The 57,671-nt window shown below is 43.5% G+C and carries 45 protein-coding genes (2 of these 45 cut by a window edge); 20 read left to right on the top strand and 25 right to left on the bottom strand.

Annotated elements, in window-relative coordinates:
* The 6 genes from AAEY72_RS01485 to AAEY72_RS01510 all read left to right on the top strand — a co-directional run.
* Window positions 1-37 carry the 3' end of a nitrite/sulfite reductase gene (locus AAEY72_RS01485; protein WP_010198040.1) on the top strand. The gene continues 1,649 nt to the left of window position 1, outside the view, so the window shows 37 of its 1,686 coding nt (coding positions 1,650-1,686); its start codon lies beyond the left edge, outside the window; its stop codon occupies window positions 35-37.
* A complete protein-coding gene (locus AAEY72_RS01490; RefSeq protein WP_352309188.1) occupies window positions 30-626 on the top strand; it encodes a DUF934 domain-containing protein in 597 nt (198 codons plus the stop codon). The genes AAEY72_RS01485 and AAEY72_RS01490 overlap by 8 nt, the downstream gene beginning before the upstream one ends.
* A gap of 85 nt (window positions 627-711) precedes the next feature.
* Window positions 712-1,350: a phosphoadenosine phosphosulfate reductase domain-containing protein gene (locus AAEY72_RS01495; protein ID WP_010198043.1), complete on the top strand. Its 639-nt coding sequence runs from the start codon at window positions 712-714 to the stop codon at window positions 1,348-1,350.
* A gap of 203 nt (window positions 1,351-1,553) precedes the next feature.
* On the top strand, window positions 1,554-3,221 hold the full coding sequence (cysG, locus tag AAEY72_RS01500) for a siroheme synthase CysG (RefSeq protein WP_352309189.1): 1,668 nt from the start codon (window positions 1,554-1,556) through the stop codon (window positions 3,219-3,221).
* A gap of 168 nt (window positions 3,222-3,389) precedes the next feature.
* Window positions 3,390-4,997 (top strand): exonuclease SbcCD subunit D C-terminal domain-containing protein, encoded by a 1,608-nt coding sequence (locus AAEY72_RS01505; protein ID WP_352309190.1) that lies wholly within the window; start codon window positions 3,390-3,392, stop codon window positions 4,995-4,997.
* Window positions 4,998-5,099: 102 nt separating this feature from the next.
* Window positions 5,100-9,011 (top strand): AAA family ATPase, encoded by a 3,912-nt coding sequence (locus AAEY72_RS01510; protein ID WP_352309191.1) that lies wholly within the window; start codon window positions 5,100-5,102, stop codon window positions 9,009-9,011.
* A gap of 303 nt (window positions 9,012-9,314) precedes the next feature.
* Here AAEY72_RS01510 and AAEY72_RS01515 read toward each other — a convergent pair whose 3' ends face one another.
* Entirely contained in the window at window positions 9,315-14,165 is a 4,851-nt protein-coding gene (locus AAEY72_RS01515) for an NAD-glutamate dehydrogenase (RefSeq protein WP_352309192.1), read from the bottom strand.
* Between the two features lie 460 nt (window positions 14,166-14,625).
* Between AAEY72_RS01515 and purD the strand changes: the two genes are divergently transcribed.
* A complete protein-coding gene (gene purD, locus AAEY72_RS01520; protein ID WP_352309374.1) occupies window positions 14,626-15,975 on the top strand; it encodes a phosphoribosylamine--glycine ligase in 1,350 nt (449 codons plus the stop codon).
* A gap of 391 nt (window positions 15,976-16,366) precedes the next feature.
* On the top strand, window positions 16,367-17,761 hold the full coding sequence (locus AAEY72_RS01525) for an ABC1 kinase family protein (protein WP_352309193.1): 1,395 nt from the start codon (window positions 16,367-16,369) through the stop codon (window positions 17,759-17,761).
* 137 nt (window positions 17,762-17,898) lie between these two features.
* Here AAEY72_RS01525 and trmB read toward each other — a convergent pair whose 3' ends face one another.
* Window positions 17,899-18,576, bottom strand: coding sequence for a tRNA (guanine(46)-N(7))-methyltransferase TrmB (gene trmB / locus AAEY72_RS01530; RefSeq protein ID WP_352309194.1), 678 nt, complete (start codon window positions 18,574-18,576; stop codon window positions 17,899-17,901).
* 202 nt (window positions 18,577-18,778) lie between these two features.
* On the opposite strand from trmB, the gene AAEY72_RS01535 reads away from it, so the two are divergent.
* Together AAEY72_RS01535 and AAEY72_RS01540 are read left to right on the top strand one after the other, a co-directional pair.
* Window positions 18,779-18,970 (top strand): DNA gyrase inhibitor YacG, encoded by a 192-nt coding sequence (locus tag AAEY72_RS01535; RefSeq protein ID WP_010198061.1) that lies wholly within the window; start codon window positions 18,779-18,781, stop codon window positions 18,968-18,970.
* A gap of 40 nt (window positions 18,971-19,010) precedes the next feature.
* Window positions 19,011-20,192 carry an aspartate aminotransferase family protein gene (locus AAEY72_RS01540; protein ID WP_194618556.1) on the top strand — a complete coding sequence of 394 codons (1,182 nt, stop codon included), beginning with the start codon at window positions 19,011-19,013 and terminating at the stop codon, window positions 20,190-20,192.
* A 227-nt stretch (window positions 20,193-20,419) separates the two neighbouring features.
* Here the strand turns inward: AAEY72_RS01540 and AAEY72_RS01545 are convergent, their stop codons facing one another.
* The 6 genes from AAEY72_RS01545 to AAEY72_RS01570 all read right to left on the bottom strand — a co-directional run bounded on the left by AAEY72_RS01545 (window position 20,420) and on the right by AAEY72_RS01570 (window position 29,156).
* Complete coding sequence (locus AAEY72_RS01545; protein WP_010198065.1) at window positions 20,420-21,319, bottom strand: LysR family transcriptional regulator; 900 nt, start codon at window positions 21,317-21,319, stop codon at window positions 20,420-20,422.
* Between the two features lie 236 nt (window positions 21,320-21,555).
* Window positions 21,556-23,412, bottom strand: a complete 1,857-nt coding sequence (gene dnaX / locus AAEY72_RS01550) for a DNA polymerase III subunit gamma/tau (protein ID WP_352309196.1) — start codon at window positions 23,410-23,412, stop codon at window positions 21,556-21,558.
* Between the two features lie 69 nt (window positions 23,413-23,481).
* Complete coding sequence (locus tag AAEY72_RS01555) at window positions 23,482-24,747, bottom strand: hypothetical protein (protein WP_352309197.1); 1,266 nt, start codon at window positions 24,745-24,747, stop codon at window positions 23,482-23,484.
* 220 nt (window positions 24,748-24,967) lie between these two features.
* A complete protein-coding gene (gene lysS / locus AAEY72_RS01560) occupies window positions 24,968-26,500 on the bottom strand; it encodes a lysine--tRNA ligase (protein WP_189581895.1) in 1,533 nt (510 codons plus the stop codon).
* A 154-nt stretch (window positions 26,501-26,654) separates the two neighbouring features.
* Entirely contained in the window at window positions 26,655-27,746 is a 1,092-nt protein-coding gene (prfA, locus tag AAEY72_RS01565; protein WP_010198072.1) for a peptide chain release factor 1, read from the bottom strand.
* Between the two features lie 264 nt (window positions 27,747-28,010).
* Window positions 28,011-29,156 (bottom strand): beta-ketoacyl-ACP synthase III, encoded by a 1,146-nt coding sequence (locus AAEY72_RS01570; protein ID WP_189581890.1) that lies wholly within the window; start codon window positions 29,154-29,156, stop codon window positions 28,011-28,013.
* Between the two features lie 296 nt (window positions 29,157-29,452).
* On the opposite strand from AAEY72_RS01570, the gene pnuC reads away from it, so the two are divergent.
* From pnuC to creD, 4 genes are all read left to right on the top strand, one after another.
* Window positions 29,453-30,178 carry a nicotinamide riboside transporter PnuC gene (gene pnuC, locus AAEY72_RS01575; RefSeq protein WP_352309198.1) on the top strand — a complete coding sequence of 242 codons (726 nt, stop codon included), beginning with the start codon at window positions 29,453-29,455 and terminating at the stop codon, window positions 30,176-30,178.
* The gene (locus AAEY72_RS01580) at window positions 30,117-30,713 is read left to right on the top strand and encodes an AAA family ATPase (protein ID WP_352309199.1); all 597 of its coding nucleotides are present in this window, start codon (window positions 30,117-30,119) and stop codon (window positions 30,711-30,713) included. The genes pnuC and AAEY72_RS01580 overlap by 62 nt, the downstream gene beginning before the upstream one ends.
* A 63-nt stretch (window positions 30,714-30,776) precedes the next feature.
* Window positions 30,777-31,301, top strand: coding sequence for a TIGR00645 family protein (locus AAEY72_RS01585; protein ID WP_194618567.1), 525 nt, complete (start codon window positions 30,777-30,779; stop codon window positions 31,299-31,301).
* Between the two features lie 129 nt (window positions 31,302-31,430).
* Entirely contained in the window at window positions 31,431-33,068 is a 1,638-nt protein-coding gene (gene creD, locus AAEY72_RS01590) for a cell envelope integrity protein CreD (RefSeq protein ID WP_352309201.1), read from the top strand.
* Between the two features lie 145 nt (window positions 33,069-33,213).
* Here the strand turns inward: creD and AAEY72_RS01595 are convergent, their stop codons facing one another.
* The gene (locus AAEY72_RS01595) at window positions 33,214-33,897 is read right to left on the bottom strand and encodes a DUF421 domain-containing protein (protein WP_352309202.1); all 684 of its coding nucleotides are present in this window, start codon (window positions 33,895-33,897) and stop codon (window positions 33,214-33,216) included.
* Between the two features lie 445 nt (window positions 33,898-34,342).
* Here AAEY72_RS01595 and AAEY72_RS01600 point away from each other — a divergent pair, with 445 nt between their 5' ends.
* Complete coding sequence (locus AAEY72_RS01600) at window positions 34,343-35,254, top strand: DMT family transporter (protein ID WP_352309203.1); 912 nt, start codon at window positions 34,343-34,345, stop codon at window positions 35,252-35,254.
* Between the two features lie 271 nt (window positions 35,255-35,525).
* Window positions 35,526-36,473, top strand: a complete 948-nt coding sequence (locus tag AAEY72_RS01605) for a DMT family transporter (RefSeq protein ID WP_352309204.1) — start codon at window positions 35,526-35,528, stop codon at window positions 36,471-36,473.
* Between the two features lie 294 nt (window positions 36,474-36,767).
* Here AAEY72_RS01605 and AAEY72_RS01610 read toward each other — a convergent pair whose 3' ends face one another.
* Window positions 36,768-37,181: an organic hydroperoxide resistance protein gene (locus tag AAEY72_RS01610; RefSeq protein ID WP_194618576.1), complete on the bottom strand. Its 414-nt coding sequence runs from the start codon at window positions 37,179-37,181 to the stop codon at window positions 36,768-36,770.
* Window positions 37,182-37,415: 234 nt separating this feature from the next.
* On the opposite strand from AAEY72_RS01610, the gene AAEY72_RS01615 reads away from it, so the two are divergent.
* Both AAEY72_RS01615 and AAEY72_RS01620 read left to right on the top strand, forming a co-directional pair.
* Window positions 37,416-38,273, top strand: coding sequence for an AraC family transcriptional regulator (locus tag AAEY72_RS01615; protein ID WP_352309205.1), 858 nt, complete (start codon window positions 37,416-37,418; stop codon window positions 38,271-38,273).
* A gap of 287 nt (window positions 38,274-38,560) precedes the next feature.
* The gene (locus tag AAEY72_RS01620) at window positions 38,561-38,896 is read left to right on the top strand and encodes a hypothetical protein (RefSeq protein WP_189581866.1); all 336 of its coding nucleotides are present in this window, start codon (window positions 38,561-38,563) and stop codon (window positions 38,894-38,896) included.
* 157 nt (window positions 38,897-39,053) lie between these two features.
* Here the strand turns inward: AAEY72_RS01620 and AAEY72_RS01625 are convergent, their stop codons facing one another.
* The 9 genes from AAEY72_RS01625 to AAEY72_RS01665 form a co-directional block, all read right to left on the bottom strand.
* Window positions 39,054-39,380: a hypothetical protein gene (locus AAEY72_RS01625; protein WP_352309206.1), complete on the bottom strand. Its 327-nt coding sequence runs from the start codon at window positions 39,378-39,380 to the stop codon at window positions 39,054-39,056.
* A 218-nt stretch (window positions 39,381-39,598) separates the two neighbouring features.
* A complete protein-coding gene (gene hrpA, locus AAEY72_RS01630; protein ID WP_352309375.1) occupies window positions 39,599-43,750 on the bottom strand; it encodes an ATP-dependent RNA helicase HrpA in 4,152 nt (1,383 codons plus the stop codon).
* Window positions 43,751-43,948: 198 nt separating this feature from the next.
* Window positions 43,949-44,629: a hypothetical protein gene (locus AAEY72_RS01635; RefSeq protein WP_352309207.1), complete on the bottom strand. Its 681-nt coding sequence runs from the start codon at window positions 44,627-44,629 to the stop codon at window positions 43,949-43,951.
* A gap of 123 nt (window positions 44,630-44,752) precedes the next feature.
* A complete protein-coding gene (locus AAEY72_RS01640) occupies window positions 44,753-45,070 on the bottom strand; it encodes a hypothetical protein (protein ID WP_352309208.1) in 318 nt (105 codons plus the stop codon).
* A 1-nt stretch (window position 45,071) separates the two neighbouring features.
* Complete coding sequence (locus AAEY72_RS01645; RefSeq protein WP_352309209.1) at window positions 45,072-45,662, bottom strand: DUF1543 domain-containing protein; 591 nt, start codon at window positions 45,660-45,662, stop codon at window positions 45,072-45,074.
* A gap of 91 nt (window positions 45,663-45,753) precedes the next feature.
* Window positions 45,754-46,566 (bottom strand): metallophosphoesterase family protein, encoded by an 813-nt coding sequence (locus AAEY72_RS01650; RefSeq protein WP_352309210.1) that lies wholly within the window; start codon window positions 46,564-46,566, stop codon window positions 45,754-45,756.
* On the bottom strand, window positions 46,559-46,795 hold the full coding sequence (locus AAEY72_RS01655) for an alpha/beta fold hydrolase (protein WP_352309211.1): 237 nt from the start codon (window positions 46,793-46,795) through the stop codon (window positions 46,559-46,561). Before AAEY72_RS01655 ends, AAEY72_RS01650 begins: the two co-directional genes overlap by 8 nt.
* A gap of 17 nt (window positions 46,796-46,812) precedes the next feature.
* Entirely contained in the window at window positions 46,813-47,607 is a 795-nt protein-coding gene (locus AAEY72_RS01660) for an alpha/beta fold hydrolase (protein WP_352309212.1), read from the bottom strand.
* A gap of 192 nt (window positions 47,608-47,799) precedes the next feature.
* Entirely contained in the window at window positions 47,800-49,221 is a 1,422-nt protein-coding gene (locus AAEY72_RS01665; RefSeq protein WP_352309213.1) for an SLC13 family permease, read from the bottom strand.
* A gap of 317 nt (window positions 49,222-49,538) precedes the next feature.
* On the opposite strand from AAEY72_RS01665, the gene AAEY72_RS01670 reads away from it, so the two are divergent.
* Window positions 49,539-49,703, top strand: coding sequence for a hypothetical protein (locus tag AAEY72_RS01670; RefSeq protein ID WP_189581845.1), 165 nt, complete (start codon window positions 49,539-49,541; stop codon window positions 49,701-49,703).
* A gap of 28 nt (window positions 49,704-49,731) precedes the next feature.
* Here AAEY72_RS01670 and AAEY72_RS01675 read toward each other — a convergent pair whose 3' ends face one another.
* The gene (locus AAEY72_RS01675; RefSeq protein WP_210539465.1) at window positions 49,732-50,442 is read right to left on the bottom strand and encodes a YoaK family protein; all 711 of its coding nucleotides are present in this window, start codon (window positions 50,440-50,442) and stop codon (window positions 49,732-49,734) included.
* Window positions 50,443-50,620: 178 nt separating this feature from the next.
* Window positions 50,621-51,430 carry an enoyl-ACP reductase FabI gene (locus AAEY72_RS01680; RefSeq protein WP_352309214.1) on the bottom strand — a complete coding sequence of 270 codons (810 nt, stop codon included), beginning with the start codon at window positions 51,428-51,430 and terminating at the stop codon, window positions 50,621-50,623.
* A 496-nt stretch (window positions 51,431-51,926) separates the two neighbouring features.
* Here AAEY72_RS01680 and folE point away from each other — a divergent pair, with 496 nt between their 5' ends.
* A complete protein-coding gene (gene folE / locus AAEY72_RS01685; RefSeq protein ID WP_010196233.1) occupies window positions 51,927-52,523 on the top strand; it encodes a GTP cyclohydrolase I FolE in 597 nt (198 codons plus the stop codon).
* A gap of 112 nt (window positions 52,524-52,635) precedes the next feature.
* Here the strand turns inward: folE and msrA are convergent, their stop codons facing one another.
* The 4 genes from msrA to AAEY72_RS01705 all read right to left on the bottom strand — a co-directional run.
* Window positions 52,636-53,850: a peptide-methionine (S)-S-oxide reductase MsrA gene (msrA, locus tag AAEY72_RS01690; protein ID WP_352309215.1), complete on the bottom strand. Its 1,215-nt coding sequence runs from the start codon at window positions 53,848-53,850 to the stop codon at window positions 52,636-52,638.
* Between the two features lie 181 nt (window positions 53,851-54,031).
* Window positions 54,032-55,348 carry an iron-containing alcohol dehydrogenase gene (locus AAEY72_RS01695; protein WP_352309216.1) on the bottom strand — a complete coding sequence of 439 codons (1,317 nt, stop codon included), beginning with the start codon at window positions 55,346-55,348 and terminating at the stop codon, window positions 54,032-54,034.
* A 212-nt stretch (window positions 55,349-55,560) separates the two neighbouring features.
* Window positions 55,561-57,225 (bottom strand): ABC transporter ATP-binding protein, encoded by a 1,665-nt coding sequence (locus tag AAEY72_RS01700; RefSeq protein ID WP_352309376.1) that lies wholly within the window; start codon window positions 57,223-57,225, stop codon window positions 55,561-55,563.
* A 7-nt stretch (window positions 57,226-57,232) separates the two neighbouring features.
* Window positions 57,233-57,671, bottom strand: partial view of an ABC transporter permease gene (locus AAEY72_RS01705; protein WP_502945341.1) — the end only. 593 nt of this gene lie beyond the right edge of the window; only the last 439 of its 1,032 coding nucleotides appear in the window; its start codon lies off the right edge, out of view; the stop codon is at window positions 57,233-57,235.

A 57,671-nucleotide genomic window follows, 5' to 3' on the forward strand; every position in this document is an offset into this window, starting at 1 on the left:
CGGTATCGCTCCATTTAAGGAGAAGGTCTATGGGTAATCATCATGTACTAAATAGTGATGGTGTCGATATCAGTCAGACTGATACTTGGCATGCGCTTACCACCAATGAGATACCAGATGGTATCGCTCTCACAGAGATATCGCTGCTCGAGACCTTACAAAAGCAAGAGAAGCTCGACGTTGTCCTACCACTTGCAGACTTGCTGGATGCTAAAGGCACGCTCGCTGGTGGACTATTGCAGCAAGTATATGAGCTGTTGGGCGAGCATACTAGCCGTCTTGGTGTTTGGATTACCTCAGACACCGATACTGATGCGCTGGCAGGATTGACAGACTTTTTGTTAAAGCAAGATTTGATTGTGATTCATGTGCCAGCCTTTACTGATGGACGTGGTTTTAGTTTCGCACAGACGCTACGTCAGCTCGGTTTTCAGGGCGAGATTCGTATGGCAGGCAAGTTTGGCCGTGACCAAATTGCGTATCTACTGCGCGCGGGTGCCGACACTTTTGTACTTAGCGAGCACGATATGCAGTCTATCTCTGACATCAGTCAAGCGTTCAATGCGCTTGCCAGCAGTTATGATGGTCGCAACGCTGCCGACTTGCCGATGTTTTCAGGCACTTAATATTGCTATTCAGTAGCCATTATTTACTTTTAAGTATTTTGTTTATTTAACCATTTCTATATTAACAACAATTAAGGAACGTATTATGAGCCAATTACACCCAAATCTAGACCTTGACCAAGCCAACCAAGCGCTACAAGGTAAATCACCAGAAGAAATCGTAGCATGGGCATTGCAGCAAGCTAAAAACCCAATTATCACGACGAACTTCCGTCCTTATGAATCTGCTATTTTGCATTTGGTCGCCAAGCAACGTCCTGATATTACCGTATTATGGGTAGATTCTGGTTATAACACCGATGCCACTTATCGTTTTGCTAATAAAGTCATCAAAGATTTAGGTCTAAATGTCATTACGTATATCCCTAAACAAACGGCTGCCCATCGTGACGCCACTATGAATGGTATTCCGGGGATTGATAACCCACAGCATGACGAATTCACTGAACAAGTGAAGCTTGAGCCGTTCCGCCGCGCACTAGATGAGCTAAAGCCTGACGTTTGGTTCAATGCCATTCGTAAAGATCAAACCGAATTCCGCCAAGGTCTTGATGTGTTAAGTCTATCAAAAGATGGCGTGCTAAAAGTAGCACCGTTGTTTGAAAAAACAGATGCAGACTTGGATGTTTATTTAGACGAGCACAAACTACCTAACGAGCATGACTACTTTGATCCAACGAAAGTAGAAGAGAGCCGTGAGTGTGGCTTGCATACTCAGCTGTAATATCGACTGATTTTAGTTAAGCAAAAAGCCCTCTCATAAACGAGAGGGCTTTTTTCATTCTGTATGGCTATTCCCTTTTCAATCAAAAACCACCTTTAACATGTCAAAAACGAATATACTAATGCCAATACACTAAGTGAGACGTCGCACGCGATACCTCATAATGGGGTATATTTTACATTGAATAACTTGCTGGTGATGCTATGAACACCTTTCCGCTATTTTTTAAATTAGAAGACCGCAAAGTGCTGATCGTCGGTGGCGGCGATGTGGCGCTACGTAAGGCTGACTTGCTCAGCCGTGCTGGGGCTTGTATCACGGTACTGGCACCAACCATTATGGCTGAGATACAAGCTTTGCTATCTGATAGCAAGCACCAACTCATCTATGAAAACTATCATAAAACCTATATGACAGGCGCGCGTGTCATTATCGCGGCGACGGATGATGAAACGCTCAATCATCAAATTCATGCCGATGCTACCGAGATTAATATTCCCGTAAACGTGGTCGATACCCCGCCTTTGTGTGATTTTATTTTCCCTGCCATCGTCGACCGTAATCCCATTGTGATAGGTATTTCTTCAAATGGTAAAGCGCCCGTGCTGGCACGTCTGTTGCGTGCGCGTCTTGAGACCTTAATACCTCAAGGCTACGGCAAACTTGCCAAGCTGGCAGGCGATTTTCGTACTGAGGTAAAAAGCAAAATCCCAACCTTGACAGGTCGTCGGCAGTTTTGGGAGCGTGCTTTTGAAGGTCAAGTCAGTGAGCTGATGTTTGCGGGTAATGAAACCCAAGCGGCCGCCCAATTAAAAGCCGACTTGGACGACACGGCTGCCAAAATTGATAGAACCAGCAATGCAGACACTCAAACTCCACAAACAGCGATATCGGTGACTGATTCAAAAGATCAGCCACAACAACATCCTGAACATTCAGCTGCATCGCCTGAGCAAACGCCTATCGGTGAAGTCTATATCGTCGGTGCAGGTCCGGGTGATCCAGAGCTGCTTACGTTTAAAGCGCTACGTTTAATGCAGCAAGCCGATATTGTCTATTATGATGCGCTGGTATCACCGCAAGTATTGGATCTATGTCGCCGTGATGCTGATAAAGTATTTGTCGGTAAAAAACGTAGCAACCACGCCGTCGCTCAGCTTGGTATCAATGAGCTATTGATCAATAGCGCGAAAGAAGGTCGCCGTGTGGTACGGCTAAAAGGTGGTGATCCCTTTATCTTTGGACGTGGTGGTGAAGAAATTGAAAGCCTGCGCGCCCATGGCGTCCCGTATCAAGTCGTCCCCGGTATCACCGCTGCCAATGCTGCCGCAAGTTACGCTGGTATTCCGCTTACCCACCGTGATCACTCGCAGTCGGTACGTTTTGTCACTGGATTTTTAAAGGCTGGCGCGCCCAATAGCAACTTTAAGAGCTTTTTAAATACGGATGAAACCGTGGTGTTTTATATGGGTCTGCATTCGCTGCCGCGTTTGACCGAAGGCTTGATTGAGGCAGGACGCAATGCCGATACACCAATCGCTATTATCTCTAATGCCAGTATGCCAAACCAGCAGGTATTGACAGGGACGCTAGCAACCATTGTCGCTCAACAAGAAAAAGAGCAACTGCCAACGCCAGCCTTACTAATCATGGGTGATGTGGTCGCGCTACATCATGATTTGGCTTGGTATAATTTACAGAATCAGCAGCACAATCAAAACGTCAGTGACACCGCAAATAATTGGTTGCGTGGCGGTACAGCTGCGACACCCAAAGAAACAAGCTTGCAGCAGCAAGCACATGCCCTATCAATGGTGGCCAATCTAGCAACGCAGCAAGAAGATGGACTCGAGAAACTGGTCATTGATTAGTGACTCTCCTCAACTAAATCGACAACTTAATCGATAGCCACCTAAAGGGGCTAACCAAAATAAAACCCTATCAATGATATTTGGTAGGGTTTTATTTTGGCAGCAGAGCAAACAGCAATAATTCTTGCTAGAATGAAGGCTGTCTCTTACTCATTATTAAGCTCAACTATGTCCACACTTGCCGATACCAAATCCATGCCTATTAAACCTCTCACTATACTCCATACCTCTGATTGGCATTTGGGACGACGGCTTTATGGTCGCATGCGTTATGAGGAATTTGAGGCATTTTTAAGCTGGCTTGAAGAGATGATTAGCGCGCAAAAAGTCGATGTATTAATCGTTGCTGGTGATATCTTTGACACCATGACGCCAAGTAATAGAGCCCAAGCATTGTATTTTGAGTTTTTGGGTAGAGTGTCAAAATCCTGCTGTCAGCACGTAGTGATAGTTGCGGGCAATCACGACTCCCCTACTTTTTTAGATGCGCCCAGTCAGGTGCTTAAGTTTTTAAACGTTCATGTGATTGGTACGGCCTGTGACGACTTAACCGACGAAGTATTGGTTTTAAATGATGCAGATGGTACACCTCATTGTATTATCGCCGCTGTCCCTTATTTGCGCGACCGCGATGTGCGTAGCAGTAGTGCTGGCGAGTCAGCAGATAGCAAAGACGCAAACGTTATCAAAGGCATTCGCGCCCATTATGATGAAGTCGCTAGCATTGCCAAAGCTCAGCAGGCTAAATTAGCCGAAGCAAACCAACGTCACATTCCTATCATCGCGACAGGGCATTTATTCGCGGCTGGTGGCACTACTACTGATGATGATGGCGTACGTGAACTGTATGTGGGAAGCTTGGGCAAAATATCCGCCGATATGTTCGATGAATTCTTTGATTATGTCGCACTTGGTCACTTACATGTGCCGCAGCGTGTCGGTGGGCGTGAGAGTATTCGCTATTCAGGCTCGCCTATCGCGATGGGTTTTGGAGAGGCTCGCCAGCAAAAACAGGTATTGTTGGTAAAATTTGGCGAAGCTTCAAAGCGAATTACTGATGAGATGTCACCGTCAAAGGCAATTGATGAAGTTATAAGTTTTCAGGCGACAGAAACGGTAGTGCCTATCGAGAAATCCGTAGAGAAACTTTCTAAAAAAGTCGCCGATCAAGCAACTGAATTTATGGACGACTTGTTTGGCTTTGGTGAATCGGCAGACAGCGAAGCGATTATACCAAACGCGTTTGACGACTCAATTTCTAGTCAAGTAAACGCTATACAGAGCAACCACTCTACAAACAATTCCACAAATAATGCCATATTAGTCTCTAACCTACTACATTATGACGAATCACGTCAGATGCAGGTCATCTCTCTACCCATCCCAAAATTCCAAAAGTTAGCACAAGTCTCAGGTGATTTAGAATTCATTAATCAAACTATCGATAAAACCATTCAGTCTCTCGATGCAACTGAGTCCGTTTGGCTGGAAGTTATTTATACAGGTAATGAAGTGGTCAGTGAGCTGCGCGATCATATTCAGTCAATGGTAGATGGCTCGTCCTGTGAGGTATTAAAAATAAAAAATACTCATACTTATAATAAAGTCCTCAATCAACAGCAGATCTCTGAGACGCTCCAAGATTTAAATGAGCAAGAGGTATTTGAGCGTTGCTTAGTCGCACATAGTGTCCCTGATGAGCAAAAATCAATCTTGCGTGATGCTTATGAGCAAATCGTTTATAACCTTCGTCATGAAGACACTCAGGCCGAATAATAGCAGCTTATTACAGAGGCAATTAATAGCTTCTTAATTTATCATTACTGTTTCTCATCACTGCCATTTTCTTACTACTCTATATAAAAATAAGACCTGCCCATGCGACTGATTGAACTGCGACTCAAAAACCTGAACTCCCTAAAAGGCGAATGGCACATTGACTTTAGTGACCCCGCTTTTCTTAATGAGGGCATCTTTGCCATTACTGGGCAGACGGGCGCTGGCAAGACGACCATCTTGGATGCGATTTGCTTAGCACTGTATAGCCAAACGCCAAGATTGGGTGATATTACAGGCTCGACAAACGAGATCATGACTCAGGGTACAGGTGAATGCTCGGCTGAAGTCATCATCGAGATTGACTCAACACGCTATCAATGCTCGTGGTATCAACATCGTGCTCATAAAAAAGCCAAAGGCAACTTATTGCCGATCAAGCATGAAATCAGCGAGGTCGAAACTGGCAAGATTTTAGAAGAAAAAAAATCTAAAACATCGGTCTATATCCAAGACCTTATCGGCATGGACTTTAGTCAATTTACCCGATCTATTATGCTGGCACAGGGCAGTTTTGCGGCATTTTTAAAGTCTGATATTGGTGATAGAGCCGCCATTTTAGAGAAAATAACGGGCACTGCCATCTATGCCAAAATATCATTAAATGTGCATGAAAAGAAACGCTCTGAAGAAGAGGTGCTGAGCAATCTCCAAGCAGGCGTCAACAGCTTGTCTTTACTAAGCATCGAAGATGAACAACTGCTGATTGCAGCGTTAGAAGAGCTCAATCAACAGCAAAGCACACAACGAAAAACCTTTAAAACACTAAGCGAGCAACTACAGTGGCTAGACAACGTTCAGCAGTTACAGCAGAGTCTGTCTGTTTATCAAACTGAATTTGCAACAGCGCAGCAGGCACAGCAAGACTTCACTCCTGAAGCGCTGCGCTTAGACATTGCCAGCAAAGCATTGGAGATTGACAGCCAATTTCGAGAGCTGAGTCATAGCCGCGACACGGTCAAACGTCTAGGTATTGAACAACAGGAACTGCTTGATAAGCTTCCAGTACAGCAAGAAGCACTGACCCAGACTGCGGCTCAGTTAGACGATGCCAACACTGTTGAAAAGCAAGCCACGGAACGCCTTCAAACGACTTTACCAGTCATTGCCAAGACGCGTCAGTTGGATGCCAATATAAAACAGTTATCACAGTCTCTAGTAGATGATAATCAACGTAAAGATGTACTAGCAAGTAATGCTCACAAATTACGTCAAGAAATTGCTAACCACAAACAAACAGAGCAAGTGACCAAAACTCAGCTTAGCACTATAGAAAAGCATTTTAACGATAACCAAGAATTAAACGACCTCGATACGGATATAGCAACCTTTGATAATAGCTGTAGTCGACTAAAAGGGCTGCTACAGGACAATGTCCACTTAACAGAAGACAGTCTTGCGCTTAATCATCAATCCAAACAACTCAAGGCTGAATGTAATCAGTTATCTGAGCGGCAATCCGCAGATAAATTGAAGGTAGTACAACAACGTGAACAATTGACCCACTTGCAACAGCAACAATCGGCACTGCTCCAAAATCAATCAGTCGCTAGTATGCGTAGCGAACAAGAGCAAATCGATCACATTAGCAATCAAATTTCGCAAGCCAGCTTTAAGCTAAAGCAGTTGTCCGAGATTGTTGGCCAAATCACAAAGACCACTCTCTCGCTACCGACGCTAAATAATGAGTTAACAACACTAGAAAGTTTGCTGGCTAGCCATCAATCAGACATTCAAGATGCCAAAATCAAACGACAAGAAAAGCTGACACACTTAACCCTATTACAAAAAGTCGCTAAGCTTGAAGACTATATAACAGAACTAGAGGATGGGTTGCCCTGCCCGCTTTGCGGTGCACATGAGCACCCTTACGGCAAACAGCATCCATTATTAGACAATAATAACAACGATATTAGCAACCAAAATCAACCGTCTCAAATAAACCAAACCCAGCAGCAACTGGCTGAATTAGAAACCCGTATTGAGAGTCTTGAGCAGGCTTTATCGGGCTACCATATCGAATATGCCACAAAGCAAGAAACGCTTAACAACCAGCAGCAGCGACTAGCACCACTACAACAACAATCCAAAACCTTAGGCAGTGATATTCAGGGTTACATATCGTCGCTGTTAAATACCGACCATCGTTATTCTGAGTCGATTGCAGCCATTATCAAACCACTGGCGCAAATGAGTGACAGCATTAATACCGATATTTCGGATGTTGACCAGTGCGTATTTTTATTAGATACCGTTAAACAGCAGCTTATTGAACAAAAACAGTCCATTAAGATGACATTGCTTCATTATGACGAGCTGACTGAGAATGCATCCACCCTCCGTACTGCAATCGAACATGACGAAAAACAGCAGCAGGCACTGATCAGCAATATCAATAACTTAACAACTGATATCACGCTTCACGCGCAGAAAATTGAAGGTATCGAAGGTAGGATTTTGGCTAACTTCTCTGAGCTAGCGCCCGCTATGACAATGATTTCATCTTTAGTGCGCAAATACCCTGTAGATAAATATAAGAATGATTTCAGTATCGATTTTGAGTCAACAGTCATTCAAAACGTACTGGGACAACTGGATAACAGTATCGATCAGCACACTGTGCTCGATAACGCAGACTATGACCGTCATATTGATGTATTGCGTCAACAGCGTAGTGCGCTTAATCAGTTGAAACAAAAATTTAATGAGAAAAAAAATAGCCAACAGCAGCTCACCAATACGTTAAGCAGCTTGGCTGCGCAGATTGAGACTAAGCAAGATCAGCTTACCAACGATGAAGTAGCTTTCGCAAAAATAACAAACTTCATTGCCAATAAAACCAATGATATTGAACAACTAAGCCACTCTAGAATAGATGTTTTCTCAGATAAAAATCCAGACCACGAAGAGACGCAATTACGCAGTACTATTGATGAGACTAAAGTTAAGCAAGTAGTAGCACAAAGGCGGTTAGATGCGGTGCAGCAAGCATTAGAGCAATTAACGACTAGAAAGCAACAGCTAGAGATGGAGCTACAGTCTGCCACTGTCATGATGGGTAGTAAGCAACAAACCTTTACTGATTCACTTGCAGAGTCGCAATTCGCTGATGAGTCAGAATTTATCAATGCACGCCTGCCTAAAGAAGAGCGAGAAGCCCTACACATACGCAAATTGGCGATTGATAATGCGTTATATCAAGCTAAGTTACAGTTGGATGTCACTCAGCAAGCGTTAGAGCAAAAGCTTGCCACCCTTATGACAGAACAAAGCCGAGACACACTTGCTGAGCAGCATCACCAGATTCAGACGGATATTGATCAGTTAAGTCAAAAAATCGGGGCTATTGATCAAAAGCTCACAGACAATCACAACCAAAAAGGACAACAAGTGGCTCAGCTTGTTGCTATCAATGCACAGAAACAAAAGCTGCAAGTTTGGCAACAGCTCCACATTTTAATTGGTTCGGCTGATGGCAAAAAATACCGTACCTTTGCCCAAGGCTTAACGTTTGAGGTCATGATTAGCCATGCCAATAGCCAATTACAAAAGATGAGTGATCGCTATTTGCTGATTCATGACGATAACAATCCGCTTGAGCTAAATGTCATCGATAACTACCAAGGCGGTGATATTCGCAGTACTAAAAATCTATCCGGCGGTGAAGGTTTTATTATCAGCTTGGCACTCGCACTAGGACTATCACAAATGGCCAGTCACAATATTCGCGTCGATTCGCTATTTTTGGATGAAGGTTTTGGGACACTTGATGAAGAGTCACTTGATATTGCACTCGACACCTTAACCAGCCTGCAACAAGAAGGTAAATTAATTGGTATCATCTCGCATGTACAGGCATTAAAAGATCGTATTCTCACTCAAATTAAAGTTGAGAAACTTTCAGGAGGATTCAGTCAGATATCTGGTCAAGGTTGTCAGAAGGTGCTAAGTTAACGCCGTTATTAAAAAACAGCGTAACGATAAAGGCCATATATAGTCAGTGCAAAGTAATATCGATACATCACGCACTGCTGATATCAATTTTTTGTAGCCTCTGTCTGCACAGGCACAGCAAGCAAGTAATATCGATATATCAGCAGTATCGTCGCATTTTTGGGGTATTTTGACTATAACGTGACAGCCAACGTTTAATGACCATCGTTTATTGAATAATAAAAAACCACCGTTAATGGATAACGGTGGTTTTTTTACGATCATTTATTTTAATAGCAACTGTTTTGCTAGTTGCTATTCTAGCTACTTTGTCACTAAGCCGCTCAGCTCACTCATGAGTACAGATAGCGTTGACAGACTGATTTGAATATCATCATTACTATCGAGCTTGTGCATCTCTGTCGTTATCAATTCGAGCTGGTTTTGATGACGAGATTTCCACTCACTAAATGCTTGTTTTGCATCTGGTTTTGAGAGAACAGCATCCATCAATAGACGCAAGCTGCGTGATAATTCATTCGCTAAGGCATGACGAGCACGGCGATCCCAATAACCTTGTTGCGGTAAGGTCGCGATGTTATCCGTCATCCAATCGAGCTGCAAGACTTGATAGGCTTCAAAGTATAGAGTCGCAATCTCATCGACAGGACGTTCATACTGCTCGGCAAGTAACGCCGCATCTAGCGCATCGACATGGTAAGGCAGCATAGCAAACAAGGTGGCATCACTATCGGACAGATCTTTTTGCATTAGGCTATGAGTGTCTTCTTCTAAGTACTCTGCAAATTGCTGCTCAATGAACCCGCCTGATTTGGTTAATTTCTCAACACTATCTCTGAAGCGGCTGATCATATCAGCAACTTGCAAGTTTTGCCCAAAGGTATTGATGAACCAAACCACACCGCGCTCGAGCGCATCACGTAGACGTAGCTCAAGGTTGAGCAATAATGTCGCATCGACTTTATTGTCTAACGACTCAAGCGTGTTCCAAGCTTTTGATACATTAAAGACATCACGACTAATCGCGTATCCACGGATGATGGTCGCTAGAGATTGGTCTGTTTCTTCATAGAGACGGAACAATGCTTCGATACCCAAACGGTTGACCACACTATTGGTCATATAAGTACTGATAATCTCACGATGCAAGCGATGCTCAGTCATCTCATCAAAGAACCGCGTAGCCAGCTCATCTGGGAAGTACTTGCGCAGCTCATTGATAAAGTACGGGTCATCTGGCAAGTCAGATAGCAACAAGTTGTCGTAAACCCACATTTTGCCATACGCCATGACCACTGCAAGCTCAGGAGGGGTCAAACCCGTATCTGCTTTTTGACGCTTGGCAATCTCTTCGTCTGCTGGCAAGTACTCAATAGCACGGTCAAGACGCCCTTCACCTTCTAGCATCTGGATGAAGCGCTGATGATCGCTTAAGTTAGCAGCGGCACGAATATGGCTTAGCTCAATCGCTTGCGGTTGTAGATAGTTCTGGCGCAGCACCAATTCTGCCACATTATCAGTCATACTTTCTAGCAGCTCATTACGCTGTTTTAAAGTCATATCGCCTTGTTCGACTACTTTGCCGAGTAGGATTTTGATATTGACCTCATGATCTGAGCAGTTCACGCCGCCTGAGTTATCGATGGCATCGGTATAAATGCGCCCACCCGTTTGTGCGTATTCGATACGCCCTTGCTGGGTGAAGCCCAGATTACCCCCTTCTCCAATCACCGCACAGCGCAGCTCATTACCATTGATACGCAGCACATCATTAGCACGGTCACCAACATCGGCATGGCTCTCGCTTTCACTTTTTACATAAGTACCGATACCACCATTCCAAATGAGGTCAACCGGTGATTTCATCAAAGCACTGATGAGATCGTTAGGGGCTAAGTTGTCTTCGCTAATATCGAAGAGGTCTTTCATTTCAGCACTGATAGCGATACTTTTATCTTGACGTGAGAATATACCACCACCTTGACTGATTAATGATTTTTCATAATCAGCCCACGATGAGCGTGGCAGTTCAAACAAGCGCGCGCGCTCGGCATATGAGGCAGCAGTGTCTGGATTAGGGTCAATAAAGACATGCAGATGGTTAAAAGCAGCGACTAGCTTGGTATGGGTTGAGAGCAGCATACCATTACCAAATACATCACCACTCATATCACCGATGCCGACCACAGTGAAGTCGTCACGGTTTTGAATGTCCATGCCGCGCATACGGAAGTGACGTTTAACCGACTCCCAACCACCGCGAGCTGTGATACCCATGGCTTTGTGATCATAACCGACCGAGCCGCCTGAGGCAAAGGCATCATCGAGCCAGAAGTTGTATTCAGCAGACAAAGCGTTGGCAATATCAGAGAAACTTGCCGTGCCTTTATCAGCTGCAACGACTAAGTACGGATCGTCTTCATCATGACGCACCGTATCGGCTGGCGGGACAATTTTTCCATCTACAATATTATCCGTGACATCTAGCATACCGCGTAAGAACGTCTGATAACAGGCGATACCTTCGGCTTGGAACGCTTCGCGTCCATCTGCCATAGATTTGGTCTTGACGATAAAGCCGCCTTTTGAACCGACAGGAACAATAACCGCGTTTTTGACCATTTGCGCTTTGACCAGACCGAGTACTTCGGTACGGAAATCTTCCATACGATCTGACCAACGCAGACCACCACGGGCGACTTTACCACCGCGTAGATGTACGGCTTCAACGCGTGGTGAGTAGACAAATATCTCAAACATTGGCTTAGGTTTGGGCAAGTTTGGAATATCTGCTGCCAAGAACTTAAACGATAGGCGATCTTTACGTACACCCTCACTGTCTCTCTGATAAAAGTTGGTACGCACCATCGCATTGATTAAATCTAAATACCAACGCAAGATACGATCTTCATCCAAGCTATCGACGTCTATCAATGCTGCTTTAATTCTCTCTTGAATCTGCGTGGTTTTTTCTTGGCGCTCATCTTCACTATATTTAGGATTCATGCGTGCATCGAACAAGCTGCTTAATGCCACGCTAATGTCGCTGTTTTTGACCACAGTCTGCTGAATATAAGCACTAGAGAATGGTGCACGGGCTTGCATCATGTAGCGCTGCAAGGCACGGAGCACAACCACATCATGAGTATCTAACTTGGTAATTAATACCAGCTCGTTAAAAGAGTCACTCTCAACACGTCCTGCCCAAATCTGCTTGAGACTCTCTTCAAATTGATTGCGTACCACTTGCATATTGACCGTATCGACATGCTCCAAGGTGAGCTCATACTCTTGCATCCAAATAGGCTTCTCAGGCAAGTCAAACTCATAGGTTTGCGCTGAAATCACCGAGACACCAAAGTTTTCAAGAATGGGCAATACTTTTGACAAGATGACTGGTTGCTCACGACCATAAAGCTTCAGGTGCAACTGATTACTCGCATCACCCGTTGACTGATACAAGTGCCAAATCATTGGCTGAACGTCGGTTAACCCAGCCAGACGCTTGACATCTTCGACGGCGGTACGAGCATCAAAGCGTTCTTGGTAAGCGGCAGGTATATAGTTTAAAAAACGACGATTGAGTGCATTGGCTTGTTGTTCACCCACATTATCGAGTAGCATTTTTTGATAATGATCACCCCATGACTGCATGAGTGCCGATAGCTTTTCTTCTAGAGCTGCCGTATTCACTTCATTAACTTGACCGGGCACGGTGCGTACATGGACATGCACACGGGCGTGGGCAGATTCATTAAACTCAGTGGTAAAGCCAGATGACGTGCCACCGTAAGCATCTTTCAAGACATTTTGTACTTTAATGCGCAATTCAGTGTTGAATTTATCACGGGGAATATAGACCAAGCAGGAAACAAAACGCTGATAATGGTCGATGCGGCTGAATAGACGTAGGCTCTTTTTGTCTTGTAATTGGCTGATGCCAGAGACAATTGGATATAACTCTTCGACGCTGGCTTGAAACAGATCATCACGTGGCAAGGTATTGATGACGTGCATCATCTTATGGTGTGCATGACCATCTCGTGGCAGATACGCCATTGCCATGATTTTATTGGCTTTTTCGCGTAGTAATGGTATTTGCTGAACGGTCAGCTGATAGGCTTGCGACGTTAGCAAACCAATAAATCGATATTCACCGACCAGTTTACCGTTGTCATCAAACTTATGAATGCCCAAAAAGTCCATATATACTGGACGATGCACAGGTGAGACACGGCTTGATTTAGAGAGCATCAGTACGCGCGGCTCAGTCAATAGCTGCTTGAGTACTGTTGGCAATTGGCTAAAGCTTTCTGACAGTTTGTCTTCTTCAGCGCCACGTAGCAGACCAAGCCCACTATTACCAATAGCAAATAAATCCAAGTCTGCATTTTTGGCGTTAGTAGCGTCGCTGTTGACATCCATCATACTACCGCCTTCTAAGCGGTACTCACGATAGCCTAAAAAGATAAAATGATCGTCTAATATCCAATCCAAAAATGCTTGAATCTCTTTCTGGGAATAGAATACTTCTGGCAGTGGTTTTTTTGACAGTTCAGATTGAATAGAAGTCAGTTTTTCTCTCATTTGCTTCCAATCGCCAACGACCGTATCAAGCGTGTCCACTTTTGCTAATAAGAGTTCTTGTAATGCCGCCAACTCTTCGTCGTCTTGATAGGCAATTTCGCAGTGAATCAAAGATAAGTGAGACGTGGCGCTCTCATGCGCGCCTTCAATATGAACGATATTGCCGTCATCATCACGCGCAACACTAATAATGATGTTATACGTGCGATGGACGTCAATACCTTGAGCCTCAAGACTCATTAAGATCGTATCCACTAAGAACGGCCTGTCGTAAGCCACTATCTGTATGACTGTGTGTGAGCTGTGGAAATGCTGCTCTTCTGCCTTTGGATTTAAAATGGCGAGTTGTGGTTTTTTGCCATCATAAGATTTCAGTAGCGTAAAATGATGGAGTGCCATGCCAGCTAAATCAGTATTACTTATCGCCTCTGCTGTTTCCTGATGCAGCGGCTGGTAATAACTATGAATAAAATGATCAAATAGCGATTTGTCATTTTGTACATAGTTGGTGGCAATATCGCTTATCTGGCTTATGTGCTCTTTTGCGATACTTAGAGAGTTTGGCATGTTTGCTGTCCTTGTTATAAGTTTAGTACTTCAATTTTCTCTATCTATTTTCACTCATTAATCAATATCAATGACTAGCAACGTTTGAATATAATGAATCTTACCGATGTCAGATGGTAGTACTCCATTTGTGAGCTACCTTGTTATTATTGGCATCCTCTCCTGGTTTTTATTGCCTAACTTTTATAAGAGCAAACGGCTTGCTAGATTTGATACCGTTAATATGTTGAAGTGTAACGCACCTACGCTCATAGCTAAAGCGTACAACATCATTTCATGAATCAGCAACATGCCGATAACCTTTGCTCATGAGACAATGAGGCCTTAATTGTTGGCGAATACTTGCTGGCAAGTGGATACTCATGGTAATCAAGACACTTTTTTTGTTAGAATATGACCGTATCTCTCAGAGTGTATGACTAACTCATTATTAACTTTAATGCTAAGGGCAAGACGTATGATGAATATTTTGGTGATTGGCTCAGGTGGTCGCGAACACGCGCTAGCATGGCAATGTGCAAAAGACGACAATGTCCAACACGTTTACGTCGTGCCAGGCAATGCTGGTACTGCCCTTGAACCTAAATGCCAAAACGTTATTTTAGAGCCTGCACGCAGTGAGGCGGACGAACACACTGCTGTCATCGAGTTTTGCCAAAATAACGCCATCGATATGGTCATCGTAGGCCCAGAAGCGCCACTAGTCACAGGTATCGTCGACGCCTGCCGTGCTGCTGGCATTAAGGCTTGGGGCCCGACCGCATATTGTGCGCAATTAGAAGGCTCAAAAACCTTTGCCAAAGAATTCATGGCACAGAACAATATTCCAACGGCGGCTTATCAAGGATTTACAGACGCTGATGCTGCCAAAGCCTATATCGATGAGCAAGGCGCGCCTATTGTCATCAAAGCGGATGGTCTAGCTGCCGGTAAAGGCGTCATCGTTGCGGAGACTGTCGAACAAGCACATGATGCAATCGACGATATGCTGGCCGACAATAAGTTTGGCGACGCCGGTAGCCGTGTGGTTATCGAGCAGTTTTTGCAAGGTGAAGAAGCCAGCTTTATTTGTATGGTTGATGGCAAGAATATCCTGCCGATGGCAACCAGCCAAGATCATAAGCGCGCTTTTGAAGGCGACACTGGGCCTAACACTGGTGGTATGGGTGCCTATTCTCCTGCACCAGTCGTTACTCAAGAGGTTCATGACAAGGTAATGGCACAAGTTATTCAGCCCGTGGTTGACGCTATGAATGCCGCCGGTCATCCTTATACTGGATTTTTATATGCTGGTCTCATGATTGACAAGGCAGGCGATCCGTATGTCATCGAATTTAACTGCCGTTTTGGTGATCCAGAGACACAGCCTATTTTAATGCGTTTGCAATCTTCAATGGTAGATTTAGTCGCTCAAGGGCTGGCTGGTCAATTACCAAGTGATGCTCAATGGGATGCGCGCCCTGCCCTTGGTATCGTGGTTGCCTCAAAAGGCTATCCTGAAACTTCTTCAAAAGGTGATGTGATTGCTGGCTTGCCAGAGTTGGATGCCAATAGTGATGGTGCGGTTAAAGTCTTTCACGCAGGCACGGCCTTTTCACATGATAGCAATGCTGATACGGCAAATACGGGTAATAATAAAGAAGTTATTACTAATGGTGGACGAGTATTATGCGTGACGGCATTAGCGGATACTATTTCAGATGCTCAACAAGCCGCATTGGCAGTAACAGGTGCGATCAGCTTTGATGGGGCGCAGTATCGCCGCGATATCGGTCATCATGCGATTACCCGCGAAAAAGCAAAGGCATAGTCCATTATTAACAAGGTTTCTGACGATGTTTGGCAAAATTGAGCCGTTTTAAGACTACTGTTAGCTATTCTAAGACTACTAAAATATATCAATGTGCTAATTAATGACACGCCCTAGTGCTATGCTAGGTCGTGTTTTTTGCTGTATCTTTAAATCGATACAGACTTTTCTTTATGAAGTCGTTTGTAGCAACAACATTGGCTAGCGTGTGTAAACGTTCGAATCTTACTTTAGCTTACAAAGTAACTGCCAGTAGTCAACTAAGGCTTATAAACCGTCTTCTCTTTATATGATACAATTTTGTACCCGTTTGTACCTGCGCGTCGCATCTCTCTTGTATTGTAGGTTTTGAACCCGCAAATCAATACCAACTGGATGAATGATTATATTTATGGCAAATGATACGTCTAAACCTTCTAATAATAAGCAGTCAATTGACAACTTAAAAACCTCAGGGTTTGAGCGTCGTATGTCGATTGCCAAAACCTCTCTAAATATTGGTCGTCGTTGGGCAGGCAATAGCGTGTCTGGTATGTTTTTGAATAAAGAAGCGCGCACGGCACGTAACCAAGCTTTTATGGCAGCGCAGGCAAATTATGTGGCAGAAGAACTGGGCAAACTGAAAGGCTCAGTAGTAAAAATCGGTCAAATGCTGGCCATTTATGGTGAGCATGTATTGCCGCCTGAAATAACACGTGCCTTACAAACGCTTAATGATGATACGGCTACCCTGTCATGGCCAACCATCGAGCATACCTTGCGTCAACTACTGGGTGACAAACTCAGTGAGCTTGATGTAGATACTATCCCGATTGGTACAGCTTCTCTTGCCCAAGTCCATCGAGCCACGGTGTTAGCGACTGGTGAGCAAGTGGTGTTGAAAATTCAATATCCAGGGGTCGCAGACGCCATCAACTCTGATCTTGCCTTATTTAAGCGTTTGCTAAAAGTCAGCAACATTGTCCCGCAAACGCGCTCGCTCGATGCCTGGTTTGAAGAGATACGCGACCTACTCCATCACGAAGTTGATTATGAGGCAGAGGCTGCAACCACTGAGCGTTTTTATGAGCGTTTGATAGATGATCCACGCTATGCTGTGCCCAAAATAAATCGCACTTATTCGAGCAAACGTCTGTTATGTATGTCTTATGAGCCTGGCATTAGCGTTGTTTCTGAAGCGCTACAGCTTTTGCCTCATGAGCGCCGCAATGCCATTGGTCAAGCAGCCATAGAAATTATGATGCAAGAGATTTTTGTTTGGGGCGAGATGCAAACGGACCCAAACTTTGGTAACTACCTCGTCCGTGTCAGCGATAATGAAAACGATATTGATAAGTTAGTATTATTAGATTTTGGGGCTATTCGCCAGTTTGATAATACTCTATTGACGATTGCTCATGGTTTACTAAAAGCTGGTTATCGTCACGATCATCAGGCGATGATCCAAGCCATGACTGGCTATGACTTCTTTGACACGATGAGTGACAAAGTCCGTTCTGATATTGCTTCGTTATTTTTATTGGCAACTGAGCCATTTAGTGATCCCGCGATGAATAGCGACATCCCTACTGAGTGTTTAGATGAACAAAATCGCTATATCTGGGCAAACAGCAAGCTGCATTCACGCCTCTCATCTGCTGCGACACGGGCGATGCAGTCTTTTGAATTTAATCTGCCGCCAAAAGAATTTATGTTTATTAGTCGTAAGTTTATTGGTGCTTATACTCTTTTAACAGTTTTAGACGCCTATACGGACTCTAACAAATTAGTGAAGCCTTATTTATAGTATGAAAACATGCGATTTCTGGACTGTCCTTTAGTGGCAGTCTTTTTTATATATTTATTTTAATTGCTTAGGCTATTTTATATATAACATAACTTATTATCATGAATGATTTTTAATGGTTGCGCTATTTGCTTAGGCTATTTTTTGTCTTTCAAATTACTAGCATGCCAATCATCAAACCTCGTTTTATAGCCCTCTGGCTTACGCATCGTCAGCTCCCAACATGTCTCTCCGCGTGCTAGGTACTTTACCTCAAAGTGCGTACGCTCACTGTCTATTGGCACGTGGTAGCGAGTATTTGGCAAACACCATACCGCAGAGGCTTGTTGTGCTGCATTATCCATATACGCTTCTATATTAGTCGCTAGCACCACTTCTCCGCCTACTTTCAGACGCGATAATAAGAACTCAAAAAATGGCATGTTCAACCATTGCTGATTAGGATTGTGCTGTTCAGGGTTGGGGTATAGTATAAAAATTTTGGCAATACTACGGGGTGCGATCGCATGTACGATCCACGCGATGGCATCAGCATGAATAGCATTTAAGTTAGCTACATTTTGCTGTGTAGCAAGTTTAGCAAAGGCTTCAAACTTATTACGAGTACGTTCAATGGCTATCAGCTGCTTGTCAGGATTCTGTATAGCAAAACTGAGCGCGTGCTTACCCTTCCCTGCCCCAATCTCTAGCATTAACGGTTTTTCATCTTTATTGTCATTAATGATATTTGGAATAATAAAGTCACGCGGTGCTGACAGTTTATGTGGTTGAAAAGCGCGGGTTTTCTGATGGGAAAGCGTTGGTTGTTGCATCATGATAAGATATAGCCCTGTGAACGATAACCTTTAGCAAGGTATCAATTTGATTGTTAAACTATTGGCTCTGCTTAGATTGATTTGGTTTGACATAGATAGACGGGTATTTGCCTTTTGTCATTCTTTAGCCCCATGCTATTATACCGATTCTCTTTCACTGATTGTACTTTTCCTAATAACCATGAGGATGGCCTCACTTATTATGACTGACTCTACTTCAAACACCTCCCCGAAGACCTATCCTTGTCCACGCTGCGGTACCCAGACGGCATGGCAAGACAATAAATATAAACCATTCTGTAGCAGTCGCTGCAAAATTATCGACCTAGGTGCTTGGGCAAACGAAGACTACACGTTGCCTGCGGAAACCACACCTTTCTCTGACGAACTATAACCTACACTTTTATTCAATTATTATACCAAGGATGTTTTACATGTCTGCTACTTACCTGATGCCCACTTATAATCGTCAACCAATCAGCTTTACACGCGGTTCAGGCAGTTGGCTCTATACCAAAGAGGATACGCCATACTTAGATGCCTTAACTGGTATCGCGGTGTGCGGCTTAGGACATTGCCATCCACAAGTGACTGATGCTATTCAGCAGCAAGCAGGTACATTAGTTCATACGAGCAACCTATTCGGTATCGATTGGCAAGAGCGCGCTGGCGAAGTGCTATGTACAGCAGCTCAGATGGACAGCGTGTTTTTTGCTAATAGTGGCGCTGAAGCAAACGAAGCGGCGTTAAAAATGGCGCGTTTATATGCATACAAGCAAGGTTTTAAACGTCCAAAGGTCATTGTAATGGAGCAATCGTTCCATGGCCGTACCTTACTGTCCTTATCAGCAACCGCCAACCCAAAAGCACGTGAAGGTTTTTATACCTTGGACGATGACTTTATCCGTGTGCCCTTTGGCGATATTGCAGCGGTTAAGCAAGCCGCGCAAGCTCATGATGACATTTGCGCCATCTTTGTAGAGCCTATCCAAGGCGAGGGTGGACTCAATACTGCCCCCAATGGCTTTACTTATTTAGAAGAGCTGCAAGCAGAATGTGATGCTCATAACTGGCTATTTATGCTGGATGAAGTGCAAACCGGTAATGGTCGCACCGGTAAATATTTTGCTTATCAACATAGTAATGCTCGTCCTGATGTATTGACGACAGCCAAAGGTCTAGGTAATGGATTTCCAGTCGGCGCTTGTATGGTACGCGGTCGCGCTAACGGCTTGTTCGGTGCTGGTAGCCATGGCTCTACTTATGGTGGCACGCCATTAGCCAGCCGCGTGGTTCATAGCGTCTACGAAGTATTAGCGAACAGCAATATCATGGAAAACGCAGTGACTGAAGGCTTATTCATCAGAGAAAGTATAGTCGATACATTGGGACAATATGGCGTTAGCAGTCGCGGCGCTGGTATGATGATTGGTATCGCGCTACCTGAAGAGTTGGATTGTAGCAAGCTGGTGGATCGTGCACGTGATGAGCAAAATCTGATTATCAATGTAACCGGTGGCCATGTGGTACGCTTACTGCCACCGCTTAACATCAGCCGTGACGAAAGCACACAAGTGGCTGATCGTTTGATTGATTTATTAAAGCCGTCGTTTTAGCCCAAAGGTTTAAAGAAAAAAACCTATTTACAGTTAAAAAGAAGCCTATAGATAATCGCTATCTATAGGCTTCTTTTGCTTACTACTGATCAAGTTTTATGGGTATAGTCATTCCACTATAAAAGTATTACTGCGTTAACCTCGCTTGAAGTATTTAATATACGTCTACACTCGGTTGCCTTGTACTACTTTTAAATTGAATCGACTATATATAAATACATTAAAAGTTAATTTGCATGGAAGTATTTTTTCAGCACTTCTAGACAACGCGTGATTTTAGCCGGCTGCTGATCGCGATTTAAAGTAACCGCATATAGCACAAAGCTCGGTAACTGATAGCCGGTCAACACTTCGACCAATTCACCACTTTCAAGCTCTTTTCTAATGTCCATTTCCATCATTCTAACCAAACCGTGGCCTTCTTTTGCTAAAGTTGTGGCCATAAACACATTATTGGTATAAATCCGTGAATTCAGTTTTATGCGCGATTTTTTACCAGTTTCGGTCTGAATCATATCAATCTGATTGGCATCTTTCATAATTTCAATACAAATCAGCTGATGTTCAGCCAAATCTTTAGGGGTTTTAAGTTTTACGTGTTGGCGTAGATACTGTGGTGAGGCGACAAGCATCTGGCGAACATCCGTTAAAGGATGGCTACTCAAACTAGAATCATTGATCGTTGGGCTCATACGAATCGCGATATCGATACGCTCATCAATCATATCGATATAATGATTGTCTGCTAAATAAGTAACACTCAAGTCATCATGTGCCGCCATCCAAGTCGATAACGCCGGTAAAATATGATTGACTCCAAGCTCAGGTGTTGTAGCTACGCGCAAGCTACCTGCGAGCTCATCACGTAACTGATTGACTTTAATTCTACCTTGCTCAGCCGCACTGACCACGTCCTTTGCCGCTTCGTAAAAACTCTCACCCGCTTCCGTTAAACTGAGCTTACGAGTAGAGCGATGCAATAGTACGACACCTAAGTCATTTTCTAACGAGCGAATTTGCTGACTGACTGCACTGGTAGTAATACCAAGCTCACGAGCTGAGCCACTAAACGAGCCATGTCCAACCACACTGGCGAACACAGCCATACCGCGTAAATTATCCAACATATTCTCACCTAAGCTGCGTTTTAATTTTTAGTATAACTTAACCATTATAAAGGATTTTAGTTTACCTTACAGCGATTAAATATACTGCTGTTGTTTGAATTAAGTTTATTTCATAAGTAATAAAAGCAAAAATATCAAGGCGATAGTATAACATCGACTTGATATTTTTTATGATATATTATATCTATTAACTACATAGACTATTAAATAATATTAATAATCGTTTTTCTGACTGTTTAATATAACTGAACTTTGCCCATTTTTCCTTCGCCGTGCTCGGTCAGATATTTCATCACCGGTGTATTCATCAATTTTGATTCTGCTACCGTCTTTGCTTGCACCAAACGCTTTTGTTGACGACGCTCAGGTGTCTTGTCATCTGCTTGCATGACGCTACCATCGATTTGCAGACCAATATCTGCCTGCGTGAACTGCTGTTGCAGTTTTTCTGCCAGTTGCTGAAAAGTCACCTGCAAGTGCTTACTATCAATGCTGGTAACAAAGGTCGATTTGCCATTACATAGACCCGTCATCATACCTTGACGAGCAAGTGCCAATTCATCTTGTGCCAAAATCTCGGCTTCACGAGCGGTTTGTAGCCAATAATCCCATTTCTCTGGTGTCCACTCGCCTCTCAATTCTTGCGGTGCGCAGCGTAACAACGTGCGTGGATCATCAGATTCAGACAGTAATTGAGAATCATTTGCGTCAGGCTCAACAACGGGTTCAGGCTCAACAACGGGTTCAGGCTCAACAACGGGTTCAGGCTCAACAACGGGTTCAGGCTCATGAGCTGGATTAATACTTAACGCATTCTCATCCAAACTAGCGTTTGGCTGCTCAATACCGGCTTGCTCTTGATAGTCGATATCATAAGGCTGTAACAGCGGTATCGAAGCTGAATGGGTAATGGCTGCCTGCGTAGAAGTCGTATTTTCTATAGCTGGTACTTCAGATGACACAGAGCCATCATAAATAGGGCTTAGTACTTCATCGACTGGCAACGGACGAAAGGCTAGCAAACGTAAAATGCACATCTCCAGCGCTTGCATCGGGGTACTGGCAAGCTTAACACCTTCACGCGCTTGCACGACAATTTCATAATACAGTTGCAGGACGTCTGGGCTCATATGCTGCGCAAGCGTATTAATGTCTTGGGCTTGCGCCTCATTCACATTGAGAGCCACTTCAGGAAGCAGCTGGGTCAACGCCAATTGATGTAATAGCTCAGCCAGCCCATCAAACATACTCGTCGCATCAACCATTTGCGCGCGCATTTGCTCAATATGTGCAGCGACGGCAGACTTATCGTGATTATAGATATCGGTAATTAAACTGACCAAATCAGCCGCATCAATGAGACCAAGCATGGCATTGACAGTGACATCATCCAGCGCACCTTGACCGAAAGCAATGGCTTGATCGGTCAAGGATAAAGCATCACGTACCGAGCCTTTTGCCGCACTGGCCAATTGCCAAAGTGCTGGCTGAGTATAACCTACCTGCTCTTGGGTAAGGACATTTGCCAGATGCTCACTCAGCAAGGTTTGCGGCAACGGACGCAGCACAAACTGCAAACAGCGCGAGATAATAGTAATCGGCAATTTTTGTGGATCGGTCGTCGCTAGCAAAAACTTTACATGCTCAGGCGGTTCTTCCAACGTTTTCAGCAATGCATTAAAACTGTGCGTAGACAGCATATGCACTTCATCAATTAGATAGACCTTGTAACGTCCTTGGCTTGGCGCATAAGGCACGTTATCTAACAGCTCGCGAGTGTCTTCCACTTTGGTACGAGAGGCCGCATCAATTTCAATCAGATCAATAAAACGACCTTGATCGATGGCGACGCAATTATCACACACACCACAAGGCGTACTGGTCACCCCAGTATCACAATTCAGACATTTAGATAAAATACGCGCAATCGTCGTCTTGCCCACACCGCGCGTACCTGTAAAAAGGTAAGCATGATGCAGACGATTATAATCAATGGCATTAATCAGTGCTTGCGAGACGTGCGTTTGCCCAATCAATTCATGAAAGTTCTTGGGACGGTATTTGCGAGCTAAAACTTGATATTGCTGCGTCATAGTAACTGCCAATGTGAAAAGTACAAATGTAGGTGAAGCATCAGATCAGCGATCTACAATATAATGAGTCTATGACTGCGATCTTAGCTCAGCCAATTGCTCGTATAAGCGCTGTGTGTTTGCGTCGATAGCCGAGCCATTTTGATGAAACACGTCAACATGCACCTCAGTATTGACGCTGTCTTCACAAGGTCTAACCTCTACGCCAATTAAGAACAAATGGTCCATCACCGGCTGCTGCATTTGTGAGTTAAGCTCGAACAATAAATCCTGATGCGAGGCACGAACCTTGTCTGCACTTAATGTGCTATTTTCATCTTGTGCATAAAACACCATGAAATAATGGCGACCAAATACATGATAAGAATGCTCATGACGAACATAACCATTCCAGCTTGAATCTTTATCAATCGTTCTATGCGCCAATATTTTTTCTATTAAACACGCATAGGTATACATCGACTCATCGACCAACACATCGACCTGCTCTTTTGGCAGTGGTGTTCCCGCCTCATAATACTGCTGAATCAAGCTATTAAATAGCTTGTACCACATGCGAGTATTCTTTTGAATATCGAGCATCAGCGCATTGGCAAAAGTTACTTGGTCGGGTTCTGCTGCTGTGAGCAAGCGCGGTTCCACTTGGTCTATTAACTGATGAGCGACCAACTGCTCTTGCACCTCAATGGCTCTTTGGTGAAAATCAGGCGACTGTAAAAATTGGGCGAGCAACGTTGATTCGTCTTGAAACGTCTCAAAGCCAGTAAGCTTGCGGCGATGAAAGTCCAAATAAGCACTAAGATCACTCGGGGTCACCAACTGATTGAGAATGTCGACAAAGTTTTGATGACTAAATACTTGTAAGACACTCTCCTCATCGTCCAAGTCCAGCACACAGTCTTCGGCAAAGAACTGACTGCCATACTCGTAATTGACTGTATAGGGTTGTGACTCTGAGTTATCATTTTTATGCTTAATAGCAAGTGACGTCAGACCAATAAAATAAATCGCCTTGTTCGATGCCGACGCGTTTGCGTCAGCCAGTGCCTCGTCATTTTTTAGATAAAGTTGCGCATGACGCTTGATCAATTGATTAACCACTTCTTTTCGCCACTCACGAACCTGCGTACTGTCAACCTCTTGCTGATTGGCCTGCATCACCACATCATTGACGATAAGGTAAACCGTCGCACCAGAAAACTCAAAAACAAAGTCATAACCCTGCAATAGATGCTGGGAATGGTTACTGTCTTCTTCTGATACATCGTACAAAGATAAGAAGCTTTGCTGAATCATCTGCTGCCAAACTGAGAGCGGTAGGTGCTGAGTGTCCATAATATCCCTATAAATGAGTGCTCATAAACAACTGAGCGTCTGCCATCAACGCTGCAAAACTCGCTCTATACTCAGTTCAGTAACAGCGTCACAGTCGGTTAAATATAATTTAGGCACAAGGAAGGCGAGTGAAAATACTACAAGTAGTAAACTAAGCGAGCCTGACATCGTACCTAATTTATATAGGATTGACTATATTTCATAATAAGTAGACGCTAGTCTAGTTGTCAAGCTTACGACGCATATGCGGGAACAAAATCACATCACGAATGCTCGCTGAATCAGTGAGTAGCATGACTAAGCGATCAATACCTATACCCTCACCTGCTGTCGGTGGCAAACCATAAGACAATGCTTCGATATATTCTTCGTCAAAATGCATGGCTTCATCATCGCCCGCGTCTTTTTCAGCGACTTGACCACGGAAGCGTTCCGCCTGATCTGCTGGGTCATTTAGCTCACTAAAGCCATTGGCCAATTCACGACCACCAACGAATAATTCAAAGCGATCGGTAATCTCAGGATTGTCGTCACTACGGCGCGCGAGTGGTGAAGTTTCTGCAGGATATTCAGTGATAAAGGTTGGCTGGCGTAATTGATGCTCAGCGGTTTCTTCAAAGATAATCGTTTGCAGTTTACCCACACCAAAGCCATCTTTTACTTGCTGCTTGAGCGTAGTAGATGCGTACTCTGCTAGATACTCACGGTCATTGATATGTGCCATGTCGAAGTTTTCGGCATATTTGGCAATCGCATCAGACATCGATAAACGAGCAAACGGCGCTTTTAGGCTGATGGCTTCTTCTTGATAAGTAATCTCAGTCGTATCCAAGATATCCATCGCCAATTCATTAAATAAGCGCTCGGTCAAATCCATCAAGTCATGGTAATCCGCATACGCTTGATAAAACTCAATCATCGTAAATTCAGGATTGTGACGGGTTGAGACGCCTTCATTACGGAAGCTACGGTTAATCTCGAATACTTTTTCAAAACCGCCAACCACCAAACGCTTCAAATAAAGCTCAGGCGCGATACGTAAATAAAGCGGCATGTCTAAAGCGTTATGATGCGTCACAAATGGACGTGCAACTGCACCACCTGGAATCGGATGCATCATTGGCGTTTCAACTTCCATGAAGCGCTCATTCAGCATGAATTTACGAATACCGCTGACGACCTGACTGCGAATCATGAACGTATCACGAGTTGTCTCATTGGTCATCAAATCAAGATGACGATTGCGATAGCGGGCTTCCACATCTGCCAAACCATGGAATTTATTTGGCATTGGACGTAATGATTTGGTTAGCAAACTGATCTCTTCGATATGCACGTATAAATCGCCTTTACCTGAGCGACCGATATAGCCTGATACACCTACGATGTCACCCAAATCTAGCGACTTGATGCTCGCACGCGTCTCATCATCGAGCTCTTTACGCGCGACATATAGCTGAATACGGCCACTCATATCTTGGATGACAATAAACGAGCCACGGTTGAGCATGACTCGACCTGCCACATTGACCTGTGTTTTTTCGCCATTCGCCGCTTTTTCTTCAATTTCTTGCTTTGAGACGCCGTCAAAGGCTGCTTGCAAATCTTGTGCATAATCGGTGCGTTTGAACGTATTTGGATAAGGCTGCTTGCCTGAAGCAGTGATATCGTCTAGCTTGGCTTGTAGCTGAGCAATTAGCTCGTTAGCGTCTTCTGGGGCTTGCTCTTGATTCTGATTGTTGTGCTTTGACATAACACTCTCAATATTATTAGGTAATTAAATGGATAAACGAAAACAGAAAAATTAAATCAAGGTTTAGGACGTATTGAACTCTCAACACACCCTACTATTATAAACAGACATCACGATAAAAATCGCACATCAATAATCTATACAGAATAAGCTATTAGTCACCACCGCCGATACTCGCCATCAAATCAGCTTGATGCTCACGTAGTAGTGAGTCAAGAATCTCATCCAAGTCGCCTTCCATAATAGAGTCGAGCTTGTATAAGGTCAGGTTGATACGATGATCGGTCATACGCCCTTGCGGGAAATTATAGGTGCGAATACGCTCACTGCGATCGCCACTACCGATTAAGTCGCGGCGCATCGAATCAGCAACATCGACTTGTGCTTGTACCTTAACCTGCTGAATACGTGAAATGAGCATTTTCATCGCTTGTGCGCGGTTTTTGTGCTGGCTACGCTCTTGCTGACACTCTGCGACTGTGCCCGTTGGAATGTGTGTCAAACGTACAGCTGAGTCGGTGGTGTTAACGTGCTGACCACCAGCCCCGCTTGAACGGAACGTATCAAAACGGATATCAGCTGGGTTGAGCTCGACGGTATCATCAATCTCAACTTCAGGCATGACTGCAACGGTACAAGCTGAGGTGTGCACACGGCCTTGGCTTTCGGTTTCAGGGACACGCTGGACACGGTGTACGCCAGACTCAAACTTTAGGCGACCATAGACGCTGTTGCCTGATACGCGAGTGATGATTTCTTTATACCCGCCATGCTCACCTTCGCTTGCAGAAAGCACGTCCAATGTCCAGCCTTGGCTCTGCGCGTATTTTTGGTACATTCGGAACAAGTCACCAGAGAAAATCGCTGCCTCATCGCCGCCAGTCCCTGCACGAATCTCCAAAAATGCTGGCACTTTATCATTAGGATCTTTTGGTAGCATCATAAGATTAAGCGCTTCTTCCATCTTTATGATGGTATCACGAGCATTATCAATCTCGTCTTGCATCATCTCTTTCATGTCAGGATCTGTCGCATCAGCCAGCATAGCTTCTGCATCGGCCTGATCCGTTTCTGCACCCACGTAGTTTTGCCATAAAGTAGTGATATCCATCAAATCGCTGTGCTCGACAGACAATTCACGGAATTTATTATTATCACTAATGACACTAGGATCTGATAACAAGGCGGTGACCTCTTCATAACGGTCTACCATCTGGTCTAAACGCAGGCGTAAGGATTCTTTCATAAAAGGACTTTTAATTGGATGATAAGAGTAAGAGCGTGATTATAGCAAATTTTTCACCGTAAATTAAAACCTCTGAGTAATCTTGCTGCTATTCTAAGTAATTTTGCCATTCTATTGGCAGACATTCCTATCGCTGCTGAAATACCACCCTGTTTTCTCATCAGTCAGTGTTTATAAAATGAGATGCTAAAAACATAGACATAAAAAAATAGCCAAGAAGGATCTTGGCTATTTTCATCGTTAAAAAAGATCTAGAATGAAACGCTACACTTTACGAACCAATACTGAGCCAATCGAATAACCTGCGCCGAATGAACAAATCACGCCCAAATCACCTGATGCTAACTCATCTTTATAGCGATGGAACACAATCATCGGGCTGGCTGAGCTGGTATTGGCAAATTCAGCAATGACGCTTGGGACAATCGCTTTGTCTGCTTCTTTACCGATGACTGTACGTAGAATTAAATCTAACATATTGGCATTGGCTTGGTGTAACCACATCATTTTCACATCACTGGCTTGTAATTCGTTCTCAGTCAAATGCTCAGTGATGATCTCTGACACTTTTGGACAGACTTCACGGAATACTTTGCGGCCATTTTGTAAAAACAACTTATCCGTGACCGGCTCTTTGATATCCGGATACATCTCAGTCTGTGCCGCTAAAAACTCTGAGCGATCCATAAAGCCGTATTCGTTTTTTATGTTAGTCGAAAACTGAGTAAATAGCTTAGAGTTAAGAATCTCATAACCTTTTGGCGTATCGAGATCTTCAACGATAGACGCTGTCGCCACATCACCAAAGATGAAGTGGCTATCACGGTTACGCCAGTTTAGATGCGCCGAGGTAATCTCTACGTTGACCACAGCGATGCGCTTGGCCAAACCAGAGACGATAGAGCCGTGCGCTTGTGATAGACCAAAAGTCGCGGCACTACAAGCGACGTTCATATCATAAGCAAAGCCGCCAATCATACCGATTTCATTTTGAATTTCGATGGCAACCGCAGGATAAGTGCGCTGGAAGTTTGAGCAAGCAAGGATAATACCATCCAAGTCATTGGCCTCAAGTCCAGCATCTGCCAAAGCATCTCTAAGCGCTGCGGCACCCATTTCTGCCATGATAGACAGCTCTTCGCCTAGATTGCGATAAGGAATCACGGGAGCCATAATTTCAGGATCTAAAATGCCGTCTTTTTCCATCACATAACGTGATTTGATACCCGATACTTTTTCGATAAAAGCGGCTGAAGAAGGCTCAAGTGCGGTCACAGTCTCTGCTGCTATCTCATCAGCATGCTGTGCATTATAATTTTCAACATACTGGTTAAATGACTCTACTAACTCTTCGTTGCTGATGCTATAAGGTGGGATATATAGGCCCGTGCCCGTGATACAAGTCGTCATGATAAGCTTCCTTGTCTACTACTGTGGTGCTTGGAATAAGCATAAAAGTGGAAAAATAATAGCCATTCAATTTGAGTGAATAACTGTAAACTTAAAATCAGTGCCTTTATTATGCCTGAATATTATAATTTTTCTAATACTTTGTTACAAATAATCTGTTTCTCGCCATAAATAAGCAAAGACTCAGTTCATTTTACGGTAGCTACGTTATAATTGGCGCTGTTTTACTCTGTACTATTCATCGAACTATATTATTTAGCAAAAATATCAATACACGCTCATATTTAGGAAAGCTAATGGCAGAACTTCTCAATTGGTTATTTGGTCAATACGCTGACTACTCTACGATATTCATTGTCCTTGAACTGATTGCCGTCGTCTTTGGCGTGGCAAGTGTCTTACTTGCCAGCAAAACCAATATTCTGGTCTTTCCTATTGGCTTGGTCAGCACTGCTATATTTGTCTATTTACTGTGGAAGTGGCAGCTGTTTGGCGATATGTTTATCAATGCTTACTATACCGTGATGAGCCTATACGGCTGGATTAATTGGTCAAAGAATAAGAAGGCTCAATCTGTTGAGCATAAGCAGTCAAACGATGCTAATAATGTCCGTATCGAGCATCTGCATGCAGGCGACATACCTATATTGTCTGCTTTGGCAGCAGGAACGATGGGGTTTGTAGCACTGATTTATTATTTCCGTCCAGTCATCAATAACGGTTTTAGCTTCGATGGTGCAGTACTTGGACTGCATTTATTTACGTGGGTTGACTACACTGATATGTTCACTACCGCCTTGTTCCTTATGGCGATGTGGCTCATGGCACGGCGCAAGATTGAGCATTGGATACTATGGATCATTGCCGATGCGATATCGGTACCGCTATACTTTTATAAAGGTTTTACGTTTACCGCGCTACAATATATAGTCTTCACTCTCATCGCAATCTGGGCATATTATGAATGGCAACGACGCTATCGTACACAACATCGCGCACAACCTCATACAGCATACGCCTAAATCTGTCATAAATGTCGCTATTTTAGGCGCAGAAAGTACGGGCAAGACGACTTTATGTCGGGATTTGGCAGCACATTTTGATAGCCCTTGGGTATCAGAATATATGCGCATCTACTTACAAGCAAAATGGGATGACGAGCAACTGACTTGCACGTGGGATGACCTGCTACCTATCGCACAAGGTCAGATTACGTTAGAAAATAAATTGGCCAAACAAGTCGCTCAGACGTTTGATGCTAGCCATTATTTGTTTTGTGATACCAGTCTGTTTGAGCTAATGGTTTATTCTCACTGGTATTATGGCGACTGTCCTATCGCCCTTGAGCGAGCGGCATTGGCACATCATTATGATTTGATATTATTGACTGACGTTGATACGCCATGGGTGGCTGATGACTTGCGGGATAGTCCGCATCAACGTGACGAGATAAGCGCCTATTTCGCCAGCCAACTAAATAAGCACCAAAGACCATTCCAGCGCATTGGTGGCGATAGAAAGGAGCGAGTACAACAAATACTCGAATGGCTTTCTTAAATCCATCCTATACCACGTTATAAGTAAATGACCTACAACCTTTAAAAATATCAAGAGATGTCTATGCTAAAAAACATTGAACGCTACTTAGAAAAAACCATCTTTAACAGCCGCTGGATACTAGCGCCTTTTTATCTAGGGCTGGTCTTAGGGATTATCTTATTATTTATAAAATTCATTCAAAAAACAGTCATGATGTTTAATACTGTATTTAGCGCCTCGGTATCAGATGTCATTGTCAATATATTAGTGCTAGTCGACCTCTCGTTAGTAGCCAGTTTGTTATTAATCATCATATTCAGTGGCTATGAAATATTTGTCTCAAAAATTGACACTGGTGATCACGTTGATCGACCTAACTGGATGGGCAAAGTAGATTTTTCTGGGCTTAAATTAAAAGTCATCGGTGCCATCGTTGCGATTTCTGCCATTGATCTTTTAAAATCCTTTATGGATATTCCTAATGAATTGAGTGAGGGTGAAGCAGACAAACTCATGTGGAAGGTCATTATTCACATGACATTCGTTTTATCTGGCCTGCTATTTGCGATTATGGACAAAGTGGTTGGCGATACCAAAAAGCACTGATTTTTATTATTCCACACACTCTCCATTGTTCTTACATATTTTTTCTTTATCACTCCTTTATGATTTTCTTTGAACCTATTGACTGTTATATGGACAGTTTTGGAATAAAGAATCATATGAGGAGCTTTCATGCAAAAAACACTATTTACCAAATTATCTATCATCGCTGGGCTATGCATTATTTTCGCCATCGGTCTCAATATGATTGGCTCGGTGATTTACGAACGACAAAATTATGCTGCGTCGGTGATCAAAGAAATCGCCCAGCAGCATATCAATCCGCAGGAAGTCATTACACCATTTATTGCCATTCCAACTACTGTCACGCCTGAATGTCAGATTACAGCGCCTGGCACAACCAGTAAATGTGCACCGTCCTACTCAAAAATTGAAACTATTTTCGCAAATCAAACCCAAGCAACACAAGATCTTGAGGTAAGCACTGATACCTATAAGCGCGGCATCTATCATGCGACCAGTTATGATGGGGCGTTGACATTTGACCAACGTTACACTTTTGATAAAGCCATCAGCCGCTTATATGAAGCGACGAGCACGGCTAGTGGAGAGCAAGGCTCCGTCAATACACCTACCAGTAATAATAAAACGAAACTCAGAGAAACCATCATTCACTGGAATGACGCAAAATTGATTATTCCAGTATCAGATCTGCGCGGCATCGCGACTCTACCAATGGTGACCATTGAGCAAAAACCGATAAAAGCGACTTACCCGCAGACACCGTTACTGAAAAATCTGACCTATGTAGAAGTCGCTATTCCGCAAAACATATTGCAGCGTGCCACGAAAAACATGGCTAGCCAGCAGAATAAAAGCAGTCTCATTGCCACAAGCACCAATAGCGAGGCATTAGCCAGTACAGACATAGCCAGTCAGTCGTCCGATATTAAAGGCACTCAAGCGACTGACATTATGATTGACTTGCCATTAGCGGGTATCAGCAATTTAAATACGGTGCCGACTGGACAAAACTTTACCTTAACGATGCGCAGTAATTGGCATGCGCCCAATTTCATTGGCAAGGCGCTCCCTAATGCCAAGAAATTTACTGCTAACGGTTTTGAAGCCAGTTGGCAAAATCAGTATCTAACGATCGCCAACAATCAAGATTTATCGCAGTGTCTTAGCATGGCTAACAACCGATGTGTCGTCATCAGTAAAGCCATTCTCGATACCAGCAGCCAGTCAATGACTCCTGATGATGCGATTACAGCAATAGAAGGTATTGTCACAGAAGAAGGCACTACCATGACTGACAGCCACCAAAATGTGCGCCTGAACAGCTTTGGTGTGAGTTTTGCTGAGCCCAATGACGTATATTTACAGACCGAACGAGCGATGAAATACGCCTTATTATTAATCTTGGTCTCATTCGGCACTTTTTTCTTATTTGAAGTGATTAAATCCAGCCGCATCCACCCTATTCAGTACCTGCTGGTCGGTTGTGCGCTGTTTGTTTTTTATGTTTTATTATTACCACTTGCTGAGCAAATCGTCTTTTGGAAGGCTTATGCCATTGCTGCCAGCGCCTGTGTTGGACTTATTGGTTGGTATACTTATTATGTACTGGGCGGCGTCAAGCGAGCGGCGATTTTTACTGCCACACTGGCAGGATTGTATGCCTCATTTTTCGGCATCTTAACCACTGAAGATATGAATTTATTGCTTGGTGCTGTTTTCTGTTTTGTACTACTCGCTTGCGTGATGGTCATGACCCGTAAAATTGACTGGTATAAAATTGCCTAACTTAGTTAGAGCATGCCAAAAACGTTCAGTCTAGGGCGGTCTTACGTTGGTATTACTCGCTAAACCTACCAACATAAGACTGCTCAATCTACTCATAGATAATTCAATATAGTTGTCATCTAATTCATTATCATCTAATTCACTGTCATCTAACAATCTTGCTATTTAAGGCTTTTGCCCAGTCTCTATAGTCATTCTCACAGCGCTCGCAAAGCTGATTAGGGTCAGATATGTGATTGACGTAGCCGCAATGCATACATGCATAATGCGTTCCTGACTCTATCTCTTTGACGGGTTGATACTGCTTAGGGAAAAGTGGCATACCATAGATGGTTTGATCAGGTGCATATAACAAAATACTAAAATTACCATCTGTCTCTAGCAAGCCAGTACGCACTTGACCCAGATGCTCAACCCCTTGTTGGCGCATTTCAGCAAAAAACTCATCATGGGACATTTTGCCCTTTTTAATTTTATCGAGTACCAACATGCCGTCTTCTACAATGTAGAGCGACTTCCCTTCTAGCAGATCTTCGAAAGGCTGATATTTCATCATAGCCCAAGTGCATAAACGATATAGCAAAATCACAATACTCATGATTAGGACTGCTTGAATAAGCGGCAAGTCCTCATTGAACATTGGGTCACCTGCGATAGAGCCAAGTGATAAAATAATGGTTAGCTCAAAAATAGACAGTTGGCGCACGCCGCGCTTGCCAGTAAAGCGTAAAAACAAAATGATCAGAGCAAACATCACGATGACGCGTATCACAATTTCAGCGGCAAATGCCCACGTGGTGTCATAAATAAAAATACTTGCCCAATCCATATCTTTCTTTCCTTGTCATTTTCAAATCGAGCCTATTTATAAGGTATGTATCATTTTAATTTATAAGTTAGGGTTTTTGGTATTGCACTATACTACTTCCATTCCAATATAAGGCTCAACAATAAATTTTTGCTATAGTCGATCCAAGATATTTTGGATACAAGGAAGGCGAGTAAAAGTGCCATAGATGATAAACTAAGCGCGCTTGACACCATATAAATGTTCAACAAACTCTAGGGCGTGTCCTCATTTCAAAAATGGTGATAAAGATGAGATAAATTGCAGTCAAACGAGGAAAATAGCGCAGATAATATCGGGATATTAACCAGCTATTTAACGATTTTTGACAAAATTTAGCCATTTTTAGCCCGTTTAGATATGATCAATTGAATTGAGGACACGCCCTAGTTAATTAAAACCAATTTAATGATTGTAGGAATTATTTTTGAAAGCCACGTTATACACAATTATTGCCTTAATAGCATTTGCCGCAAACTCTCTTTTTTGTAGAATGGCCTTGGCAGAGGGATACATAGATGCGTGGAGTTTCACCATCATCCGTCTGCTTAGTGGTGCTATCTGTCTGAGTATTATTATGGGTATTTATAGCTATAACCTACGACGCAAAGATTTAACCCTCAACAATCCACAAAATAAAGCTATTTTGAAAGACAAAGGCAGCTGGCTCAGCAGTCTAAGTTTGGTGGTGTATGCGCTTTGCTTTTCGATTGCTTATGTTGAGCTTGATACCGGAACTGGCGCGTTGATTTTATTTTCGGCGGTTCAACTCACCATGATTGGTTGGGGTATTTACAAAAAAGAGCAGTTAAGTGCCTTACAATGGATGGCTTTTATCGTAGCAGTAGCAGGTTTTGTCTATCTTATGCTGCCATCAGCAGCTGTCCCATCCGTATTGGCAGCGACATTGATGGCCATCAGTGGTGTAGCGTGGGGCATCTACTGTATACGCGGCAAAATCTGTGTATCACCGTTACGAGCCACGGGCTTTAACTTTATTAGAAGCCTCGTCGCTATTCCGCTACTACTCATCATTGGTATGGTTTATTTAAAAAACATGCCATTAGCCACTATCAGTATCGAGGGCATCTTATTGGCTTGCGCGTCGGGCGCAATTGCTTCTGGCATGGGCTACAGCGTTTGGTATATGGCAATGCCCTTATTGAAAAGCACTCAGGCGGCAGTAGTACAACTCTGCGTACCAGTATTGGCTGCCATACTTGGTGTGGTATTTTTATCGGAGCAACTGACCCTACCGTTTATCCTAGCAAGTGCGGTCATCTTGGGCGCGGTACTGGTGTTTATCTTAAATAAAAAAGCACCGCAGACCGCGAGTTAATATTATGAGGCATAGTGAGTCCGATATAAAATGACTTACTCTATGTCATACCCATCAAAAACAAGAATGCCAGTAGCATAAGTTACTGGCATTTTTTATGTGTGGTTATGACTATGTAACAGCCAATATACTCATAAATACTCAACTGGTTTTGGCTACCGTGTCTTTAATAATGATATTCTATCTAGGGCGTGTCCTCAGCCTGAACGAAAGCGGCTAAATGAGAACACGCCCTAATAATCGGCTTCATTACTTATTACTAGGGTAGTTCATGAGTGAATCAACCAATAACAACTCATTTTATAAAAGACACACTTGGCTTGTCCCGTTAACTTGCCTGTTGGCTGGTGGCGCCTTGATAGGTATTTCCACCAATCTAGCGAAAGCGGCAGGGCAAATTGGCTTGTCGCCACTCGCCTTTCTTTTTTGGTCGATTACTGGTGCAGCGTTCCTACTATCAGCCGTGGCAATTTTACGACATGATCTGCCGCCGCTAACTGTCCGTAGTTTAGAATACTATTCGGTCGCTGCCCTCGTCAGTGTTGCAGGCTCCAACCTGATTTTATTTTCTGCGATTCCACAAGTTGGTGCAGGTTTTGTCGCTTTAATTATCGCTTTGCCACCATTGCTCACCTATCTTGGCGCGCTATTTATGCGTATGGAGATATTCAATGTCGTTCGCGCTATGGGCGTGGCGGCAGCGCTGAGCGGTGTGGGTGTCTTAGCAATACGCAAGTTTTCGGCTCCCGATGCCAGTATTTTCTGGATTTTACTCGCGCTTTGTGGCCCTGTTTTGCTAGCGATTGGGAATATCTATCGTACCTTGCGTTGGCCAAATGCGGCGTCGCCCAGTTCGCTGGCACCCGGCATGTTAATCGCGGCGGCTATCTTTCTAGGTGTGGTTGGCACCTTGCCGAACTTCTCGCTTGCGGTGCCAACGGGCGCATTACTGCCTATTGGGTTGATTGTGCTACAAGCCTTTATCTTTGCTGGACAATTTTTATTGCTGTTTTTATTGCAAAAAACAGGCGGTCCCGTGCTATTAAGTTTATTAGGCTCAGTAGGTGCGATCGTTGGCGTGCCGGTGGCCATCTTTTTGCAGGGAGAAAGTCCACCAGAGGGTCTGTTTTTAGGGGCTTCCTTAATTGCCCTTGGCATCGTATTGGTCACTTGGGGTGGCGTAAAAATGATAGTAATTCCAGACAATACGCATCAGTAAGGCAGGTCCTCATTTTAAAAATACGGATCATACCAAACCCAAAAAGTACGATTAGCTGTGTCAAACTCGCTTAATCTACAATGCGTAGTACTTATATTCGTTTTCCTTGCTACTCTAATTTTTGTGAATAGTATCACTTCTTGCTATTGCAACTTTATCTGAAAATCATATTTATTGATGACAAAAAAACGCCAGTAACTTAAGCTACTGGCGTTTTTTAGCAGTTTATGCAGGCTTATAAATTATTGATTTACTAGCATAAAACTATAATCGCTTTACTGCACAGAACTTATATTAGACAACGGTCACGTGTAAGCGTGCATCAACATTACCACGCGTGGCATTGGAGTACGGGCACACTTGATGAGCCGTTTCAATCAATGTTTGCGCTTGTGCTTCGTCAATGCCAGACACTTCAACGTATAAATCTATATCTAAGTTATAGCTGCCATCTTGCTTCATACCAATACCAACTTGGGTAGAGGTTTTCGAAGCGGTGATCGGCAGTTTCATTTGTTGTGCTGTCAGGTTCAAGGCACTATCAAAACAGGCCGCGTAGCCCATCGCAAAAAGCTGCTCTGGATTGACACCCTCTTTGTCTTGCTCTTGAAAAGAGACCAAATCAAAGCCTAATGAGCCATCATCTAAGCCTGTATGTCCAGAACGACCACCGGTTGCTGTTGCGCGAGTTTTATAGAAAATTTTCATAATATATTCCTTTTTTGATGTTATTAGAAGTCATGCTTGTTTTGTTTCAATGGAGTTATTATAGGCACTCTCAGCTTAAAGCGTTAGAATAGTCCTCCAAAAATCTTGCCTAATTCTATAAATATATGTACGATTAAGTTATTCATTACATCAAAGACATACTATAAAAAACATCAAACCGAGAAACACCAAGCTTATAAACTTTCAATCAACAAGCCTTTATCTAAGATAACTATGATGCAGCCAACAACGATTGCGCAATTACTTAACATACTGCCCAAGAATCAGACCATCGAGTCTGCTATTCCGGGTTTATTTTTCTACTGTGCAGATAGACCCAATAGAACCGTCAGCTATATTCAAGAGCCTAGTATTTGTATTGTATTGCAAGGTGAGCGAGAGATTTATTTAGGCAATGATTGCCAAAATTTTGATAATAGCAACTTGATGTTTTGCCCCGTAAACATTCCCCTGAGCATGCATGTCAAACATGCCTCAGTAGACAGTCCTGTTATTGTGCTGTCTATGAAGTTAGACCTTGCTATGATTAGAGAAATATTGGCCCAGATACCGCCCGCACGAAATACAGAAGAAAAGCATCTGGGTATAAAATGGCATCTGGATAACACCATACTTGCCGCCTTTGAACGACTCATCAACTTGCTCGATTATCCAAACGATCTCCAATTTTTATCTAAATTAATTCAACAAGAAATCTACTACCGACTACTCTCAGCACAGCAAGGCAATAAATTGCGGCAGCTCGTCGTCAATGGCAGTCATACGCATCGTATCAGCCGAGCAACGGATTGGCTCAAAGCACATTTGAGCGAACCTGTCATCATCGAAGAGCTGGCCAGTAAATGTGGCATGAGTGTCTCAGGGTTTCATCAGCATTTCAAAGAGATCACCCAATTAAGTCCGCTGCAATACCAAAAAAGCCTACGCTTGATGGCAGCGAGGCAGCTTATTCAACGTGGTGAATCACAAATTTCACAAGTCGCCATGCAGGTAGGCTATGAAAGCCCCAGTCAATTTAGCCGTGAATATAAGCGCTTGTTTGGGGTCAGTCCGAGCAGTGAGGTTAATTGATACATCTAATAATCTGGCGCACACGTCATGAAATAACACTCAGACCTTGATGACTTTGGTCTTCTAGGTCAGCGTAGCTTTTGACTTCATTTTATTACTCTGCGTATTCATATCAAGGAGACACTTAGACGTCCCAATCGAATTATTTACGAAATGTTTTAATCCAGAAAATAACAGTTGACTTACCCTATATATTCATAATATAACATATATAATTTATGCATTTAGGGCTATGAAAACACCATTATTCCTAGGTTAATCACAAGCATATTTCGTGAGGAGCTACTATGATTCGTTTCAGTTACACACTCAAATGCTGGACACTAAGTACTGTCTTTTACTCGGTCTTTTACTTTTCCGTATTAATGACAGATCCTGATTTTGGTAAATATAACCATATGTTAGCGCTAAGCACATTGCTCTTCCCGATTTCCAAGCGGGCAATTGACGTATTGAGTGACTCTTTAAGGCTAGATTTCGATATGTTTGATGGATTCTTATCACCCTTACTCATCAATATTACGATATGGCTGCTTACCCCTTTTATCGTCTTTTTAACATTTATTGCTTTTTTGGCTTATAGCATGGGCGTGGTAAAAAGAAATCTGAATCGTCGAAACTAATAGCCAAGATCCCCTAATACCACCTTGGATGCTTTATTCTAAGTATTTCTGAGCAAACAGTATTGGCTTGAATATTAGAGTTCACGTAGGGCGCGCTAAGTTCACTGATAAGAATCAGATCTAATGCAATTAATGCGTAGAACGTACCCTACTCAAACTACGTACAAATTCTACGAACCGTTAGTTGCTTTTGATACTTACCTAAAGGACCGTATTTACCCACAGAACTAATCTTACCAATGACGCAAGTGTCAAAATATTTGTAATAGCCTTTTTGATTTATACTTTTCGAATCTTTTATTAATAACTGCTTTGGATCTGATACATAGTAAGTGATGCCATTAGAAACGAACTCATGAACCTCAAAGCTTCTTTTAAAACTGCCTCGTAACTGCACTTCTTTTTCTACGCTTGTTGGCGCGAATGCCTTCGCATTTTTATTATTACTGGCTTGTGTTTCATCACAGCCCGTACTCATAAACATAGTTGATGCAAATCCTAATATTATCAATCTACCTTTAATCATTATTTTTTATCCTGCTCAAAAATCTACGTCAATGTATTGAATAAAGTCCAAAAAACTCTGGTGCAAAAGAATAATAGCCCTTTAATTTAATCGAATATTATCGACTAAATTAAAGGGCTATACAATACAATGGTCATATGTTGTCAATTAGCAAGCTTTAACACTCAAATCGAGCCTTAACTCACTTTATCCCACATCTTGCTCAGACGCTTCGGTGATACCGCCATACGGGTTTTCATGGGCTGGGCGAACAGTTGAATACGATACTCCTCGACCATCCAGCGGTACTCGCTGATAGACTCATTGTTGGCGCGACCTGCCAGCCGCTCCATGTGCAAGTCCAGCGCATAGACACCATCTAGGTCGGCTTCGATATTGTGCTCAAGGCGCTCAATGCGAACCTCCAGCGCTTCTAGGTAGCGCGGATACTGCTGCCATTGACTGTAATCCATATGATAGACAAAGTTGGCGAGTTGCAAGTCCTGCAACTGATCCTCGATGTCTTCGATAGACTCACCAAAGATCTCTCGATCGAGCATGAGCAAACTCTGACGAATGCGTTGCCAGCGAGTGTAGACGTTTTTGAGAGTTTTTATGACAGCTTGACCAGTCAATAAGAAGTTGCTCAACACAACTTCAAGTGTTTGCCCATACTCCTCTGGCGTGAACGGCAGCTCCTCGCTTAAGCCAACAGCTATATCATCAGCGCTCTCTGGCAAATCTTCACTATGATCAAATAAAATATAGTGCTCTTCCAGAGTGGCATCTAGCGTCGCATCGATAACGATGGTTTTTAAGGCTTCCATGTCGCCAAGGGGCGCAAATGCCAGTTTGAATATCTTATCAATTTGGCTGGTCAGCTGTTTTTTCTTAGCGCCAAGCTTACCTTTGATTAAGGTCAATACCCCAATACGGTGCGCCTGCAATGCGGCATTGACATCGGTATACTGATGGATCGATACCGCCTCACCAGCTTCATCAGTGACCAAAGCAGCAAACTGTTTCATCACCACGCCTGCGCTATGATGATTTTTGCTAAAGGCAAAATGCTCAGGGAATTCGGTATGCGCGCCTTGCTGCTCATTCACAGCCTGTCTGGTCTCAGAGGCGTGACGAATCTGTAGCGTCTGGAGGTCGCGACCTTTTTCTATAACATGATTTTTATCATCGACCACACAGATTTGTGGCTGCAAATAGCGATCAATGGCAGAGGGATTAAAATTGTCTGCTGTAACCGACATAATGCCGCGACGGTTTAAGGCTTGGCAAAGCTGCTTAAGCAAGCCTTGTCCACCAGCGGGTTGCAATTCATCAAACAAACTATCGGCAGTATCGGGAATCGGCACAATTTGACGGCGAATATCTTTTGGCAGTGACTTAAGTAATTGCAAGACCAACTCAAAGCGCCAACCGGGTACGCCCCATAACAGCTCGATAGCATCTAGCTGCGGTAGCGCCACAAGTGGCACGCGAATCGTCACTCCATCGTCATCGCTCGCAGGATCAAAAATATAGCGTAGTGGTAATTTCAAATCACCCAGCTGCCACACTTCTGGAAAGTCACCTGTGGTCGGTGCTTGGCTATTGAGTACGTCATCATCGGTAAAGAAAAGATGCTTGGTATCAGTTTTTTCAACCTCGGCACGCCAATCTTCAAAAGCCTTGCGACTGGCGACATGCTCAGGGATTTTTTTGTCGTAGAACTGGTACAGCGTTTCTTCATCGACCAATAAATCACGACGGCGCAGTTTGTCTTCGATACGCTCAACATGAGCGATTTTGTCCATATTGTGCTGCAAGAATGGCGCTTGGCGACCTAAGTTACCCGTCACCAAACCATCTCGGATAAAGATTTCTCGCGACTCGACAAGGTTGACTTGCTCATAATTGGTCAGCTGCTTACTAATAATAATTAGACCAAATAAACTAATCTGCGCGTAGGCTTTGACACGTCCCGTTTTCTTCGACCAATGCGGCTCAAAGTAGTGATACTTTAATAATTCACCTGCCGCTGAGATAATCCATTCTGGTTCAATTTTGGCAACGGTACGCATAAAGACTTGCGAGGTTTCTACAACTTCAAACGCCATGACCCACGGTGGTATCTGTTTAAATACCGTACTCGCTGGGAAGATTTTGGTTTTTTGCTGGCGCGCCGCTAGATATTCACCACGACTTTCAGTCTTGTGGGCGATGGTAGACAACAGGCCTGTTAATAATGCGCGATGTAAATTGGCATATTTGACCGCTTTGATTTCTTCATCATCAATCGCTGTTGGATCGTTAGTAACGTTTTCTAACGTATCCGTAGTTTTTGCCTCTTTAACATCCGTAAGCTTAAGGTCGGTGACCATTTGCACCAACTGGCGATGAGTCTGACTCCATTCACGCACTCGTGGAAAACTCAGATAGTTTTTCTTGGTAAATTGCTTGCGTTGATTACCAGAGAGCTTGTTGCCATCTTCATCGGTTTCAAACAAGGCTTTCCACAGACTTAGATAAAATAAGAAATCTGAGTCATCTTGGCGAAATTCTGCATGCTTTTGATCCGCTTGTTGACGTTTATTGGCAGGACGCTCGCGCGGATCTTGTACGGCGAGCGCAGCGACCACGATAAGCATTTCACGAATACAGTCAAAATCAGAACCAGCAACCAGCATACGTGCCAGCCTTGGATCAATTGGCATACGTGCCATCTTTTGACCAGTAGGCGTCAAGCTTAAATGATCGAGACCTTTTTTTGCTTTTGGCTTGTTGGTCTGAGAAGAGGCGACAGCTTCGCTTTTAGCCGTAATTGCCCCTAACTCATCGAGTAATTTATGACCGTCAGTAACTAGACGACTATCGGGTGGCTCAATAAACTCAAAATCATCAACGCTACCTAAACGCAGATTGGCCATCTGTAAAATAACTGAAGCTAAGTTAGTACGCAGAATCTCAGGCTCAGTAAACTCAGGGCGACCAGTAAAGTCCTCCTCGCTATAAAGACGAATACAAACACCCGGTGCGACACGACCACAACGACCTTTGCGCTGATTGGCAGCCGCTTGTGAAATCGCCTCAATCGGTAAACGCTGCACGCGTGAACGATATGAATAGCGTGAAATCCGTGCAAAGCCCAGATCGATAACATAGCGAATACCGGGTACGGTTAGCGCTGTTTCAGCCACGTTGGTCGCGATAACGATACGTCTGCCGCGACCGGACGGCTGAAAAATACGCTGCTGCTCTTCATACGTCTGTCGCGCAAACAAAGGCAACACTTCAGTGTGCTTTGGGCCATGACGCTCTAGCACTTCTTGTGTCTCACGAATCTCTGCTTCGGTCGCGGCAAATATCAAGATATCCGCTTGATCAGCATGACCTTTGCTTTGGGCGTCGCTAAAGCATTCCTCTACCGCAGCCACAACCGCCCGTGGCAGATTCTCTTCAAAATCATCGTAGCTGTCATCATCCGAGCTGGTCACCGGCTCATCGGTCAGCGGACGATAGCGAACTTCAACGGGGAAGCTGCGCCCTTCGACATTAAAAATCGGTGCGGGTACGTTACGTTTTAGCTTGTTATCATAACGACTGAAATATTCACTAAAGCGCTTGGTATCGAGCGTTGCAGAAGTGATAATGACTTTTAGATCAGGACGCTTGGGCAATAGTTTTTTCAAATAACCCATAATAAAATCAATGTTTAAGCTACGCTCATGCGCCTCATCAATGATGATGGTGTCGTACTTACTTAAAAATCGGTCATGTCCTAGTTCAGCCAGCAAGATACCATCAGTCATCAGCTTAACGACCGATTGCGCTGTACCCTGCTCATTGAAACGAATCTTAAAGCTAACCGTATTACCTAACTGCTCGCCCAATTCCTCAGCAATACGATTCGACACACTCCGTGCTGCCAATCTCCTTGGCTGTGTATGCCCTATTTGCCCAGTAATACCGCGACCTGCTAACATCGCAAGCTTCGGTAACTGAGTGGTCTTACCCGAGCCTGTCTCACCAGCAATGATAATGACTTGGTTATCAATAATGGCTTGTATTAAATCTTCTGCTCGCTGACTCACTGGCAAATCAAGGTTTAACTTAGCTGGCAAGTCCTGAGGAATACTATTGATACGCGCTTGCACTGCTTGCTGCGAGCGGGTTTTGATTTTGTCGTACTGCGCGCGTTTTTTGGCAAGAATATCTTCTGCTTTATCGTTTTTCTCGTTCGCGTTATTGTTGGATTTCTTATTCTTAACAACAACAGCCCGCGCCAGCTCACGTTCTAAGCGGTTTAAATAATAGCTGTCTTTTGCCAGTACGGGCAGTTCTGCAAAGTTATTTATATCATTTGCTTCAGCTAAACCACCAGCTGCGTTATTTAAACTATCCGAAAAATCATCGCTTGCTAAATCTAGATCATCATTAAAAGTATTAGACATATTTGCTTAGGCTATTTATTGTTTATAAGTGGTTAGATTATGGGGGTAATTTGGGTCAGATTCAAGGTGGTTATAGTGCTTGCTTGACAGCTGATACCTCTATTACCTATTTTCAAAACGCTCAGTCAAAATATTTCTAAGCTCATCCGTCATCGGTCTAAATTTAAAATGCTTTGGCTCCATTTGAGCAATCAAAGCATACTGAGCATTTTCAATCGAGTTATTCTCACAAGAGAAATGACTCATCTCCTGACCAGTGATGGCATTAATAATATAAAAAGAGGTATCGCTATCTTCAAACTGTGTCAGCTCATAATAATTATTCGGATCCCGCATAACGAGATTAGTACCATTAGAAAGAGCCGTATAATAGGCATCCTCAGTAGCTTGCTGCGCCTCTAACTTTAAGGTATTGCCTTGGGTGGCGAAGTAATACTTGAGCATATAACCAATATCACTATTAATCACATCCAAACGTAAATGCTCACCCTCTTGTGTGATGCACTGATAGATCATAAAAGGTTCATAAACCCGTGGTTCAGTAGCGACATTCTCGTCCACTATACTCTCCCACTCCATTCCCATAATAGGCGCATCCAACATGAGGCTTCCATCCTCAATCAACTTATACCCTACTGGTACGTCTTGATCTTCGACCGTAAACTGGAGGTTTAACAACTCATTATTTTCTTTTCGAGCATTGTCAGTGTCGTTACTCAGTACCGCTGTAGTGTCGTCCAATGTGTCTTGTTTATTCTTTTTATCCCAGAGTGTTATAGCCACTAGGACAATAAAAATTCCTATCCCAAGGCCAATACCTGCGATAACCCACTTAACAAATCCTCTTATAAAATTTTTCAAATCTACCAGCCATATTTTATTTTTATGAATAAATTATTTGTAAATTTAATCGTTACTCGTGTAAATAATCTGCTGACTAGTAGCCGCTTGCATAAAGAAGCTCTGCATCTTTTGTAGTGGTACTCTAGGGAAAGGTAGGTGTAGCGAGAGTATTAACTTTTCAAACGCTAGTATCTCATCAACTAACGCGTGCGCGATATCAGGTTGAATCTGCGGATTGTCATACAGATTATCAATTAACCAAGTGAGTTGCGGAAAACTGGCATTATCATGAATCTGATATAGGGCGGGCACTAGCTCATCAGAGATTTGGCAGCGCGTTTTGCGAATTATGCCGTTCTTAAAGTACATATTTAAAGCCATATTATGTCAACTTCCTTAAATTCTTGATACTGAGGTAACCGACGTACTCTTTATCATCATCGGTATTTGCAAGTGCATGACTATCATGAGCAATAGGTTCAATTAAAATCTGTACGTTTGAGATAAGATCATTAACGTTGTAAATATCATCGACATCTACCGCAAATTTATCATCAATATGCGACGCGGCATCGAAAGGTGAATCTTTATCTTTAAAAGTAAACTCTTTATAAAATACACTTTGTTTGGCTTGTTTGATAGCATCGGCTTGAGTGGCAGCAACGATAAGTAGTTTATAATGAAACTCTTCGAAGCTCCCCTGCTGATAGCCGCCTAAATTAATAAAAAACAGTTTTAGACCATTATTGCCATCACTAGTTGCTGATTCAACTAATTTTATCGAGTGATTACCAACCTTAGTAAGAGCGCGATACGAGTCGATGTGCCATTTATTTTTGACTTCAGGCCAATGGTGATTAATACCCTCTATTAGCTCGCTCACCTGATTGGCCACGCCAAAAAACATGTCATGCTGCTCAATCAAACGACCTTTTGGGCGACCACCAAGTTGCACCATAAATAGTGTTGGCATCTTATGCAATCCTTATTAAATATATAAAATCCATCGTTAGTCTACTCAATGTTATCAGCTTGGTCTAAAGGCAGTTTGACCATTCTTATAGTTATAACACCCGCCCTGTCCTTAGCGCAAACGCCCAATCTTCACGACCGTTCATTGCAGCCAATTTGGCCGCAGCTTCATAATCATAAGGCACTTTGATATGCTCAACTTGCCAGCTTGTATCTTGCTTAGTACTTTGTATAGTACCTTGCTCAGCACCAACGCATTTAATAAGTGCGTAACTAGCATGGGGCGAATAGGTTTGCATTTTATGAGCGATAGGCAAATCATCTTCATAGGCTGGATAACCAACGCTACCTGTATTGACTATCGTTTGCCCTGTCGATAGCGTAACGGTACGTGGGATATGAGTATGACCACAGATGATAACGGCGCTCTCAATACCGTTAAGCAGTGCCAGAATATCTGCGTCATCACGTACTATCGGCTGCCCTGTTTCGATATTCTCGAGCATATATACCATGTCATCGGTTGGTGACCCATGGCATAGATATATATCTTCACGGACATGATAATCAAACGGCAAAGCCTGCATCCATTCAATAGCCGCTTTGGGTAAGTCCTCAAGGATAAAAGCCATGGTTGCGTTATCAGCAATATCTGCCGCTGTCGCTTCATAAATCTGTCTATCCTGATTACCTCGAATCGTAATGATATCGTTCTGATGCGCCATTAGAAGCGCATAGGTATCTTTAGGGGCAATCGGTCCGTATAAAATATCACCTAGATTGACAATTTGATTGATATTGCGACGTTTGATATCGGCCAACACAGCTTCAAGCGCGAAGACATTGCTATGAATGTCGGAAATAGCGGCTATTGTCGTTATTTGTTTATTTTTTGGATTATTCATTTATTTGCTCACCAAGCAAAAACTGCTTTACGACTTTGACCGTCGCTACGGGATCCTCTTCGTGTGGTACATGTCCTAAATTATCGAATACCTTTAACTGGCTATTAGCGATATCTCGATGAAACAGTTTGGCATTTTCTACTGGAATTAGGTCATCTTGCGCACCCCATAAGATGAGGGTTGGTAAATCCAATTGTTTGATTTGTGCTTGGTTTGCCGTGTTATCCATCTCCAGCAAGCGGCGGTTTAGCGGCGGTTTAACGCCAGACGGTTGCCTTGACGCAAAGTCAAATCGTAATAACGATCCACCAAAGCCTCATCAACTTTACTGTCGTCCGCATAGACGCTTAAGATACTTTTTTTCACAATATCACGCGGTAGCACACGGCTAAGCAGTGGAGTCAGTATGGGGTATTTCGCCAGTTTAAAACCAATAGGCACCTGCTTTGGTGTTGCAGGGTAGCCAACTGCATCGACCAATATAAGGTTATTAACCCGCTCAGGATACAATGCCGCAGTACGCCACGCGATTTTACCACCCAGCGAGTTTCCTGCTAACGTCACGCGACCCACTTCTAAATGATCAAGCACATCAATGACGAATTTAGCATAATTGGCACTGTCATACTGAGTAGATTCATCGGTATAAGGGCCAGTCAAGCCAAACCCTGGCAGATCCATGCTGATGACACAATAGTCATCACTTAACTCACGCGTCCAGCCCTGCCACGTATGCAAACTTGCTGAAGTGCCATGTAGTAATACAATAGTTTTGGGCTGTTCAAAGGTTTTATCACTATCAAGATCAGATTCTATCTCATTTTTTATGGCATTTTTGCTCGGATAGGCAATGCATCTTGGCGACCTGATCACATGCGCCTGCATCCCTTGCACGTCTATAAACTCACTATTGGGCAGTTGCCAACGCTCTAGGTCGGCGACGCTTTTATCAGCCGCCCAATAAAGTGCGATTAAAGCCACCAATAAAACAAACAGCCCCAAAACAATAAAGACCATGATTTTCGTTAGACGTTTTGCCATTTTTATTAAATCCATTTAATGAGATGACACTAATATGTGATGTTAATCTCGTTCAAACCTGTTATTACTTATAAACAAACAAATATTAAGTATTTTATACAGACATTCAGGCTAATAGTAAATAAAAAACCCGATGCTTGAGAGTAACTCAAACATCGGGTGTCATGGATTTATAGTCAGTTTGTTATAAGACTAAATTAAGAAAAAATACGCCCACAGCCCTACCACAAAGGTGGCGATGATATTAAGAATAATACCCGTCCGTATCATCTCTGACTGCTTGATAAGCCCCGTACCAAATACAATCGCGTTTGGTGGTGTGGCGACGGGAAGCATAAAGGCACAAGAGGCACCAATACCGATGACCAGTACCAACACTTCATGTGGTAAACCCATCTGTTCAGCAATAGCAGCGAATACTGGTACTAATAACGCGGCAGAGGCGGTATTAGAAGCGAACTCTGTCAAGAAGATAATAAATGCCGATACCGCAATCATCACAATAATAAGTGGTGCCGAGGACAGCGCATTGGCGACCGTCTCGCCCAGCACCAACGAGGCACCAGAAACTTTCAAAATTGTTGATAGTGCGATACCACCACCGAACAACATGAGCACACCCCAGTCGGTATTGTCAGAGACTTGTTTCCACGATACGAGCCCTAAGCTCACCACCGCTGCAGCTGCTGACAAAGCAATGACCGCATCGGTATCAGTGATATCGAGTGCCGCACCGATTTTTTTGGAGAATATCCAACTCAGTGCTGTCACGACAAAGACAATAATCGTTACTACACGAGGTTTATTCCATTCAATAGGTTCCTCTTCGACAAGGACGACCGTACGATTAAGATTGGGCTTCAGGAACAAATACATTGCGCCCAGCAATAATGGCAATAGTACTAACATCATTGGAATACCGAACTTCATCCAATCGATAAACGCAATATCAAGCGCTTTTGCCGCGATGGCGTTAGGCGGTGAACCAACAATCGTACCCAAACCACCCAAGCTGGCAGAGTAAGCGATACCCAATAATACAAACACAAACGTACCGCGATCTTTTTCGCGGTCAACCTGCGTTAGGATACCAAGTGCAAGGGGCAGCATCATCGCAGCCGTGGCAGTGTTCGATATCCACATCGATAAAAATGCGGTAACCCCAAAGATCAAAAATACAGCCGTACCAAGCTTGCCACCTGACATAGACAGAATTTTTAGCGCAATTTTTTTGTCCAATTGCTGTACATGCAAGGCGGCAGCCAAAGCAAAACCACCGAAAAACAAGTAAATCGTTGGATTTGCAAAGCTCTGCAAGCCGATTTCGGCATCGAATTCTGGAATACCAATTAGCGCGCCAACCACCACCACTAATAATGCAGTAATGGTCACATGTAGCGCTTCCGTCAGCCATAACACACCGATGAAAAACAGCATAGCCAAGCCTTTATTGGCATTGATATCGAACGGCAATACATTGTAAATAATCATACTGACAATGGCAGCGATGATGACCACTATCAGCCCTTTGCCAGTTCCTTTTGGAAAGGTATCGGTAAACAAATACTCATTGCCATCATCAGGAAGATGGCTGTCTAACTTTTGCTCTGACATAACATATCCTTATTGTCCTCAAAGACGTTATAAAAAACTAAAATATAGAGATGATTTTGAATCGTGACTGTTTTTTAACGATAACTTTTTAAAGATAACCTTTTAAAGATAACGTTATCCTACTGAGAAATTTATGTGGTTGAATGGCAACCCCAATGATATTCCGTTACATATCGTCACTAAACAAGCGCACATCGCATATGTACAACGAGGTAGCGCTATCACATACTTGATGTGTAGAATAAAAATGAAACGCCAATGAATATTTACTATTCAATTCTTCGTTGGCAGTCAATAAAAATAATCAGGAGCATGTTATGACAGACTCAAATAAAACAGACGCAACCACGAAGATGGCACCAACAGATATCAACCAAGATGGTCTCGATAAAAAAGACCAACAGCGTACGGATGATTCTGCCCTAGATATGATGCAAGGTATGCACGAACATGAAGACCATGACTCAGAAGACGATAAATAATTCGGTATAAATAGCTATAAAAAATAGCCTAAAAGCGCTTATCTGATGATAAGCGCTTTTTTAGTTGTGGTGGTCTCTGTTCTGGCAGATGATCTGAGGCATAGTTATAGACGAATGCCGCTGTCAGTACGATAGTGATCGGTACAAACAACGCGCCATAGCCGATCTTGGCATATAAAAACGCGCCCACTACCCCGCCACCGCAAAAGCAATACCAAATAATCGCTTGAAAGCCCAGTGTCGGTTTACTGATCGAGCGTCCTGCCAGCCAATTACCAATAGCCGCACCCATATCTGACGTTAGACCAGTTAAATGGGTGGTACGAATGACAGCGCCGCTATAGGTCGCCACCATCGCATTCTGTAGTCCGCACGCCATTGCAGCCGCCAATTGTCCAAAGTAATCATGTTCTTTATACAGCAGATAGCTGATCAGCAGTAACGCAGCCTCAATATACAGCGCCCGCCCATACCGCCGTCCTAACTTCAATGAGGTTTGCCCAATGACAAAACCGCTCAATATTGCCCCTGCCAAAAATGACAACAACGACGCGCCAATATATAAAATACTGCGGGCATCAAAATGAGCAATAGCAGCAGCAAACAGACTCACGTTACCTGTGACATGCGAGACAGACAAATTGGTAAATCCCATCAACGCTGCCGTATTGAGGCAGCCTGCACTGAATGCCAGTACAGCCCCGCCCCACAGTATCCACCTTGGTAATTTGGTTATCATATCCACCACCTAAAGGCTTGTTACCGAAAAGCCCGTAGTATAACCAAAAAAGACAGCCGGTTGGCTGCCTTCTCTGTTATTACGCTAAGGGTTTATTATAACCAATGGCTCTTATGGCTTTTATAGTTCTCAAGAATTCATAAAACACAATAAATGCCAATTAAGACTTTTTGAATAATTACTGCTGTGGATCATCAAGCATCATGAGCTGCTCACTGATGGCGACAGTATTAAATCCAGCATCAACGAACATAATCTCACCAGTGATACCTGATGCCCAAGGCGATAGTAAAAACAAGGCCGCGTTGCCTACTTCTGTTTGACTGACGTTACGCTGCAGTGGTGCGATTTTTTCGCTGATATCGAGCATCTTGCGGAAAGACTTAATACCGCTGGCAGCAAGTGTGCGAATAGGTCCTGCAGATATAGCATTAACACGTATGCCTTCACCGCCCATAGAGGTCGCTAGATAACGGACACTGGCTTCAAGACTGGCTTTTGCCATACCCATGACATTGTAGTTTGGCAATACTGAAATACTGCCTTCGTAAGTCAATGTCAACATAGAGCCATGGCGCATTGCTAATAATTCACGAGCTTCTTTAGCCAAAGCGACAAAACTGTAGCTCGATATATCATGGGCGATATGACTGCCTTCACGCGTCGTGGCGCTAACAAAATCCCCGTTCAGCTGATCCATCGGCGCAAAACCAATAGCGTGTACCACGCCATCAATACCATCACCCCAATGGGCAGTCACTTGCTCAAAGCAAGCAGCAATAGACTCATCAGAGGCAACATCACACTCCAGTACTAAATCTGCTTCGAATTTTTCAGCCGCCATATCAACGCGTTTTTTAATTTTGTCATTTGGGTACGTCAGAATTAGCGAAGCCCCTTCACGGTGTAACGCTTCTGCGATAGCCCAGGCTATAGAAAGCTTACTTGCGATGCCAGTGACGACGAATCTTTGTCCTTGAAGTAGCATAATATTTCCTTTTTGAATCGATAGAAATTATCTAGAATCGATATTTATTTAGAGTTTTTAAGTGAGAAGTAGCAAGTGATAAAAAATGTAAACCAGAAGATGGCCCATTATACATGAATTGATTTAAGTAAACAGTCGTAAACTGTACTTGAGTGCCGTTATTCAAATACAGTTATATCAAAATATGATGCTGACCCGTAATGATGGTCGGCATATTTTAACAGGCAACATTGATAATAAAACCCATATACCGTTATCTTTTTACTGCTTATTTTCAAAAATTCAGCCATCAAACACAATTGCCATTGTGGTTTCGATGGCACAATCGGCACCCCTCTTGCGATTAAACGCTTAACTGCTCGCCACAGCAGTATGAAGTTAAGCAGATTTCGAGTATAATCACAGCCCTTCCCAGCTTGCATAATTTTTATAAGAATCCTTACATGATAGGATTCAACGTTAAGCTACACCCACATTTTGGATGGCTGCCAAACCTATGAGTAACACTCCCATCATAACCCCAGATTATAAAGAAAGTACCGAATCTTATCGCCAACTGATTGAATCAACTGGCGAAGACTTAGATCGTCCTGGATTGCAAGATACGCCTATTCGGGCGGCAAAGGCCTTTGCTCATTTAACCCAAGGCTATCATCAAAGCTTAGATGAAGTGGTCAATGACGCAGTATTCCCATCGACCAACCGCGAGCTGGTGCTGGTGCAGAACATTGAGTTTTATTCGTTATGTGAGCATCATATGCTTCCTTTTCATGGGGTTGCACATATTGGCTACCTACCGAATGGACAAGTATTAGGACTGTCAAAGTTTGCGCGTATCGTAGATATGTTTGCCCGTCGTTTACAAATTCAAGAAAATTTAAGTGAACAAGTGGCACAGACCATTATGGACGTGACGGGCTGCCGCGGTGTAGCCGTGGTGATGGATGCATCGCATATGTGTATGATGATGCGCGGTGTCAATAAGCAGCATTCAACCACACGAAGCACAGCAATGCTGGGCGAATATGTTCATGATAATCAAGCACGAAATGAGTTTTTGGGTGCTGTACCTAAGCGCCAACCGGCATTTTAAAGTGGTATTTTAGAATATTAAACATAAAAAAAGGACACTTATCAAGTGTCCTTTTTTATGCAATCTAGATATTTTTAAAACAAAAATACTGTTAGCGCGTATTAAACCAGCCTTAGCTAACTGGTTTTACATCATCTACCCAGTTGCCATAACCAGCGGCTTCCATCTCGGCTAGTGGAATAAAGCGCATTGCCGCTGAGTTCATGCAATAGCGTTTGCCCGTTGGGGCTGGACCATCGTCAAATACATGACCCACGTGCGAGTCAGCGTAGCGACTGCGAATTTCGGTACGGGTTGAAAAAATACCACGGTCTTCTTTTTCGACGACCACGTCAGCGCTCAACGGACGGATAAAACTAGGCCAGCCTGTGCCAGACTTAAACTGATCACGAGAAGAATACAGTGGCTCGCCCGATATCGCATCGACGTATAGCCCTGGTGCTTTATTGTCCCAATATTCGTTATCAAATGCGCGCTCAGTACCCTCTTTTTGAGTGACTTTGTACTGAATGTCACTGAGCGAGTTTTTCAGCGTTTCCTGTGTTGGCTTCACAAATGTCTTTGGATTGAAGCCAACACTTGCTTTAGTGGTTGATGACTTATTTGATGTTAGTTGCTGTACGCTACTAGCAGTGGGTTTGAACTGGTTAAAATCTAGCTCATAATCTTTGCCATAGACGCTTTCGATAAACTGGTATCGACCAGAATTAAAAGTATAAGCCTTATAGCGTAGCGGATTCTTTTTGTAATAGTCCTGATGATACTCTTCTGCCGGATAAAAGGTACTGGCAGGAACAATCTCAATCACTACTGGTTTTTCATATACACCAGAGTCTTGCAATGATTGCTTGGCAGCTTCTGCTATCTGCTTTTCTTGGGCATTATTATAGAAAATAGCGGGGCGATATTGTGTGCCTCGATCCACATATTGACCTTTATTATCAGTTGGATCAGCGATTCTCCATAGCGCCTGTACTATACCGTTATAAGTAATCTTCTTAGGATCATAGTATACTTGCGCCGCTTCCGTATGACCTGTACCACCTGCTGATACCTCTTTATAGGTTGGATTTTCAGCACTGCCACCTGTATAGCCAGACACTACTTCTACCACACCAGGTATTTTCTCATAGCCTGCTTCCACACACCAAAAACACCCACCAGCAACCGTAGCCACTGCCAATCCTGGGGTTGTCGGTGCATAAGGGTTAGCAGCAGTAGTGTCTTTCACAGTGGGGCTGGTTTCGGTCGAGGCACAGCCTGCATAAAAAACACTGCTCGCCATGATCACTAACCCAATGACTTTAGACGGTAATATACGATTCATAACTATCTCCTAAAAGGATTTTATTTAACTATCATAACCTCTAGGTCTCACCAAAGTATTCCTATATTGTTATATATATATGTACAGCACGTCCAATTATTTTGCATAAAAAAGTCTACTACCTTATGGTAATAGACTTTTTTAATTTATCAGTCGATGATTATAAGCAGACTACAATAGTCTATGCTGCTTTATCGCTACTTTTATTTTCACCAGAACGACCTTCACTGGCTTGCATAATCTTGGTCAAGATTTCCTTGATACCAGACGCTGGCATATAAGTCGGAACTGCATAAGTATCGCTGACTTCTTTTGCAGCAGCTTTAGCAATACTGTCAAAATCACTGGTTTTCATGCCTTTAACCGTTGGATCAATGCTTAAACTTTTGATCAACTCTCGTACTTGGGCGATTAAGTTATCTGCTATCGCACCGTTGCCACTGCTGGCTTGACCATGTTTGACCATGCCTGTCTTCTTTGCCAATTCTGCCAGTCGTTTTTCACTCGCTTTACGATTTAGGTCCAGCACATAAGGCAAAACGATGGCATTCGCGCGACCATGAGGAATACTATAATATGCCCCTAACTGGTGAGCAATAGCATGAACATAACCTAGGCCTGCTTTGTTAAAGGCAATACCACCGTAGTGAGCTGCGATACCCATCTCTTCTCGTGCCTTTAGATCGCCACCATCTTTATAGGCCATTGGTAGATACTGCATGACTGATTTGACAGCTGAGGCCGCATAGTAATCCGTTTCTACACTTGCGTTTACGCTCATCCACGCTTCGAGCGCGTGTGTCAATACATCGATACCAGTATCCGCTGTGATGTGCGCGGGCATACCTTTCATAATAACTGGGTCTATAGCTGCAGCTAATGGCACCATTCTTGGGTCGATAGACAAGGCTTTTTGATGGGTTTTATCGTCTGATACCACTGCACCAAGCGTTGCCTCTGAGCCTGTACCCGCGGTAGTAGGAATGCAATACAATGGCATAGAAGGTTTTCTTGCTTTGAGAATACCGATAAGTTGTCTAGGTTTACAGTTATTACCCTGCGACATCGCAATCATCTTAGCCGCGTCAATGACTGAACCGCCACCGATGGCGAGTATCGAGTCACACTTAGCATCAACTGATTTGCGTAGTCCTTCTTCGACGACCTTAAAAGTAGGGTCTGGCGTGATACCATCATAGAGCTGGTAGCTGATGTTTTTACTATCTAAATAATCGGTGACTTTGGCAGGTATACCAAGTTTATTTAACACTGCATCAGTGACGATAAATACATTAGTACTGCCTTCGTTAATGAGCATATCACATATCTCATCACAGGCAGTCTCACCGACGAATAGCATCGGTCTTCTTATCGGTATCACATAAGAAAAGGCCTTTAGCACTTTGGCGCGCGTTTTGGCAACCGCCAAGTAACCAGCGTGCTGTAATGGATTGTTATTTACTAATTTAGAAAGACTGCTTTGCTTTTTACTGGGCATAAAAAATCCTTTTTTAATAATGCTTTAATGGCAATGATGACCATTTTGATCCGCTAACGATAAGCGATGCCAAAACAGGTAAATATATGGGTCACGAAAATATATCGATAGAGCAAACGAGTGTCTAAACTTATTGTACCACTGCATTTTTTAGGATGTCGCTATTATTATGAACTGGTATGTTCTGATTTTTGAGCCGTTTTTAGTTCCTGTTAAGTGGTACTCGCTTTTAATAACTGCTGAGCATATGGATGCTGTGGGTTATTAAATATACTTTCGGTGTGACCATACTCCACGCATGTGCCTTCTTTTAATACCATAATGTGCTGACACAGTGCGCGTACTACTTTTAAATCATGACTGATAAAAACATAGCTGATTTGCAGCTTTTCTTGGATTTCACGTAATAAGCTGACCACTGTTACCTGCGTGGTACTGTCCAGCGCCGAGGTAGGCTCATCCAATATGAGCAGGCTCGGCTTCATAATCAATGCGCGCGCCAATGCAACGCGTTGACGTTGTCCACCTGACAGCTCATGCGGGTAACGCTGCACAAAATCCGCCGGCAAATGCACAGTAGCCAGACTCTCCATGACCGCCTGCTGGCGCGCGACCTTGTCCACGCCTTGTACCAATAGCCCTTCTTCAATAATTTGCATAACTGTCATGCGTGGATTGATACTGGCAAATGGGTCTTGAAACACCATCTGAATCTGTGAGCGGAACTTACGCAGCTCGCTCTTGGACAATGCTGAGAGGTCTTGCCCATTGACGACTATCTGCCCATCCACACGTGCTTGGTTGCTCAGTAATTGACTGAGTGCGAGTGCGATGGTGGTTTTGCCAGAGCCAGACTCACCGACGATGCCCAGCGCCTGTCCTTTTTGTAACGTCATATCGACATTTTTTACCGCATCGAACCAGCGTTTTGTACCACCGAATAGGCTTTTTTCAATCGGGAACTGTACTTTCAGATTCTTCACTTCTAGTACGCTTGATTGCTTATCTGCATTATCATCGACTAAAGTTAAGGCTTGACCAAAGTCTTGCTGAATAAGCGTACGCGTATATTCCGCTTTAGGCTGACTAAATACCGCTGATGTTTGCCCCTGTTCAATCGTTTGGCCTTGGCGCATGACGACGACTTCATCACTGTAACGCCTGACTAAATTAAGATCATGACTGATTAATATCATTGCCATATCATGCTGGCGCTTAAGATCATCTAATAGTGCTAAAATCTCGTGCTGCAAAGTGACATCAAGCGCTGTAGTCGGCTCATCGGCAATTAAGATATCAGGCTGCTGAGCTAATGCCATGGCAATCATTACTCGCTGACGCTGACCACCTGATAGCTCATGTGGATAACGGTTCAACTTGTCAGCAGGATCGGTGATATTGACATCATCTAGCAAAGCGATGCTGGTTGCTCGCCATTGCTTTTTTGGTACGCCGCTTAGACGCAGTGATTCGGCGATCTGTTTGGCGACCGTATGTAATGGATTCAATGCGGTCATCGGTTCTTGAAAGACCATGCCAATACGCTGTCCACGAATAGGTCGTAGTGCAGCATTACGCCCTTTGTCATTGGCTACCGGTAATGTAGACATGCCTGCTGTGCCTGCCAGCTGAACCGCACCCGTGATGGTTAAATTATCTGGTAGCAGACCTAATAGCGCAAGACTGGCAATCGATTTGCCAGATCCCGACTCACCAACGATGGCCAAGGTTTGCCCTTGCCGCAGCTCATAAGATAACTCGTCGACCAGTTGGACGCCTGTAGCCGTCCTGATACTTAGCTTATCTACTGTCAACATGAGCTTATCTTGTACACGGTCGAGCTTTTCATTCGACGTGCTATTTTTTTTATTAATCATGGTCATATCAAGAGCGCCTCGGATCAAACGCATCACGCAGCGCTTCGCCTACAAAGATGAGCAATGACAAGATAAAGGTCAAACTAAAGAAGCCTGACAAAGCCAGCCAAGGCGCATCGAGGTTGTTTTTCCCTTGCACCATCAGCTCACCTAGAGACGGCGAGCCGGGCGGCAATCCATATCCCAAAAAGTCCAGCGCGGTCAAAGCAATAATATTGGCCGTTAAGATAAAAGGCAACTGCGACAAGCTTGAGGCTAAGGCATTGGGCAAGATATGTCTTAGCATAATCTGACTGTCCGACACCCCAAGATTGCGCGCGGCTCGCACATAGTCAAAATTACGGGCGCGCAAAAACTCTGCCCGCACCAAACCAACCAGACCCATCCAGCCAAATAACAGCATTAACCCAAATAACATCGTAATACTGGGGCTGAATAAGCTAACC

Origin of the sequence: Psychrobacter sp. W2-37-MNA-CIBAN-0211, assembly GCF_040309405.1 — a bacterium.
GTDB classification, from domain to species: Bacteria; Pseudomonadota; Gammaproteobacteria; order Pseudomonadales; family Moraxellaceae; genus Psychrobacter; species Psychrobacter glaciei.

Coding starts and splice junctions, on each gene's coding strand:
- AAEY72_RS01490 (WP_352309188.1), top strand. CDS start 30: ATGGGTAATCATCATGTACTAAATAGTGATGGTGTCGATATCAGTCAG.
- AAEY72_RS01495 (WP_010198043.1), top strand. CDS start 712: ATGAGCCAATTACACCCAAATCTAGACCTTGACCAAGCCAACCAAGCG.
- cysG (WP_352309189.1), top strand. CDS start 1,554: ATGAACACCTTTCCGCTATTTTTTAAATTAGAAGACCGCAAAGTGCTG.
- AAEY72_RS01505 (WP_352309190.1), top strand. CDS start 3,390: ATGTCCACACTTGCCGATACCAAATCCATGCCTATTAAACCTCTCACT.
- AAEY72_RS01510 (WP_352309191.1), top strand. CDS start 5,100: ATGCGACTGATTGAACTGCGACTCAAAAACCTGAACTCCCTAAAAGGC.
- AAEY72_RS01515 (WP_352309192.1), bottom strand. CDS start 14,165: ATGCCAAACTCTCTAAGTATCGCAAAAGAGCACATAAGCCAGATAAGC.
- purD (WP_352309374.1), top strand. CDS start 14,626: ATGAATATTTTGGTGATTGGCTCAGGTGGTCGCGAACACGCGCTAGCA.
- AAEY72_RS01525 (WP_352309193.1), top strand. CDS start 16,367: ATGGCAAATGATACGTCTAAACCTTCTAATAATAAGCAGTCAATTGAC.
- trmB (WP_352309194.1), bottom strand. CDS start 18,576: ATGATGCAACAACCAACGCTTTCCCATCAGAAAACCCGCGCTTTTCAA.
- AAEY72_RS01535 (WP_010198061.1), top strand. CDS start 18,779: ATGACTGACTCTACTTCAAACACCTCCCCGAAGACCTATCCTTGTCCA.
- AAEY72_RS01540 (WP_194618556.1), top strand. CDS start 19,011: ATGTCTGCTACTTACCTGATGCCCACTTATAATCGTCAACCAATCAGC.
- AAEY72_RS01545 (WP_010198065.1), bottom strand. CDS start 21,319: ATGTTGGATAATTTACGCGGTATGGCTGTGTTCGCCAGTGTGGTTGGA.
- dnaX (WP_352309196.1), bottom strand. CDS start 23,412: ATGACGCAGCAATATCAAGTTTTAGCTCGCAAATACCGTCCCAAGAAC.
- AAEY72_RS01555 (WP_352309197.1), bottom strand. CDS start 24,747: ATGGACACTCAGCACCTACCGCTCTCAGTTTGGCAGCAGATGATTCAG.
- lysS (WP_189581895.1), bottom strand. CDS start 26,500: ATGTCAAAGCACAACAATCAGAATCAAGAGCAAGCCCCAGAAGACGCT.
- prfA (WP_010198072.1), bottom strand. CDS start 27,746: ATGAAAGAATCCTTACGCCTGCGTTTAGACCAGATGGTAGACCGTTAT.
- AAEY72_RS01570 (WP_189581890.1), bottom strand. CDS start 29,156: ATGACGACTTGTATCACGGGCACGGGCCTATATATCCCACCTTATAGC.
- pnuC (WP_352309198.1), top strand. CDS start 29,453: ATGGCAGAACTTCTCAATTGGTTATTTGGTCAATACGCTGACTACTCT.
- AAEY72_RS01580 (WP_352309199.1), top strand. CDS start 30,117: ATGAATGGCAACGACGCTATCGTACACAACATCGCGCACAACCTCATA.
- AAEY72_RS01585 (WP_194618567.1), top strand. CDS start 30,777: ATGCTAAAAAACATTGAACGCTACTTAGAAAAAACCATCTTTAACAGC.
- creD (WP_352309201.1), top strand. CDS start 31,431: ATGCAAAAAACACTATTTACCAAATTATCTATCATCGCTGGGCTATGC.
- AAEY72_RS01595 (WP_352309202.1), bottom strand. CDS start 33,897: ATGGATTGGGCAAGTATTTTTATTTATGACACCACGTGGGCATTTGCC.
- AAEY72_RS01605 (WP_352309204.1), top strand. CDS start 35,526: ATGAGTGAATCAACCAATAACAACTCATTTTATAAAAGACACACTTGG.
- AAEY72_RS01610 (WP_194618576.1), bottom strand. CDS start 37,181: ATGAAAATTTTCTATAAAACTCGCGCAACAGCAACCGGTGGTCGTTCT.
- AAEY72_RS01615 (WP_352309205.1), top strand. CDS start 37,416: ATGATGCAGCCAACAACGATTGCGCAATTACTTAACATACTGCCCAAG.
- AAEY72_RS01620 (WP_189581866.1), top strand. CDS start 38,561: ATGATTCGTTTCAGTTACACACTCAAATGCTGGACACTAAGTACTGTC.
- AAEY72_RS01625 (WP_352309206.1), bottom strand. CDS start 39,380: ATGTTTATGAGTACGGGCTGTGATGAAACACAAGCCAGTAATAATAAA.
- AAEY72_RS01640 (WP_352309208.1), bottom strand. CDS start 45,070: ATGGCTTTAAATATGTACTTTAAGAACGGCATAATTCGCAAAACGCGC.
- AAEY72_RS01645 (WP_352309209.1), bottom strand. CDS start 45,662: ATGCCAACACTATTTATGGTGCAACTTGGTGGTCGCCCAAAAGGTCGT.
- AAEY72_RS01650 (WP_352309210.1), bottom strand. CDS start 46,566: ATGAATAATCCAAAAAATAAACAAATAACGACAATAGCCGCTATTTCC.
- AAEY72_RS01655 (WP_352309211.1), bottom strand. CDS start 46,795: ATGGATAACACGGCAAACCAAGCACAAATCAAACAATTGGATTTACCA.
- AAEY72_RS01660 (WP_352309212.1), bottom strand. CDS start 47,607: ATGGCAAAACGTCTAACGAAAATCATGGTCTTTATTGTTTTGGGGCTG.
- AAEY72_RS01665 (WP_352309213.1), bottom strand. CDS start 49,221: ATGTCAGAGCAAAAGTTAGACAGCCATCTTCCTGATGATGGCAATGAG.
- AAEY72_RS01670 (WP_189581845.1), top strand. CDS start 49,539: ATGACAGACTCAAATAAAACAGACGCAACCACGAAGATGGCACCAACA.
- AAEY72_RS01675 (WP_210539465.1), bottom strand. CDS start 50,442: ATGATAACCAAATTACCAAGGTGGATACTGTGGGGCGGGGCTGTACTG.
- AAEY72_RS01680 (WP_352309214.1), bottom strand. CDS start 51,430: ATGCTACTTCAAGGACAAAGATTCGTCGTCACTGGCATCGCAAGTAAG.
- folE (WP_010196233.1), top strand. CDS start 51,927: ATGAGTAACACTCCCATCATAACCCCAGATTATAAAGAAAGTACCGAA.
- msrA (WP_352309215.1), bottom strand. CDS start 53,850: ATGAATCGTATATTACCGTCTAAAGTCATTGGGTTAGTGATCATGGCG.
- AAEY72_RS01695 (WP_352309216.1), bottom strand. CDS start 55,348: ATGCCCAGTAAAAAGCAAAGCAGTCTTTCTAAATTAGTAAATAACAAT.
- AAEY72_RS01700 (WP_352309376.1), bottom strand. CDS start 57,225: ATGATTAATAAAAAAAATAGCACGTCGAATGAAAAGCTCGACCGTGTA.